This window comes from Enterobacter sp. BNK-13 (assembly GCF_048685015.1).
GTDB lineage: Bacteria > Pseudomonadota > Gammaproteobacteria > Enterobacterales > Enterobacteriaceae > Enterobacter > Enterobacter quasiroggenkampii.
This window is the reverse complement of the sequence record NZ_JBLQTP010000001.1, coordinates 2,383,836-2,441,506: the sequence shown is the minus strand read 5'-3', so window position 1 is coordinate 2,441,506 and position 57,671 is coordinate 2,383,836. Positions and strand designations below refer to the sequence as shown.

General features: G+C 57.9%; 49 protein-coding genes (1 of these 49 only partly in view). 37 read left to right on the top strand and 12 right to left on the bottom strand.

Annotated features, from left to right (window positions below):
* Window positions 1-68: 68 nt before the first annotated feature.
* The 3 genes from ACMGGQ_RS11785 (at window position 69) to ACMGGQ_RS11775 (ending at window position 1,585) form a co-directional block, all read left to right on the top strand.
* On the top strand, window positions 69-344 hold the full coding sequence (locus ACMGGQ_RS11785) for a YcgL domain-containing protein (RefSeq protein ID WP_008500507.1): 276 nt from the start codon (window positions 69-71) through the stop codon (window positions 342-344).
* A gap of 47 nt (window positions 345-391) precedes the next feature.
* A complete protein-coding gene (locus tag ACMGGQ_RS11780; protein ID WP_048029453.1) occupies window positions 392-1,051 on the top strand; it encodes a fumarylacetoacetate hydrolase family protein in 660 nt (219 codons plus the stop codon).
* Between the two features lie 93 nt (window positions 1,052-1,144).
* Window positions 1,145-1,585, top strand: a complete 441-nt coding sequence (locus ACMGGQ_RS11775; protein WP_045908282.1) for a YcgN family cysteine cluster protein — start codon at window positions 1,145-1,147, stop codon at window positions 1,583-1,585.
* Window positions 1,586-1,689: 104 nt separating this feature from the next.
* Here ACMGGQ_RS11775 and dsbB read toward each other — a convergent pair whose 3' ends face one another.
* Together dsbB and nhaB are read right to left on the bottom strand one after the other, a co-directional pair.
* Entirely contained in the window at window positions 1,690-2,220 is a 531-nt protein-coding gene (gene dsbB / locus ACMGGQ_RS11770; protein WP_045908244.1) for a disulfide bond formation protein DsbB, read from the bottom strand.
* Window positions 2,221-2,363: 143 nt separating this feature from the next.
* Entirely contained in the window at window positions 2,364-3,902 is a 1,539-nt protein-coding gene (gene nhaB / locus ACMGGQ_RS11765) for a Na(+)/H(+) antiporter NhaB (protein ID WP_045908245.1), read from the bottom strand.
* A gap of 201 nt (window positions 3,903-4,103) precedes the next feature.
* Between nhaB and fadR the strand changes: the two genes are divergently transcribed.
* On the top strand, window positions 4,104-4,823 hold the full coding sequence (gene fadR / locus ACMGGQ_RS11760; RefSeq protein ID WP_008500512.1) for a fatty acid metabolism transcriptional regulator FadR: 720 nt from the start codon (window positions 4,104-4,106) through the stop codon (window positions 4,821-4,823).
* Window positions 4,824-4,931: 108 nt separating this feature from the next.
* Here fadR and ACMGGQ_RS11755 read toward each other — a convergent pair whose 3' ends face one another.
* Window positions 4,932-6,464 carry a SpoVR family protein gene (locus tag ACMGGQ_RS11755; protein ID WP_023293929.1) on the bottom strand — a complete coding sequence of 511 codons (1,533 nt, stop codon included), beginning with the start codon at window positions 6,462-6,464 and terminating at the stop codon, window positions 4,932-4,934.
* Between the two features lie 321 nt (window positions 6,465-6,785).
* Here ACMGGQ_RS11755 and ACMGGQ_RS11750 point away from each other — a divergent pair, with 321 nt between their 5' ends.
* Together ACMGGQ_RS11750 and dadX are read left to right on the top strand one after the other, a co-directional pair.
* Window positions 6,786-8,084 carry a D-amino acid dehydrogenase gene (locus tag ACMGGQ_RS11750; RefSeq protein ID WP_420290073.1) on the top strand — a complete coding sequence of 433 codons (1,299 nt, stop codon included), beginning with the start codon at window positions 6,786-6,788 and terminating at the stop codon, window positions 8,082-8,084.
* Window positions 8,085-8,093: 9 nt separating this feature from the next.
* Window positions 8,094-9,164: a catabolic alanine racemase DadX gene (gene dadX, locus ACMGGQ_RS11745; protein WP_008500515.1), complete on the top strand. Its 1,071-nt coding sequence runs from the start codon at window positions 8,094-8,096 to the stop codon at window positions 9,162-9,164.
* A 97-nt stretch (window positions 9,165-9,261) separates the two neighbouring features.
* Here the strand turns inward: dadX and ACMGGQ_RS11740 are convergent, their stop codons facing one another.
* Both ACMGGQ_RS11740 and ldcA read right to left on the bottom strand, forming a co-directional pair.
* Window positions 9,262-10,995 carry a potassium/proton antiporter gene (locus ACMGGQ_RS11740; RefSeq protein ID WP_045908249.1) on the bottom strand — a complete coding sequence of 578 codons (1,734 nt, stop codon included), beginning with the start codon at window positions 10,993-10,995 and terminating at the stop codon, window positions 9,262-9,264.
* Window positions 10,996-11,092: 97 nt separating this feature from the next.
* On the bottom strand, window positions 11,093-12,007 hold the full coding sequence (gene ldcA / locus ACMGGQ_RS11735) for a muramoyltetrapeptide carboxypeptidase (protein WP_420290072.1): 915 nt from the start codon (window positions 12,005-12,007) through the stop codon (window positions 11,093-11,095).
* Window positions 12,008-12,113: 106 nt separating this feature from the next.
* Between ldcA and emtA the strand changes: the two genes are divergently transcribed.
* On the top strand, window positions 12,114-12,725 hold the full coding sequence (gene emtA, locus ACMGGQ_RS11730; protein ID WP_024909815.1) for a membrane-bound lytic murein transglycosylase EmtA: 612 nt from the start codon (window positions 12,114-12,116) through the stop codon (window positions 12,723-12,725).
* A gap of 38 nt (window positions 12,726-12,763) precedes the next feature.
* Here emtA and ycgR read toward each other — a convergent pair whose 3' ends face one another.
* Entirely contained in the window at window positions 12,764-13,495 is a 732-nt protein-coding gene (ycgR, locus tag ACMGGQ_RS11725) for a flagellar brake protein YcgR (protein ID WP_109845078.1), read from the bottom strand.
* 208 nt (window positions 13,496-13,703) lie between these two features.
* Here ycgR and ACMGGQ_RS11720 point away from each other — a divergent pair, with 208 nt between their 5' ends.
* The gene (locus tag ACMGGQ_RS11720; RefSeq protein ID WP_008502662.1) at window positions 13,704-13,958 is read left to right on the top strand and encodes a GlsB/YeaQ/YmgE family stress response membrane protein; all 255 of its coding nucleotides are present in this window, start codon (window positions 13,704-13,706) and stop codon (window positions 13,956-13,958) included.
* 112 nt (window positions 13,959-14,070) lie between these two features.
* A complete protein-coding gene (locus tag ACMGGQ_RS11715; protein WP_420290071.1) occupies window positions 14,071-16,173 on the top strand; it encodes a TonB-dependent siderophore receptor in 2,103 nt (700 codons plus the stop codon).
* 64 nt (window positions 16,174-16,237) lie between these two features.
* Here ACMGGQ_RS11715 and ACMGGQ_RS11710 read toward each other — a convergent pair whose 3' ends face one another.
* Window positions 16,238-17,923 carry an alpha,alpha-trehalase gene (locus ACMGGQ_RS11710; RefSeq protein WP_420290070.1) on the bottom strand — a complete coding sequence of 562 codons (1,686 nt, stop codon included), beginning with the start codon at window positions 17,921-17,923 and terminating at the stop codon, window positions 16,238-16,240.
* Window positions 17,924-18,348: 425 nt separating this feature from the next.
* Here ACMGGQ_RS11710 and ACMGGQ_RS11705 point away from each other — a divergent pair, with 425 nt between their 5' ends.
* On the top strand, window positions 18,349-19,686 hold the full coding sequence (locus ACMGGQ_RS11705) for a carbohydrate porin (RefSeq protein ID WP_111966429.1): 1,338 nt from the start codon (window positions 18,349-18,351) through the stop codon (window positions 19,684-19,686).
* A gap of 13 nt (window positions 19,687-19,699) precedes the next feature.
* Here ACMGGQ_RS11705 and ACMGGQ_RS11700 read toward each other — a convergent pair whose 3' ends face one another.
* Window positions 19,700-20,656 carry a cupin domain-containing protein gene (locus tag ACMGGQ_RS11700; RefSeq protein WP_420290069.1) on the bottom strand — a complete coding sequence of 319 codons (957 nt, stop codon included), beginning with the start codon at window positions 20,654-20,656 and terminating at the stop codon, window positions 19,700-19,702.
* Window positions 20,657-20,771: 115 nt separating this feature from the next.
* Here ACMGGQ_RS11700 and ACMGGQ_RS11695 point away from each other — a divergent pair, with 115 nt between their 5' ends.
* The gene (locus ACMGGQ_RS11695) at window positions 20,772-21,959 is read left to right on the top strand and encodes an MFS transporter (RefSeq protein WP_032675011.1); all 1,188 of its coding nucleotides are present in this window, start codon (window positions 20,772-20,774) and stop codon (window positions 21,957-21,959) included.
* Window positions 21,960-22,000: 41 nt separating this feature from the next.
* Here ACMGGQ_RS11695 and gap read toward each other — a convergent pair whose 3' ends face one another.
* Window positions 22,001-23,011 (bottom strand): type I glyceraldehyde-3-phosphate dehydrogenase, encoded by a 1,011-nt coding sequence (gap, locus tag ACMGGQ_RS11690; protein WP_048223692.1) that lies wholly within the window; start codon window positions 23,009-23,011, stop codon window positions 22,001-22,003.
* A gap of 79 nt (window positions 23,012-23,090) precedes the next feature.
* Window positions 23,091-24,071: a GlxA family transcriptional regulator gene (locus tag ACMGGQ_RS11685; protein WP_126533697.1), complete on the bottom strand. Its 981-nt coding sequence runs from the start codon at window positions 24,069-24,071 to the stop codon at window positions 23,091-23,093.
* A gap of 149 nt (window positions 24,072-24,220) precedes the next feature.
* Here ACMGGQ_RS11685 and ACMGGQ_RS11680 point away from each other — a divergent pair, with 149 nt between their 5' ends.
* Both ACMGGQ_RS11680 and ACMGGQ_RS11675 read left to right on the top strand, forming a co-directional pair.
* Complete coding sequence (locus ACMGGQ_RS11680) at window positions 24,221-25,192, top strand: fatty acid desaturase (RefSeq protein ID WP_420290068.1); 972 nt, start codon at window positions 24,221-24,223, stop codon at window positions 25,190-25,192.
* Window positions 25,185-25,943 carry a phosphate/phosphite/phosphonate ABC transporter substrate-binding protein gene (locus ACMGGQ_RS11675; protein ID WP_234083793.1) on the top strand — a complete coding sequence of 253 codons (759 nt, stop codon included), beginning with the start codon at window positions 25,185-25,187 and terminating at the stop codon, window positions 25,941-25,943. The genes ACMGGQ_RS11680 and ACMGGQ_RS11675 overlap by 8 nt, the downstream gene beginning before the upstream one ends.
* Here the strand turns inward: ACMGGQ_RS11675 and ACMGGQ_RS11670 are convergent.
* Together ACMGGQ_RS11670 and ACMGGQ_RS11665 are read right to left on the bottom strand one after the other, a co-directional pair.
* A complete protein-coding gene (locus ACMGGQ_RS11670) occupies window positions 25,922-26,818 on the bottom strand; it encodes a LysR family transcriptional regulator (RefSeq protein ID WP_420290067.1) in 897 nt (298 codons plus the stop codon). The genes ACMGGQ_RS11675 and ACMGGQ_RS11670 overlap by 22 nt on opposite strands.
* Before the next feature lie 22 nt (window positions 26,819-26,840).
* The gene (locus ACMGGQ_RS11665; protein WP_420290066.1) at window positions 26,841-29,129 is read right to left on the bottom strand and encodes an FdhF/YdeP family oxidoreductase; all 2,289 of its coding nucleotides are present in this window, start codon (window positions 29,127-29,129) and stop codon (window positions 26,841-26,843) included.
* Window positions 29,130-30,133: 1,004 nt separating this feature from the next.
* Here ACMGGQ_RS11665 and ACMGGQ_RS11660 point away from each other — a divergent pair.
* The 24 genes from ACMGGQ_RS11660 to ACMGGQ_RS11545 all read left to right on the top strand — a co-directional run.
* Complete coding sequence (locus ACMGGQ_RS11660) at window positions 30,134-30,628, top strand: hypothetical protein (RefSeq protein ID WP_045908262.1); 495 nt, start codon at window positions 30,134-30,136, stop codon at window positions 30,626-30,628.
* A 23-nt stretch (window positions 30,629-30,651) separates the two neighbouring features.
* Window positions 30,652-31,155 (top strand): type VI secretion system lipoprotein TssJ, encoded by a 504-nt coding sequence (gene tssJ / locus ACMGGQ_RS11655; protein ID WP_023618341.1) that lies wholly within the window; start codon window positions 30,652-30,654, stop codon window positions 31,153-31,155.
* A gap of 28 nt (window positions 31,156-31,183) precedes the next feature.
* Window positions 31,184-32,527 (top strand): type VI secretion system baseplate subunit TssK, encoded by a 1,344-nt coding sequence (gene tssK, locus ACMGGQ_RS11650; RefSeq protein WP_029740099.1) that lies wholly within the window; start codon window positions 31,184-31,186, stop codon window positions 32,525-32,527.
* Window positions 32,528-32,544: 17 nt separating this feature from the next.
* Window positions 32,545-33,783, top strand: a complete 1,239-nt coding sequence (locus tag ACMGGQ_RS11645; RefSeq protein ID WP_045908263.1) for a DotU family type VI secretion system protein — start codon at window positions 32,545-32,547, stop codon at window positions 33,781-33,783.
* 3 nt (window positions 33,784-33,786) lie between these two features.
* The gene (gene tssM / locus ACMGGQ_RS11640) at window positions 33,787-37,407 is read left to right on the top strand and encodes a type VI secretion system membrane subunit TssM (RefSeq protein ID WP_420290065.1); all 3,621 of its coding nucleotides are present in this window, start codon (window positions 33,787-33,789) and stop codon (window positions 37,405-37,407) included.
* 16 nt (window positions 37,408-37,423) lie between these two features.
* A complete protein-coding gene (tagF, locus tag ACMGGQ_RS11635; protein ID WP_045908265.1) occupies window positions 37,424-38,140 on the top strand; it encodes a type VI secretion system-associated protein TagF in 717 nt (238 codons plus the stop codon).
* Window positions 38,141-38,151: 11 nt separating this feature from the next.
* Window positions 38,152-39,168 (top strand): type VI secretion system protein TssA, encoded by a 1,017-nt coding sequence (tssA, locus tag ACMGGQ_RS11630; protein WP_420290064.1) that lies wholly within the window; start codon window positions 38,152-38,154, stop codon window positions 39,166-39,168.
* 75 nt (window positions 39,169-39,243) lie between these two features.
* Window positions 39,244-39,768: a type VI secretion system contractile sheath small subunit gene (tssB, locus tag ACMGGQ_RS11625; RefSeq protein WP_008502644.1), complete on the top strand. Its 525-nt coding sequence runs from the start codon at window positions 39,244-39,246 to the stop codon at window positions 39,766-39,768.
* Window positions 39,769-39,771: 3 nt separating this feature from the next.
* Window positions 39,772-41,271, top strand: a complete 1,500-nt coding sequence (gene tssC / locus ACMGGQ_RS11620) for a type VI secretion system contractile sheath large subunit (RefSeq protein WP_021240385.1) — start codon at window positions 39,772-39,774, stop codon at window positions 41,269-41,271.
* A gap of 369 nt (window positions 41,272-41,640) precedes the next feature.
* A complete protein-coding gene (locus ACMGGQ_RS11615; RefSeq protein WP_103142866.1) occupies window positions 41,641-42,030 on the top strand; it encodes a T6SS amidase immunity protein Tai4 family protein in 390 nt (129 codons plus the stop codon).
* 180 nt (window positions 42,031-42,210) lie between these two features.
* Window positions 42,211-42,693 (top strand): Hcp family type VI secretion system effector, encoded by a 483-nt coding sequence (locus ACMGGQ_RS11610; RefSeq protein WP_008502640.1) that lies wholly within the window; start codon window positions 42,211-42,213, stop codon window positions 42,691-42,693.
* 58 nt (window positions 42,694-42,751) lie between these two features.
* Window positions 42,752-43,243: a type VI secretion system amidase effector protein Tae4 gene (locus ACMGGQ_RS11605; protein WP_032645536.1), complete on the top strand. Its 492-nt coding sequence runs from the start codon at window positions 42,752-42,754 to the stop codon at window positions 43,241-43,243.
* Window positions 43,240-43,593: a T6SS amidase immunity protein Tai4 family protein gene (locus tag ACMGGQ_RS11600; protein ID WP_045908268.1), complete on the top strand. Its 354-nt coding sequence runs from the start codon at window positions 43,240-43,242 to the stop codon at window positions 43,591-43,593. The genes ACMGGQ_RS11605 and ACMGGQ_RS11600 overlap by 4 nt, the downstream gene beginning before the upstream one ends.
* Window positions 43,594-43,679: 86 nt before the next feature.
* Complete coding sequence (gene tagH / locus ACMGGQ_RS11595; protein WP_048029470.1) at window positions 43,680-45,443, top strand: type VI secretion system-associated FHA domain protein TagH; 1,764 nt, start codon at window positions 43,680-43,682, stop codon at window positions 45,441-45,443.
* Window positions 45,440-46,237, top strand: coding sequence for a PP2C family protein-serine/threonine phosphatase (locus ACMGGQ_RS11590; RefSeq protein WP_008502637.1), 798 nt, complete (start codon window positions 45,440-45,442; stop codon window positions 46,235-46,237). Before tagH ends, ACMGGQ_RS11590 begins: the two co-directional genes overlap by 4 nt.
* Window positions 46,238-46,253: 16 nt before the next feature.
* Window positions 46,254-47,252 carry a hypothetical protein gene (locus tag ACMGGQ_RS11585; RefSeq protein WP_048029471.1) on the top strand — a complete coding sequence of 333 codons (999 nt, stop codon included), beginning with the start codon at window positions 46,254-46,256 and terminating at the stop codon, window positions 47,250-47,252.
* 9 nt (window positions 47,253-47,261) lie between these two features.
* The gene (locus tag ACMGGQ_RS11580) at window positions 47,262-48,074 is read left to right on the top strand and encodes a type VI secretion system accessory protein TagJ (RefSeq protein WP_420290063.1); all 813 of its coding nucleotides are present in this window, start codon (window positions 47,262-47,264) and stop codon (window positions 48,072-48,074) included.
* Complete coding sequence (gene tssE, locus ACMGGQ_RS11575; RefSeq protein WP_420290062.1) at window positions 48,067-48,630, top strand: type VI secretion system baseplate subunit TssE; 564 nt, start codon at window positions 48,067-48,069, stop codon at window positions 48,628-48,630. Before ACMGGQ_RS11580 ends, tssE begins: the two co-directional genes overlap by 8 nt.
* Window positions 48,631-48,632: 2 nt before the next feature.
* Window positions 48,633-50,504: a type VI secretion system baseplate subunit TssF gene (gene tssF, locus ACMGGQ_RS11570; protein ID WP_420290061.1), complete on the top strand. Its 1,872-nt coding sequence runs from the start codon at window positions 48,633-48,635 to the stop codon at window positions 50,502-50,504.
* Window positions 50,501-51,544, top strand: a complete 1,044-nt coding sequence (gene tssG / locus ACMGGQ_RS11565; protein WP_045908274.1) for a type VI secretion system baseplate subunit TssG — start codon at window positions 50,501-50,503, stop codon at window positions 51,542-51,544. Before tssF ends, tssG begins: the two co-directional genes overlap by 4 nt.
* A 38-nt stretch (window positions 51,545-51,582) precedes the next feature.
* Window positions 51,583-54,198 (top strand): type VI secretion system ATPase TssH, encoded by a 2,616-nt coding sequence (tssH, locus tag ACMGGQ_RS11560; RefSeq protein WP_045908275.1) that lies wholly within the window; start codon window positions 51,583-51,585, stop codon window positions 54,196-54,198.
* Between the two features lie 24 nt (window positions 54,199-54,222).
* The gene (locus ACMGGQ_RS11555; protein WP_248221698.1) at window positions 54,223-55,641 is read left to right on the top strand and encodes a serine/threonine protein kinase; all 1,419 of its coding nucleotides are present in this window, start codon (window positions 54,223-54,225) and stop codon (window positions 55,639-55,641) included.
* A gap of 233 nt (window positions 55,642-55,874) precedes the next feature.
* Window positions 55,875-56,285, top strand: coding sequence for a hypothetical protein (locus ACMGGQ_RS11550; protein ID WP_231597158.1), 411 nt, complete (start codon window positions 55,875-55,877; stop codon window positions 56,283-56,285).
* Window positions 56,286-56,349: 64 nt separating this feature from the next.
* Window positions 56,350-57,671: the 5' portion of a type VI secretion system Vgr family protein gene (locus tag ACMGGQ_RS11545; protein ID WP_420290060.1), read on the top strand. The gene runs 607 nt beyond the window's last position; the window shows 1,322 of its 1,929 coding nt (coding positions 1-1,322); it begins with the start codon at window positions 56,350-56,352; its stop codon lies beyond the right edge, outside the window.

Genomic DNA, 57,671 nt, shown 5'->3' with positions numbered 1-57,671 from the left:
AGTATCAGGCATGTTATAGTCAGGAGTATATTGAGGCAAGCAACCACCCATTAATTCAGAGTAAAAACATGTTTTGTGTGATCTACAGAAGTACAACCCGTGACCAGACCTATCTTTATGTCGAAAAGAAAGACGATTTTTCACGCGTGCCTGAAGAATTAATGAAGAGCTTTGGCCGACCGCAGATGGCGATGCTGCTGCCGCTTGATGGTCGCAAGAAACTGGTGAATGCCGATCTGGAGAAAGTGAAAACGGCATTAGCCGAGCAGGGCTATTATTTACAGCTACCGCCGCCACCGGAGAATTTATTAAAACAGCATCTTGAGGCGAACGGAAAAAAATAGTCTCAACTGTTTTTGAGCACAACACATCAACCGTTTAGGGGTCGACCATGTATCAACATCATAACTGGCAAGGTGCATTACTGGATTATCCCGTCAGCAAAGTGGTTTGCGTGGGCAGCAACTATGCAAAACATATTCAGGAGATGGGCAGTACGACGCCAGAAGAGCCGGTTCTGTTTATTAAGCCTGAAACGGCGCTTTGCGATATCCGCCAGCCGCTGGCCCTGCCGCAGGGGCTCGGCTCGGTGCATCACGAGGTTGAACTCGCCGTACTGATTGGCGCGACGCTGCGTCAGGCTTCCGAAGAGCATGTTCAGAAAGCGATTGCCGGATACGGCGTGGCGCTGGATCTGACGCTACGCGACGTGCAGGGCAAAATGAAGAAAGCCGGACAGCCGTGGGAAAAAGCCAAAGGGTTTGATAATTCCTGCCCGATTTCGGCGTTTGTGCCGGTGAGCGAATTTACCGGCGATCCGCAGGATACCCCGCTCAGCCTGAAGGTTAACGGTGAAATCCGCCAGCAGGGCACCACGGCAGACATGATCCATAAGATTGTGCCGCTGATCGCCTACATGAGCCGCTTCTTTACCCTGAAACCGGGTGATGTGATCCTGACCGGCACGCCGGAAGGCGTTGGTCCGCTCGTGAGCGGTGATGAACTGGAGGTCGGTTTTAACGGCCTGTCGCTGAAAACCCGCGTGCTGTAACTTCCTCTTGCCGCCTGAAAAGGGCGGCAAAACTTGCAACGACGTGCCAGACTCGTTATAAGGTGCGCTTTCTTTTGACGTGTGGACATCCTGATGAACGACATCCCTTTCTGGCAAAGCAAAACTCTCGACGACATGACGGACGCGGAATGGGAATCCTTATGCGACGGCTGCGGTCAGTGCTGCCTGCACAAGCTGATGGATGAAGACACGGATGAAATCTACTTCACCAACGTGGCCTGTAAGCAGCTCAACATTAAGACCTGCCAGTGCCGCAACTATGAGCGCCGCTTTGAGTTTGAGCCGGACTGCATCAAGTTAACCCGGGATAATCTGCCCACCTTCGAATGGCTGCCGCATACCTGCGCGTATCGCCTGCTGGCGGAAGGGAAAGATCTGCCGGCCTGGCATCCGCTGCTGACCGGTTCAAAAGCGGCGATGCACGGCGAGCGTATCTCCGTGCGCCATATTGCGGTGAAAGAGTCCGAGGTGCGTGACTGGGAAGACCACATCATGAACCACCCGACCCGCTGAGATTAAAAAACCCGCCTCGGCGGGTTTTTTATTATGTCGGATGGCGCTGCGCTTACCCGCCCACAAAACCGTAGGCCCGCGCAAGCGAAGCGCCGCCGGGCGAATTAGCGCCCAAATAGATCGCGTTTCTTCGGTTTGAACGGCTGGGCAATCAGCACCAGCAGCGCCACGACGAAGTAGGCGGCAAAAATGCCCACCAGCCACTGCGGCATCTCGAGGGTCAGGAATTCCCACTGGCGAACGGAACAGTCACCGGATGCAACAAACACCTGAGGCAGCCATTTATCCAGCGGCAGCCAGCTCGGGAAGCGGGCGGCGAAATCACAGGTCATAAACGGTGACGGATGCAGCTGCATCATGGTGTGCTGCCAGGAGAGTTCAATGCCTTTCCAGGCGCTGTACAGCCAGATCGCGATAGCGGCGTAGCGAAGCGGCGATTTCGGCGCAATTGCGCCCACCAGGCCCGCACCCATAATGCCGAACAGGGCGCAGCGTTCGTAAATACAGAGTACGCAAGGTTTCAGTCCCATCACGTGCTGGAACCATAGCGCCACCATTTCCAGCGCAAAGGCGGTCAGGGCCATTAACAACCACGCTCCGCGACCGCGGGAGCACTGGTTTAAAAATCTCAACATAATCATTTCCCTGGAACATGCTTAGAAATCGCAGTGTAAACGAATTCGTTTTTCGCGCCACCTGTACCTGGCGAAATAAAACGTAATTGGATGTTTATCGTGCGAAAAGGCAAACGGGCAGCGAACTGCCCGAGTTGCAGTATTTACTGCGCCGCAAGTATACCCGCTTGTATCAACCATTGCGTACAGGGAATGAGGGTAATTTTGACGCAAAGCAATCCCACGATCGTGAGCACCAGCGTGTAGGGCAGCGCCATCCACACCATCCGGCCATAAGAAAGACGTATGAGGGGGGCGAGGGCGGAGGTCAGCAGGAACAGGAAGGCGGCCTGTCCGTTTGGCGTCGCCACCGACGGCAGGTTGGTACCGGTGTTGATCGCCACGGCCAGCAGCTCAAACTGTCCGGCGCTAATCACGCCTTGCTCCATGGCCGCTTTGGCCTCGTTGATGTAGACCGTCCCGACAAAGACGTTATCTGAGATCGATGAGAGCAGGCCATTAAACAGGTAAAACAGCGACAGTTGAGCATCCGGCGACGCCTTTAAGACAAAGGCAATAATCGGCGCGAACAGATGCTGGTCGATAATCACCGCCACGACCGCAAAGAAGACCGCCAGCAGGGCGGTAAACGGCAGGGCTTCGGTAAAGGCTTTGCCGATGGCATGCTCATCCGTTACGCCGGTAAAGGTGGTGGCGAGAATAATGACCGACAGGCCAATCAGCCCCACTTCAGCCAGATGGAACGCCAGCGCGGCGATCAGCCAGACGCCGATGATCCCCTGAGCAATCAGGCGCAGCGTCTCCTGGCGCGTCCGCTGGCGTCGACTCTGCAGATCAAATTTATGCAGCTCCTGGCGCACCGGCTCCGGAAGTTGTGCTCCGTACCCAAAGAGGCGAAACTTCTCCACCAGCAGACAGGTCGCCAGACCGCAGATCAGCACCGGCACGCTCACCGGCGCCATTCTCAGGAAGAAATCACCGAAGTGCCAGCCCGCCGCTTTGGCAATGATCAGGTTTTGCGGCTCGCCCACCATCGTCATCACGCCCCCCAGAGCGGTACCGACGCCGGCATGCATCATCAGGCTGCGCAGGAAGGCGCGAAACTGCTCCAGTACCTCACGGTTATGCGCATCGACGTGGCTGTCATCCTGCAAATCCTCGCCCGGACGAGAGGAGGCCACGCGGTGATAAATACCGTAAAACCCCACCGCTACGCTTATCACTACCGCGACCACCGTCAGCGCGTCCAGGAAGGCCGACAGGAAGGCAGCCGCAAGGCAAAATGCCAGCGAGAGGAACATTTTCGACGGAATGCTGAGCAGCAGGCGCGTGAAGATAAACAGCAGCAGCTGTTTCATAAAGTAGATGCCCGCCACCATAAACATCAGCAGCAGAAGCACTTCAAGATTGGATGCCAGCTCGGCCTTGACGTGCTCAGCGCGGGTCATGCCGATGACGACGGCCTCAAACGCCAGCAGTCCGCCCGGCAGAAGGGGATAACATTTCAGCGCCATCGCCAGGGTGAAGATAAATTCCGCCACCAACAGCCACCCGGCCATAAACGGGTTCACGCTAAAGAGGAGGGGGTTTACGACCAGGAACACCAGAAGTATAAGTTTGTACCAGTCAGGAGACTGGCCTAAAAAATTGCGCCACAGCGCGCGCCCAAATGAAATTTCCACGACAGACGTCCTTCCCCGTCAAGTAAGACAAAACATCAGTATACGCAAAAATCGCGGGCCGGAGGCGGATAACGCTGCAGTGTAAATTTCACAAAAATGAAACGGCGATCCCTCTTTTCTCTCTTTGCCGCGCTACCTGCCACTGCGTGCCTCTGGTATGATGAGTCCAATTTGCTAAAGCTGTGTAATGGAAATCTCACTATGGTCATTAAGGCGCAGAGCCCGGCGGGTTTCGCGGAAGAGTACATCATTGAAAGCATCTGGAATAATCGTTTCCCTGCGGGGTCCATTCTTCCGGCTGAACGCGAACTCTCTGAACTGATTGGCGTCACTCGCACCACGCTGCGTGAAGTGCTTCAGCGACTGGCGCGCGATGGCTGGTTGACGATCCAGCACGGCAAGCCAACAAAAGTGAACAACTTCTGGGAAACCTCCGGGCTGAACATTCTTGAAACGCTGGCGCGTCTCGATCATGAAAGCGTGCCGCAGCTCATTGATAATCTGCTCTCCGTTCGCACCAACATCGCGACGATCTTCATTCGTACGGCTTTCCGTCAGCATCCGGAAGATGCGCTTGCGGTACTGGCCAGTGCCAACGAAGTGGAAGATCACGCCGACGCGTTTGCCACCCTCGATTACAACGTCTTCCGTGGGCTGGCGTTTGCCTCCGGCAACCCGGTGTACGGTCTGATCCTCAACGGCATGAAAGGGCTCTACACCCGCATTGGTCGCCACTACTTTGCCAATCCAGAAGCCCGCAGCCTGGCGCTGGGCTTCTACCATAAGCTGAGCAAGCTGTGCTCTGAAGGCCTGCACGATCAGGTTTATGAGACGGTGCGCCGCTACGGTCACGATTCCGGTGAAATCTGGCACCGTATGCAGAAAACGCTGCCGGGCGATTTGGCTATTCAGAGCCGCTGAAATAAAAAACCTCTCGTATGAGAGGTTTTTTTCGCCCGGTGGCGCTTCGCTTACCGGGCCTACAAAAACCGTAGGCCGGGTAAGGCGAAGCCGCCACCCGGCAAAAAACTACAGCGTATTCAACCGCGCCGGGCAGCGTTCCAGCAGCTCAACGCTCCCGTCTTCATTCTGCTGCTCAAGCTGCACGTCAAAGCCCCACAGGCGATGCACATGCTTCAGCACCTCTTTACGCCCTTTATCCAGCGGCGCGCGATTGTGCGGGATATAGCGCAGCGTCAGGGAGCGGTCACCGCGTAAATCCACGTTCCAGACCTGAATATTCGGTTCAAGGTTGCTCAGGTTGTACTGGGAAGAGAGGCGAGAGCGGATCTCACGGTATCCCTCCTCGTTGTGGATTGCGGAGATCTCCAGATAGTTGTTGCGGTCATCGTCCAGCACGGTGAAGAAGCGGAAGTCACGCATGATCTTCGGCGACATAAACTGGCTGATGAAGCTCTCATCCTTAAAGTCGCGCATCGCAAAGTGCAGCGTTTCCAGCCAGTCAGATCCTGCGATATCCGGGAACCAGTACTTGTCTTCTTCCGTCGGCGACTGGCAGATACGCTTGATGTCCTGGAACATGGCAAAGCCAAGCGCATACGGGTTAATGCCGCTGTACCACGGGCTGTTGTAGGGCGGCTGGAACACCACGTTGGTATGGCTGTGGAGAAATTCCATCATGAACCGCTCGGTCACTTTCCCCTCGTCATACAGGTGGTTGAGAATGGTGTAGTGCCAGAATGTCGCCCAGCCTTCGTTCATCACCTGCGTCTGCTTTTGCGGATAGAAATACTGGCTGACCTTGCGCACGATACGCAGGATCTCACGCTGCCACGGCTCCAGCAGCGGGGCGTTCTTCTCCATAAAATAGAGCAGGTTTTCCTGCGGCTCGGACGGATAGCGACGCGCTTCGGCGATCGTTTTTTCCTCCTCACGCTTCGGCAGGGTGCGCCACAGCATGTTCACCTGGCTCTGGAGATACTCTTCGCGGCTTTTCTGCCGCGCTTTCTCCTCCTGCAGGGAGATTTTCTGCGGACGTTTATAGCGGTCTACGCCGTAGTTCATCAGTGCGTGGCAGGAGTCGAGCAGTTTTTCCACTTCGTCCACGCCGTAGCGCTCTTCGCAGTCGGTAATGTATTTACGGGCGAAGATCAGGTAATCGACGATGGAGCTGGCATCCGTCCAGCTGCGGAACAGATAGTTATTCTTGAAAAAAGAGTTATGCCCGTAGCAGGCGTGCGCCATCACCAGCGCCTGCATGGTAATGGTGTTCTCTTCCATTAAATAGGCGATACACGGATTGGAGTTGATGACGATTTCATACGCCAGACCCTGCTGGCCGTGCTTATACAGCCGCTCCGTTTCAATAAATTTCTTACCAAACGACCAGTGCGGATAGTTGATCGGCATCCCGACGCTGGAGTAGGCGTCCATCATCTGTTCGGACGTAATGACTTCAATCTGATGGGGGTAGGTATCCAGGCGATACAGTTTTGCGACCCGGTCGATCTCGGCGAGGTAAACATCCAGCAGCTCGAAGGTCCAGTCGGGTCCATCGCTCAGACGTGTGTTGTCCTTGTTCAGGGAATCAATAGTAGCCATTAGCGCGCCCTCGTTGTGGGTGCTCTCTCTGTCTGGAGAGCCTCCTTTCAAGCATAGATCAACGTGTTAAAAAGCGTGCTGAGGCAGAAATTTTTTCTTTGCGATTTCGCGTTTTTGATACGGCAAAAAAAGGGCGTCCCTCAGCATATTATGCTGGTTAAAAATAACGCGCAGCAGGAGATCCCAAATTAGCACTATCCCCTGATGCTGGGGGATGTGTGAGGTAAGTCACCATAAAAAAGTCGTATGTTGAATAATATTTTCAACTAGGTTATCAATCTGTAATTAGAAGATTGTTCTTTTGCACATAATGGAGTGGCTATGCGTGTTGTCATACTGGGAAGTGGTGTCGTTGGGGTAACCAGCGCCTGGTATTTAAGTCAGGCGGGACATGACGTCACCGTTATCGATCGTGAGTCAGGCCCTGCGCTGGAAACCAGCGCGGCGAACGCCGGGCAAATCTCTCCCGGCTATGCGGCACCGTGGGCAGCGCCGGGCGTTCCGCTGAAGGCGATTAAATGGATGTTCCAGCGCCACGCGCCGCTGGCCATCAGCCTTGACGGCACGCAGTTCCAGCTGAAGTGGATGTGGCAGATGCTGCGCAACTGCGACACCCGCCACTACATGGAGAATAAAGGGCGCATGGTGCGCCTGGCGGAATACAGCCGCGACTGCCTGAAAACGCTGCGCGCGTCGACGGGGATTGAGTATGAAGGCCGTCAGGGCGGAACGCTGCAGCTGTTCCGCACGGCGCAGCAGTACGAAAATGCCACCCGCGATATCGCCGTGCTGGAAGATGCCGGCGTACCGTACCAGCTGCTGGAAGCCAGCCAGCTTGGTCAGGTTGAACCGGCGCTGGCGGAAGTGGCGCATAAGCTGACGGGCGGCCTGCGCCTGCCGAACGACGAAACCGGCGACTGCCAGCTCTTTACGCAGCGTCTGGCGCAGATGTGCGAGCAGGCGGGGGTGAAGTTCCGCTTTAACACCGCTGTCGACAAGCTGCTGTCGGAAGGGGAAAAAATTTACGGCGTGAAGTGTGGCGAAGAGGTGATCAAAGCGGATGCTTACGTCATGGCGTTTGGCTCGTACTCCACCGCCATGCTGAAGGGCATTCTCGATATTCCGGTCTACCCGCTAAAAGGCTACTCGCTGACCATTCCGGTAAAAGAGGAGAGCGGCGCACCGGTTTCTACCATTCTGGATGAAACCTACAAAATCGCCATTACCCGCTTCGATAACCGCATCCGCGTAGGCGGCATGGCGGAGATCGTCGGCTTCAATACCGAGCTGCTGAAACCGCGTCGTGAAACGCTGGAGATGGTGGTAGGGGATCTCTTCCCGCGCGGTGGCTTTGTCGAGCAGGCGACGTTCTGGACCGGCTTGCGTCCAATGACGCCGGACGGTACGCCGATTGTGGGGCGTACGCCGTTCAAAAACCTGTGGACCAATACCGGACACGGCACGCTTGGCTGGACGATGGCCTGTGGCTCCGGCCAGCTGCTGAGTGACCTGATTTCCGGACGCACGCCAGCCATTCCGTTTGACGATTTAAGCGCCGCGCGCTATCAATCGGGGTTTACGCCGTCGCGTCCACAGCACCTGCACGGCGCGCATAACTAAGGAGTTGTCATGTCCCGTCCTGTTCTGGCTCAGCTGAACCTGCAGGCCCTGAAGGATAACCTGCAGATTGTTCGCCGGGCGGCACCTGGCGCACGCGTGTGGTCGGTCGTGAAAGCGAATGCCTACGGCCACGGCATTGACCGTATCTGGAGCGCGCTGAGCGCCACCGATGGCTTTGCGTTACTTAATCTGGAAGAGGCTATTCTGCTGCGCGAGCGCGGCTGGAAAGGGCCCATACTGCTGCTCGAGGGCTTCTTCCACGCCGACGATCTGCCGCTGCTGGATAAGTACCGGCTGACCACCAGCGTTCACAGCAACTGGCAGATCAAAGCGATTCAGGATGCGAAGCTCCATGCTCCGCTGGATATCTATCTCAAGGTGAACAGCGGCATGAACCGCCTGGGCTTCCAGCCTGAGCGGGTGCATACGGTCTGGCAGCAGCTGCGTGCGCTGAAGAACGTAGGTGAAATGACGCTGATGGCGCACTTTGCCGACGCGGAAAAACCGGACGGCATTGCCGATGCCATGGTCCGCATTGAGCAGGCGGCAGAAGGGCTGGACTGCCCGCGCTCGCTGTCCAACTCGGCGGCCACGCTCTGGCATCCCGAGGCGCACTACAACTGGGTGCGTCCGGGGATCGTTCTGTACGGCGCGTCGCCCTCGGGCCAGTGGCAGGATATCGCCAACAGCGGACTGAAGCCTGTAATGACCCTGCGCAGCGAAATCATTGGTGTGCAAACCCTGAAGGCTGGCGACACGGTGGGCTACGGTAGCCGCTATCGAGCAAAGGGCGAGCAGCGGATTGGTATCGTGGCGGGCGGCTATGCCGACGGCTACCCACGCATTGCGCCGACCGGCACGCCTGTGTGGGTCGATGGGGTCCGCACGGGAACGGTGGGTACCGTATCAATGGATATGCTGGCCGTTGACCTGACGCCATGCCCGCAGGCGGGTATCGGTTCGCCGGTTGAGCTGTGGGGTAACGAAATCAAAATTGATGACGTGGCGGCCGCGGCGGGCACGGTGGGGTATGAACTGATGTGCGCTCTGGCACCAAGGGTGCCGGTTGTGACGGTGTAACAAATGTTTGTGTCGGGTGGCGGCTTCGCCTTACCCGACCTACAAAACCCTCGAGTGTAGGCCGGGTAAGCGTTAGCGCCACCCGGCAAAAAAACCGCTACTCCGCTTCCTCTTCCATCGGCCTCAAACCGACTTTCCTCACAGCGTTATCTTCTTTCTCTGCTACCGTCCAGATCATCCCGGCAAACTCGACCTGATCGCCCACGACCGGGGCAGCGCCAAGCCGCTGCTGGATGATTTCGCCCAGCGTTTGCTGGCTATCTCCGTCTTCAGCACCTTCATCCAGGCCGTAAATCAGCGCCACATCGGCAAACCTGGCGCTGGCTTCCAGAATGAAATCGCCGAAGAAACGCTGGTCCAGCGCCACCGGAGGCGACTGGCTGAACAGCTTGCCCAGTGCGGGCAGGTCGCGCTCGCGGCCAATCACGCAGAGAATGTCCCCTTCGCGCAGGCGGGTGCTGCCGGTAGGGTGCAGCAGAACATTGTCGCGGAACAGGGCGGCAATGCGCGTTTCGGCCGGCATGTGCAAATCGCGCAGCGAAGCCCCCACGCACCATTTGTCGGCGCTTAGCTGATAAACGAACTGTTCCCACGGGTTTTCCGGATGAATGTCGAGCCCCACGCGGGAAACCGGCCAGCCCACGGGAGGCACCACCACTTTGGCTTTTTTCGCCGCCCACCCGAGGGACGTTCCCTGGAACAGCAGCGAAATCAGCACCACGAAGAACGCCACGTTAAAGAACAGTCGGGCGTTATCCAGACCCGCCATCATCGGGAAGACGGCAAGGATAATCGGCACCGCGCCGCGCAGGCCCACCCAACTGATGAATATCCGCTCGCGCAGGTTGAAGCCGCGAAACGGCAGCAGGCCTGCAAATACCGACAGCGGACGGGCGAAGAAGATCATCCACGCGGACAGCAGCAGCGCCGGAACCGCGATGGGCAGCAGGTCTGAGGGGGTGACCAGAAGCCCCAGCACCAGGAACATGCCGATCTGCGCCAGCCAGGCCAGACCGTCGAAGTTCTGCAAAATGGCATGCCGGTTGCGAATAGGGCGGTTGCCCATCAGGAACCCGCAGAGGTAGACGGCGAGAATGCCGCTGCCGTCCAGCGCCGTGGTAACGGCAAAAATGAGGATGCCGCCGCTCAGCGCCAGCAGAGGGTAAAGCCCCAACGGCAGCGATATGCGGTTGATTGTCTGCTGAAGCAGATAGCCTCCCGCCAGGCCGATGACAATCCCCAGGCCAAACTGCTGCAGGATATGCCACGCAAACGTCCAGCTCAGCCCGCTTTCGTGCTGCTGAATCATCTCGATAAGCGTAATGGTGAGAAACACCGCCATCGGGTCGTTACTGCCGGATTCAATCTCAAGCGTGGAGCCAACGCGTTCGTTGAGCCCTTTTCCACCAAGCAGAGAAAATACCGCTGCCGCATCGGTTGAGCCGACAATCGCGCCAATCAGCAAACCTTCCATGATATTGAGATGGAAAAGCCACGCGGCCATCATTCCGGTGAGGCCGGAGGTTATCAACACGCCAACCGTGGCGAGCGACAGCGCGGGCCCTAAGGCCACGCGGAAGGAGCTCGCCTGGGTGCGCATGCCGCCGTCCAGCAGGATCACCGCCAGCGCCAGGTTACTCACCATGTAGGCGAAAGGATAGTTATCGAATGGGATACCGCCAATGCCATCAATGCCGGCCAGCATGCCGATGGCGAGGAAAATAACAAGAATAGGTATGCCGAGACGCGATGAAAATGAACTTAATAAAATACTGCTGGTTACAAGGACCGAACCCAAAATGAAAAGGCTGATTATCGCTGCGGCATCCAATGTTCTCTTACTCCCACCTCAATGTTAACGCTGTTACTAAAACCCTAACATATTAACGACGGCAACAGCGTTTTATTAAGGGGGTATAACGGCTTTTTTATGCCTTTATGACAGGATGACCGCTGATGGTCAGCCGGGAGCCAGAATCATTATGGATCAGGGAGGCGTGCGCCCCCAGCGCCAGGGTGACGGTTCGCTGCTCATGGCCGAAATCCAGACCGGCGATCACCGGAATATCCAGCCGCGAGCGAATGAACTCAATCATGGTTTCCAGGGAGTAACCCGCGTCATAGTCATTCGGGGCAGAGCCGCTGAAGCTGCCCAGCACGATCGCGGACTGGCGCTCAAGAATACCGGCATGATAGAGCTGCAACAGCATGCGCTCGACGCGGAACGGATGTTCGTTGATATCTTCCAGCACCAGAATGCCGTCCTCGATGTGCGGCATCCACGGCGTGCCGATAAGCGAAACCAGCATCGCCAGGTTGCCGCCCCAGAGCTGGCCTTCACATTCCCAGTGCGGTCCAAAGCCCTGCCACTCCACGCTGTAGGTGGGATTGCGCAGCGCGCGCCAGAAGTGTTCCACGGTGAATGCATTCAGCTCCGGGGCGCCGAAGTTACCGGCCAGCATCGGGCCGCTGAAGGTGATAACGTTATGCAGCGCCAGCAGCCCAAGCTGGATGACGGTGAAATCACTGTGGCCGCATATCAGCAGCGGATCCTGCTGCTGGCGCTGCGCCAGGCCCTGCCAGTCAATGCTCTCCAGCAGCCTGCTCGCGCCATATCCGCCGCGCACCGCCAGCACTATGCTATTTTCACCCTTCAGGTTAACCAGGCTGTTGATATCATTCAGCCGCTGCGCTTCGGTACCGGCAAAACGCTGCTGGCGGCGGGGGATAATCGTCTGATTTTCTACCTGGTGGCCCGACTCCAGCAAACGCTGAACGCCCCGCTGCGCGGCGTCCTGGTTAATGCAGTAGCCCGACGGCGCGATGAGATGAAACTGAGACATGGCAATTCCTTGCTGAATGAGAAACTAATTGTCTATATCATGCCGCTTATACGCCGCCTGCTTCAAGAGCGGCGCACCGCGATGACCGGCTATAAGGATAGATGACGTGAAATTGAGATGGTTTGCTTTTTTGATTGTGTTGCTCGCTGGCTGTAGTTCAAAACATGATTATCAAAACCCGCCCTGGAACCCGGAAGTACCGGTGAAGCGCGCGATGCAGTGGATGCCGATCAGTGAACAAGCCGGGAAAGCCTGGGGCGTCAGTCCGCGTCTCATCACGGCGATCATTGCGGTGGAGTCCGGCGGTAATCCCACGCTTGTCAGCAAATCCAACGCGGTGGGGCTGATGCAGCTTAAAGCGTCAACGGCGGGGAAAGAAGTTTACCGCTATATGGGCTGGAGCGGTCAGCCGTCGACCAGCGAGTTGAAGAATCCGGAACGCAACATTTCAATGGGCACGGCCTATCTGAGCATCATGGAGCACGGCGTGCTGAAGGGCATTAAGGATCCGGAGGTGATGCAGTACGCGCTGGTGGTCTCTTACGTTAACGGTGCCGGCGCGTTGCTGAGAACCTTCTCCTCTGACCGCAAAGAGGCGATAGAAGAGATTAACGGCATGGACAAAGACGAATTCTTTGAGCATGTGGCGAAAAATCACCCGGCACCACAGGCGCCTCGTTATATCTGGAAAGTACAGAAAGCGATGGATGCCATGTAATGCCGCAGACGGGCGGCGGTCACGCTGCCCGATGTTCCTTACAGAACTTTATTTGCGCGTTCCCGCGCCTCGCGCTCCAGGGAGTAGATAATGCGCTGCAGCTCGCGCTCAGCGCCGGGCCCGACATTCAGGAAACGGAAGCTCAGACGCGGCGTGGTGATGGTTTCATTTTTGCTGTCCACGACGGTGCGGTCGCTGATGGCAATCAGCTGTGCATCGAAATAAAAGCGCCCCCAGCCCCCCATATCCAGCTCGATTTGCGTGAAACGCATGCCCTCTACCAGTCCGTCAGGCTTCGGCGTATCCATCAGCGCGCCCATACCGCCCAGCGACAGATCGAAGAGACGGAAGCGAATCTCTTTTTTGTCCGGCATTTTGGCCTTGCAGAAGTAGGCAGGGTGAAGCGGGGCGCTGATGCGGAAATATTCACGACGCTGGACAAACCAAAGATTAGTGGGAAGCGGGGTCACAAAGGCCGGCAGCCCCTGGTATTCGCTCAGTTCCAGTCGCGACAGGACAAACTCCACTTTGGCGCCCTGCGTTTCGGCCATCACGGCGATATTCTCCGCCTTCAGCGCCGCGCGGTTTTCATACTCCTGGCTGCCTAAATCAATCACCAGCCGCTCCTGCGAGGCGTCAAGGATCTTACTGATGAACTGATTATTCGACCAGCTGATGCGCAGCGGCACTTCACCTTTTTGCAGGTCGCGTAATACCCCTAATACAGCCAGCGGATTTTGCTTGAGGAACTGCTCACTGTAATGACTCACGCCGGATGGCTCCTTGATAGATGACAGACTGTCTTAGCGTTATCGGCAATCTGCAATGAAACTTAATACAAACCGGTGAGTTTTTTTTGCCTGTTTAGGCAAAGATAAGTCGGTGACAAGAAAATGATTTTCCGGCGATGACCTATACTTACGTTAGCTGTGCAGATGGTTTTCTGCACATGCGTTAAACCTGCAAGAGGGCATCGCTATGGGTATCATCGCCTGGATTATCTTTGGTCTTATTGCTGGCGCTATCGCGAAATTGATCATGCCGGGAAACGATGGCGGCGGCTTTATTTTGACCTGTGTACTCGGGGTCGTTGGTGCGGTTGTGGGCGGCTGGCTGGCGACGATGTTTGGCTTCGGAGGCAACATAAGTGGTTTTGACCTGCACAGTTTTCTGGTCGCTGTCGTGGGCGCCATTGTGGTGCTGGGCATATTCAGGTTACTGCGACGAGCATAACATGACGTAAACGGCTCTCTGCGGAGGGCCGTTTTTTTGCCTGCGTATTGATTTGTTAATCTAAATGATAATAATTGTCGTTCCGTATCGCATCTAACAACAAGACGACATTATGACTCCTTCACGTTTTACGCTATGCGCCCTGGCAGGCGCCGTCTCGCTCGCACTGCACGTTCCGGCAATCGCTGAAGAATCCACTATCGTCGTCACCGGCGCAGAGCAGGGCAGCGCGCTGCCGACCTGGACGAACAGCGCCACGAAATCGGCCGTTGCTGAAAGTAAAACACCGCAGGTCATCACGACCGTTTCTGCTCCGGAAATTGACAAGCGCCATGCGAATTCCGTGAATGAAATCCTGCGCTATGCGCCAGGGGTCTCAACCGAGGTGCGGGGAAATACCTCCTACATGAGCGAATATAAAATTCGTGGCTTTACCGTCGACCAGGAGTTCTACAACGGGCTGCAGCTGCCCTATAACGTCACCGGCAATACCAAAGCCCGCATCGATCCGCTGTTGATTGACAGCGTTGATATCCTGAAAGGCCCCTCATCGGTTCTCTACGGCGGCGGCTCGCCGGGCGGGCTGGTGAATATCCAGAGTAAAAAGCCACAGCGAGAAGCGCGAACTGAATTCGGATTTAACACCGGCAACCGCAACCTGAAAGAGGGCTATCTCGACTCAACCGGGCAGATCGCCGATAGCGACTGGAACTATCGCCTGCTGGGTAAAGCGACGGAAAATGACGATCAGCCGCACACCACCCGGTATGAAAACTACCTGGTTGCCCCGTCCGTCACCTGGCAACCCGACAGCAAAACCCGCCTGACTCTGGATGCGCTGGCGCAGAACTCCCCGAGCCTGACGCCGTCGAACCCGCTGCCGCTCGCCTACCTGCGCTCGAAATACGCGGGCAAGCGCGACTATGCCGGTGATGAGTGGAACGGATTTAAGCAGCGCCAGTGGATGCTGGGCTACAGCTTTGAACATGCGTTCGACAGCGGCTGGGGCTTTAACCAGAAGGCGCGCTATTTCGACGTCGATACGCATCAGCGCAGCGTCTATGCGACGGGCACGGGAAGCGAGGTCTATCAGCTCAACCGCTTTGCCTACACCACCGATGAAGATCTGCAGAGCTTCAACATCGATAACCAGGTGACGAAAACCGTGGCGCTGGGCGACTGGCAACACCATCTGCTGGCCGGGTTTGACTATCAGAAGCTGAATTCCCATTTCCACTACCGTTACGCGTCGGCCACGCCGGGCATGGATATGCGCAACCCTGACTATTCGCAGATCGGCGAAAGCGCGCTGGGCCTGTATACCGCCCAGAAAAACCGTCTGAGCTATCAGCAGAACGGCTACTACCTGCAGGATCAGGTGGAGTGGGGGGGCTTAAATCTGCTGGGCAGCCTGCGCTACGACGATTATCGCTCCGTCACCACCAATTATCTGCAAAACGGTGATAAGGACTGGGTCTCTCAGGATCGCGTCACCAAACGCCTGGGCGCGCTTTACGCTTTTGATAATGGTCTGTCACCGTTTATCAGCTATTCCGAAGGCTTTGCACCGGTGTCGCCGAAGGGAACGCTCGCGGCGAAAGACGTCAAACCGACCACCAGCAAGCAGGTGGAGGGCGGCGTGAAATATCTGCTGGCCGATTACGCCACTACCTTTACCGCCTCGGTATTCAACATCCGTCAGAAAAATGTCGTCACCTCCGATCCGGGCTTCCTGAACTATCGTCAGACCGGGGAAGTGGAATCCAAAGGGGCTGAGCTGTCTGCCATCAGCCGCCCGACGGACAACCTGACGCTGATTGCGAACTATGCCTACACCCACGCGATCAATACGGAAGATGATAAGTACAAAGGGAAACGTCCAACGCAGGTGCCGGAGAATGCCTTCAATCTCTGGGGGGATTACACCTTTGAGAACACGCCGCTGAAAGGGCTGATGCTGGGGGCGGGGGCGCGCTATACCGGCCCGATGGAAATCTCACCGGCTAACGATGCGGGTAAGCTGGGCGGTACCACCCAGTACGATCTGGCGGCATCCTACCGGATGGGCGAAATCCTGCCTTCGCTGGCAGGGCTGACGCTTAAGGCCAGTGCGCAGAACATCACCAACAAAGAGACGCTGACCTGCTACGATGCGACCAACTGCTGGATTGGGCGCGACAGAACGTATCAGTTAGGGGCGAGTTACAGTTTCTAAGCAAAGCCCTGTGAGTTTAAAAAGTAGGCCGGGTAAGGCGTAGCCGCCACCCGGCAATACTCACTTACTGCGCCGTCGCCTTCACCGGCGCCCCCTCATCATTCGCGGCAGGCCGATTCTCCGGCACGCTGTCGCACGGTTTCTCTTTCGGGCAGACCCGATCCAGCATCTTCAGCGTCACCCCGTTGCTCCAGCCGAAGCCGTCCTGCAGCGGATACTCGCCGCCGCCGCCGCCCGTACCGGTTGTCGACACGTCGTATTTCTCGACCAGTTTCTTTTCCCGGTCATAAGTATGCTGAACGTTTTTCAGGAAGCGCCAGGTCACATCCATCGAGACCTTCTCTTGCCCGTAATTCTGCAACCCTTCCGCCGCCACCCATTGCAGCGGGGCCCAGCCGTTTGGTGCATCCCATTGCTGACCGCTGTTGACGGTGGTGGTCGCTATTCCGCCCGGCTGCAGCAGACGTGAGGAGGTTGCAGCAGCGACTTTATCGGCACGATCCTGCGCCGCCGCCTTCACGTAAAGCGGGAACAGGGCCGCAGCCGTGAGCTGATTGCGTACCTTCTTACTCTTCAGATCGTAATCGGCGTACCAGCCCTCTTTATCATTCCACAGGTGGCTCTCGATGGCTTTCTGGCGCGCGGTGGCCAGCGCCTCATACTTGTTTGCGCTGGCGGCATCGCCGCTTTCCTGGCTTGCCCGGGCCAGCAGTTTTTCCATCTTGAACATCAGAGCATTCAGGTCCACGGGCACAATGCTGGTGGTCCGGATGGTGCCGAGTTTTTGCGGATCGTCCATCCAGCGGGAGCTAAAGTCCCATCCCGAGGCCGCGGCGGAACGCAAATCACGGTAGATCTCGGTTGCCGGTCGGTTAGGGTTACTTTTCGCGGTATTCACATCGTCAAGCCAGGACTCCGGGCGCGGGGTGTCGCGATCGTCCCAGTAGCGGTTGAGGATCGCGCCGTCATCCAGTTTCACCACGCGTTTGCTGGCCTGGCCCGGCTGCAGGGCATCGACGCCGTCCATCCAGTAGGCATACTCTTTCTCCATCTGCGGACGATATTTCTTCAGCGCGTCGCTGTCATGGGTCGCCAGCAGTTCAACCATCAGTGAGAAAAACGGCGGCTGGGAGCGGCTCAGGTAATAGCTGCGGTTGCCGTTGGGAATGTGGCCGAAGGTGTCGATCTCATACGCAAAGTTATCCACCATGTCGCTGATTTTGTCCCAATGATCGCTCTCAGCCAGGCCCAGCATGGTGAAATAGCTGTCCCAGTAGTAGACTTCGCGGAAACGACCGCCGGGCACAACGTAAGGCTTCGGTAACGGCAGGAGGGAATCCCATTTGTTGCTGGCTTTATCGGTGGTGCGCGTCAGTACGGGCCAGAGATCGTCAATGTGCTCACGTAACGATTGCCCCGCCGGTGGAACATACTTTTCTCCCTCTTCGGGCAGGGTGAAATTCATCTCGACAAAATGGCGCAGGTCAAAGCTGGACTGCGCGTGCTGCATCCTGTAATCCGCCAGAATCATCAGCGGGTCACTTTTGGGGACTGCATCCGCAAAGGTTTTTTGATCGGGAAACAGTTTAGCGCTTTGCACATCATTGAAGAGGGGCCCCAGTAAAATATCGGGCGGGGTTGTCTGAGCCGCAGGCTGTTCGTTGGCATAGCCAAACGTTGCGACACCGAGCAGCGCGCCTCCCAGCGCGAGATGTAAACAAGCGGGGCGCAATGTACGAGGTTTTATCATCTTTTCGTCTCCTGTCTTTACCGGGCAGCGTGACCGCTGTTGTCAATCACCTGAAAACCTTAGACGAATATTGCCCGCTTCGCGTGTTGAATATCCCATTTTGCGCAGAACCAGACAAATTACCGCGTTCTCAGGCAGGCTGCAGGACGTTTGATAATTTGTTGTGGGAATGAAACCGGTCTAATTATTATCTTAAATAATTATATTTGTATTTTATATAATTAACGTCGGGCAAGTCGATGAAATAATAATGTGAGGCGGGTTGTGTTTCTCTCGTTAATAATAAAGGAATTATTCTGCCCGGTTCACACAAGTTAAAATTCGTAATTCAGTTATCAAAAAACATAATAGCGTTCCTGACTGTATTTGTACGAAATGGCGAAACTCAATCATTGGGTATTTCTTTTTTAATCAGGACGGAATCTATGAAATTAAAGAAAATGGTCATATTGACAGGTGCGCTCTATTCCGGGGCGCTTTTAGCCGCCCAGTCCTCAGCAAGCGTGGAGGAAAAGCTGGCGCAGCTGGAAGCGCAAATCGAAGTGCTTAAGCAGCAACAGGCGGCGGTACAGCAGGCAGCGACGGTCACCGTGCAGTCAGAGGAGCCGGTCAACAACGAGGCGCCGCCGAAACTGACGCTGTCAGGTTTTGGCGATATTAAATTTTATGGTGACGTTGAGCTTAATATGGATGCTGCCAGTAAAACGGGTAGCCTGACGTCTGTTAAGCAAAGCGCTAATAACGACTGGGCACCCGGGGATAAAGAACGCTGGGATATTAATGGCCGTATTCTGCTGGGTTTTGATGGTTATCGTAAAATGAATAACGGAAATTATGCCGGATTCTCCGTTCAGCCGCTCGGCGATCTTGCTGGGCAAATGTATCTGGATGACGCCGTATTTTTCTTCGGTTCTGAAAAAGACTGGGAAATTAAGGTTGGTCGCTTCGAAGCGTATGATATGTTTCCGCTCAATCAGGATACCTTTGTGGAATACTCGGGCAATACGGCAGACGACCTTTACAGCGACGGCTACGGCTATATCTATATGCTGAAAGAGGGGCGTGGCCGAACCGACAGCGGCGGTAACTTCCTGGTGAGCAAAACGCTGGACAATTGGTATTTCGAACTGAATACCCTGTTTAAGGACGGCAGCGATCTGTACGTCGACCAGCGTTATCACGGCGCGGAGCTTGAGAACGATAAAAACGTCGCCTACGTGCGCCCGGTTGTCTCATGGCAGAGCGGACCGTTTTCAACCGCGTTCGCTATGGAGACCAACCTGGTAAACAACGCTTACGGCTATCGTGACGATGCCGGGCGCTGGGTCGATCAGTCAGACCGGACCGGCTACGGGTTTACTATGACCTGGGACGGACTTAAAACCGATCCGGAAAACGGGGTGGTCATGAACTTCAACACGGCTTACCTGGACGCCACGGGCGAAACCGACTTTACCTCAGGCATCAATGCCCTTTGGCGTAATTTTGAGCTGGGCTATATCTATGCTCATAACGAAATCGACGAGTTTAATACCTCAACCTTTGACGCCGAGTGTGAAAACGACTGCTGGATCAGCGACCCGGGCGAGTACGACATTCATACCATCCATACGTCGTACCTCATTCCGAACGTCATGAAGATGAAGAACTTCAACATCTATCTGGGCGCGTATGCGTCCTGGGTCAACGCCTCTCCAAAAGAGGGTGACAATAAAAACGACGATCGCTACGGCGGACGCGTACGCTTTAAATACTATTTCTGATGCCGTACGCCAGTCAGGCTTCTTCCGGAGTCTGGCTGGCTTCCCGCAGCGTGCCCGGCGCATGGCCAATGATGCGCTTAAATGCCCGGCTAAAAGCCGCAAGCGATCCGTAACCCAGCCGCAGCGCGACGGTTTCGATCGGCTGGTTTTCATAACGAATATACTGAATGGCCAGCCGCATTCTCAGCTCGCTGAGATATTTTGCCGGGGTCGTTCCCGTCGCCGCGAGAAACCGTTCTGCGAAAACGGATCGGGATGTCCCGGCTTCTTTTGCCAGATCGGCGACGCTCCAGTTCAGGCCTGGCTGCTGGTGCATAGCGTAAATGGCCCGGCTCAGGCGCGGGTCGCGCAGCACCTGCACCCAGCCGGTGGCTTTGCCACAGCCGCCTTCAACCCAGCCCCGCACAATTAACGCCGCCACCACATCGGCCAGCCGCGCAAGGATCCCGGCATACCCGGCCTGACGCGCCGCGGATTCCCGCTCCATTGCCGCCAGCAGCGGATGAATTTCCGGCCAGGTGGACATCAGCCGGCTGACCATCATCACTTCCGGCATCGCCTTGATCAGCGGCTGCATGCCGCCCAGCTCAAAATCCATGCATCCGCTAAAGATAAGGGTGTTCTCGCTCTCCGGGCAGGGCTCGCAGGTGATAGCACAGACCGAGCTGCAGATAGGCTCGCTCGGAAAGGCGTTGACAGGGGTAAGGGTGGCCTGTTCGTCAGAGAGCAGGGCATGAGAATTTCCGCCGGGAATAAAGAGGGCGTCGCCACCGCTCAGTTCGAACGTTGCACCGCTCTCCATGCGCAACAGGGCGCTACCGTGGCTCACAAAATGAAACTGCGCCCTGCCGGGAGCCTGATGAAACGCGACGCCAAATGGCGCGCTGGCTTCAATCCGCCGGTATTTCACGCCTGACAGGCGCATGCCGCGTAAAAGTTCGCTGATCAAATCGGGTGACTGTACGGTCATGGCGCAACTCCGGACGAATAATCAATAAGTGGAGATTATATGTCATAGATCGTCCAGGGTGAACCTTCTATTCTTTTGCGACACTAGTCACATTTTTATAACGGGAGATCAACAGATGAGTTCATGTGTCGCGGCGAGCGAGGCGGTAGCGCCAGCAAAACCCGCCTGGCGGGCCGTCTATTCACTGGGGCTGGGGGTATTTGGTTTGATTACGGCCGAATTTCTGCCCGCCAGCTTGTTAACCCCCATGGCCGCGAGCCTGGGCGTTACCGAGGGGATGGCTGGACAAGCTGTCACCGCCACCGCGCTGGTGGCGCTGGTCACCGGATTGCTGATCACCCCGGCAACCAAGAGTATCGACCGTCGTTGGGTTCTGATGTTTTTCTCGGTGCTGCAAATTATCTCCAGCCTGCTGGTGGCCTTTGCGCCCAATTTGCACGTCCTGCTAATGGGGCGCCTGCTTCTGGGGATAGCGATCGGGGGATTCTGGGCGATGTCGACGGCCACGACGATGCGCCTGGTTCCGGCAGATAAAGTGCCGAAAGCGCTGGCGGTGATCTTCTCCAGCGTATCGATTGCCACGGTAGTCGCGGCGCCGCTGGGCAGCTATCTGGGCAGCCTGATCGGCTGGCGCAACGTCTTTGTGCTCTGCATTCTGCCGAGCATGCTGGCGCTGCTGTGGCAGCTCTGGGTGCTGCCGTCCATGAAGCCGGAGAGCAGCGGTAGCCTGAGTACGCTGTTCCGCGTGCTGCGCCGTCCGGGGATGATCGGCGGCATGCTGGCAACCATCCTGATCTTCAGCGGCCATTTCGCTTTCTTTACCTACCTGCGTCCGTTCCTGGAGACGGTAGGCCAGGCGAGCGTGGAGACCATTTCACTGATCCTGCTGGGTTTTGGTATCGCCAACTTTGTGGGCACCTCCGTGGCCGGGCATCTGCTGGCACGTAATCTGCGCCTGACGCTGGCGCTGGTGCCGTTTGCGATGGGCGTTCTCGCGCTCATGATGGTCGCCTTTGGTCATCTGGCCATGCTGGACGGGCTGCTGGTTGCGCTGTGGGGCTTCGCATTTGGCCTGGTTCCGGTGGGCTGGTCCACCTGGCTTGCGACCACTGTTCCGGATGAAGCCGAAAGTGCAGGGGGGCTGCTGGTGGCCTCAATCCAGCTGGCGATAAGCGCCGGTGCGGCCGGAGGTGGGGCAGTGTTTGATCTTAACGGCGCCAGCGGCGTGTTCGCGGGCAGCGGTTTCCTGCTGGTGACGGCGATGGTAATTGTCTTTATGGGTGTGAAAGTGAAAGCGGAGTGATTTTTTAGCCGGGTGAGCGTTCGCGCCACCCGGCCTCAGGCTTACAGCCCTTTCTTATCCATCAGCACCGCCAGATCCACCAGGCGGTTAGAGAAGCCCCACTCGTTGTCATACCACGCCAGGATCTTCACCATGTTTCCGCCAATGACCAGCGTGGAAAGCCCGTCGATAATTGACGAGCGCGGGTCGCCCTGGTAATCGCTGGACACCAGCGGTTCATCGCTATAACCCAGGATATCTTTCAGGGGGCCGCTGGCGGCCGCGTTGCGGAACGCGTCATTCACTTCTTCGGCGGTCACGTTGCGGCTCAGCGTCACGGTTAAATCGACAATCGATACCACCGGCACCGGCACGCGCAGGGAGTACCCGGTCAGCTTGCCGTCCAGGGAGGGAATCACTTTCCCCAGCGCTTTCGCCGCGCCGCTGGAGTAGGGCACAATCGACAGCGCCGCCGCGCGTGCACCGCGCAGATCTTTTTCCGGCTGATCGTGCAGCGCCTGGCTGTTGGTGTAGGCGTGCGTCGTGTTCATCAGGCCATGCTCAATCCCGAACTGCTGGTGCAGCACCTGAGCGGCCGGTGCCAGACCGTTGGTGGTGCAGCTCCCGTTGCTCACCACCGCGTGCCGGTCGGGATCGTACTGATCATGGTTGACGCCCATCACAATCGTCAGGTCGTCGTTTTTCGCTGGAGCGGAAATGATGACGCGCTTAGCGCCGCCGTGGGTGATATGCACCGCCGCTTTCTCCCGTTCAGTGAAGAAGCCGGTGGCCTCAATCACCACGTCTACCCCGGCATCACGCCACGGGATATTCGCCGGATCGCGTTCGCTAAATACGGCGATCCGCTGGCCGTCTACCTGCAGCGCGCCGTCAGCCGCTTCAACCGGCGCGGGCAGCTTGCCCAGAAGGGAATCATGTTTCAGCAGATGGGCGAGGGTTTTACTGTCTGTCAGATCGTTGATGGCCACAATCTGAAGCGCCGGGTTGCCCAGCGCCGCGCGCAGGACATTACGTCCGATACGGCCGAAACCGTTAATACCGACCTTAACCATGGTGCACTCCTTATCTTCTGTTGTCTGGAGTCACTGTAGGCGTCGGGCCGGTTGGCGTAAACGACAAAAAAGGATCAGATTACGCCATCTTGCGGCAATGAAAGCGCTGGCGGTATTCGCCGGGCGTGAGGTGAAGCTGTTTCTCAAAGATGCGGCGCAAGTTAATGCTGGTGCCAAAGCCGCTTTGCTCAGCAACGCGTTCAAGGGGATCGCGGGTCTGTTCAAGCAGCTGGCGGGCGGCGGCCAGACGCGCTTCGGTCACGTAGCGGGCAGGCGAGACCCCGGCCTCGCGGGTAAACACGCGGGTGAAGTTACGCGGGCTCATCGCCGCTTTCTCGGCCAGGTTCTCCACGCACAGATCGGCGGTGAGGTTCTGCAGGATCCAGCTTTGCACCTCGCCTATTGGCCCTGCTGTGCCGGGCTGCTGCAGGCTGTAGCGGCTGAACTGCAGCTGTCCGCCGGGACGTCGCAGATACATCACCATATCCTGCGCCACGTCGCGGGCGAGGGTAAATCCGAAGTCGTCCTCCACCAGCGCCAGGGTCAGGTCGAACCCGGAACTCACGCCGCCGGAGGTCCAGATGGGGCCGTCCTGAATGTAGAGTGGGCCGCCTTCAACCTGGATTGACGGGTACTGGGCTTGCATGGTCTCCAGCAGCCGCCAGTGGGTGGTGGCGCGACGACCGTCCAGCAAGCCGGTCTGGGCCAGCAGCATCGCGCCGCCGCAGATAGAGGCGATCCGCCGGGCGTGCGGCGCAGCGAGGTGCAGCCAGTCGACTACGGCTATGCTCTCCTGCTCGTTCATACCGCGTCCGGTGATGATAATGGTGTCCAGCGGTTCGCGCGGATCCAGCTCCGGAAGCCGATAGTCCGCCAGCAGGTTCAGACCGGACTGGCCGTGGATCACCTGGTGAGGCTGCGTGGTGGCGATGATAATCCGGTAGCGGGGCTGCGCAAGCCCTTCCGGATGTAGCCGGTTGGCCTGCATCAGAATGTCGGCGATACCGGCGGCTTCAAACAGCATGCCGCCGTCGGGAACGATAATCAGGATCTTCTTCATGTCCTGAAAAGTACCTTTAATACAGAATAAGTCAAGCGACGCGTGCGCTCTGTGTTTCTGGCAAAGCAAAGCGATTTAAATTCTTTGTTATTTCAGGCGTTATCCCCGATCTTCAGGGCTCTGTCTCTGGCGAAACGGCGTCTGAAGGAATGGGTAAACGAAGCTCCCTCTATTTACATCCACAACAACGCAATCAAATCCACCGCCTCGCGTCGGGTTTCTTGTGGCGAAGCGAACTGCCCACCTGGCTGTTAATGTTCACGATTTATGCGGGCTGGTTTGCCACGCTGGCGTTCTGGCAAACGCTCGGCCTGCTGCCCGCCACGCTGCTGCTCATCGGGTTTACCGCCTGGTATATGTCCCTGCAGCATGAGCTGATCCACGGGCATCCCACCCGTTTTGCCTGGCTTAACCAGCTGTTCGGCACGCTCCCGCTGGCGGTCTGGTACCCGTACGGCCTGTACCGGGATTCCCATCTGGCCCACCATCGGTACGATAGCCTGACCCATCCGGTGGATGACCCGGAGTCGTACTATTTTACCGAGGCAAGCTGGGCGCGCTTTCCCCCCTGGCAGAAGCGCCTGATCCGGGCCCGTAATACCTTTGCCGGGCGGCTTCTGCTGGCGCCGCTGCTGGATATCGTCCAGACGCTGGGCAGCGCCGGGGCGGCGTTTCGTCATTTTCACCTGCGGGCGATGACGATGTGGCTGGTTCACATTACGCTGCTGGCGGCACTCTTCACCTGGATGACGCACGTTGGTTTTTCACCCGTCTGGTTTGTGCTGGCGGTCAGTTATCCGGCGCTGGCGCTGACCAAGGTACGATCGTTTTTCGAACATCGTGCGGCGGACGATCCGCTGGCGCGCTCCGTCATTAACGAGGCCGGGCTGTTCTGGCGGATACTGTTTTTGAATCTCAACTATCATTCAGTACATCATGATCTACCGGGCGTGCCGTGGTACGGACTGAAGGCGATCTACCAGCAAAACCGGGAGGCGTACCGGGAGCGAAACCGCGGTTTTCTGGTCAGGGGCTACGGTGAATGGCTGCGCCGGTTCTGGTTCAGTCCCGTCGACGTCACCGTTCACCCCGGAAAGCAACAGGGAGAAGGGTATGAGTAACCTGCTGGCGTTTCCCATGTATGCGGTAGATCGCGCCGACACGCGCGCGCTCTGGCTGGCGGTAAAGGGGCTGCTGGCCGCACGCGGTGTGCCCGTCGATGATCTCCCCGACGGGCCGGAGTCCGATCTGCTCACGCACTGGCAACAGCCCGGGCTTATCCTCAGCCAGACCTGCGGTTACCCGCTGGTCACGCAGCTTCCGGACGTGCAGGTTGTCGGCTGTTTTCACTACGCGGCCCCGGGCTGCGAAGGGATCCAGTACCGCAGCTTTCTGGTGGTGCGCGAGGAGGATCGGCATCTCACGCTGGCGGATTTTCGCGGCCGACGAGCGGTCTGTAACTCTGCGGACTCGCAGTCCGGCTACAATGCGCTGCGAAAAAAAATAGCGCCTCTGGCGGCGGACGGTCCGTTTTTCGCGCAAACGTCCTTCAGTGGCAGCCATCGCCAGTCGCTGAAGGATGTCAAACGCGGAGCAGGGGATATCGCGGCCATCGACTGTGTCACCTGGGCACTGCTGCAGCGTCACGAACCGGAAGGTCTGACGGGGCTGGCGGTCATTGACCGTACCCCGCTGACGCCAGGGCTGCCGCTCATTACCTCGCCCCACACTTCGCCTGACACCCTGAACGCCCTTCGCGATGCGCTCCACGCGCTGGTGAGTTTGCCGGAACACCGGGCCGTTTGCGACGCGGTACTGATTGAGGGGTTTAGCGTCGTGACGCGTCAGGCCTACGCCTCATTGCTGGCGTGATAAATCTCCTGCGCGTCGGTAAAGCAGCGTAGCGCCAGCGAGGAGACCGGTTTTTGCCTGCGCATAATCAGGCCGACAGGGGCCTCAATGTTCGCATCGGCGATGGGGACAATCCTGAAATGGCTGTTCAGATCTTCCAGTCCGTTGTTCAGCGGCATCACGGCGCAGCATACGCCGCTTTGCACCGCCTGAATGATCTGGAACGTGGAGTCGCTCTCGAAAACGGACTTCGGTTCAATGCCAGCAGACTGAAAGCTGGCCTCCATATGCGCCCGGTAATGCATCCCTTTGGTCAGAAACCCCAGCGGAAAATCCGTCAGGTCGCGCCAGGTCAATTTCTCCTGGCCGAGCTGGAAATGGCGGACGTCGTGCAGCAGGCCCATCTTCGTTTTGGGAAGCTGGATAATATCGAACTGGCTGGTGTCGATGCTGTTGAGATAGCAAATCCCCAGCTCAAGCTGATTGCGGCTGACGCCATCGGCAATCTGCGCGGAGGACATGGAATAGAGGCTATAGGTCAGCTCCGGGTATTTTTGCGTCAGCAGGCGAATAAAGATCATCGGATCCACACTCGCCAGCGGCACCATCCCCAGACGGAGTTCTCCCACCACCTGGCCTTTGCACAGCGCGGCTTCCGCCTGTAGCCCGTCATGCGCGGCCAGCAGCGCGCGGGCCCATGCGAGGATGCGTTCACCCTCCGGCGTAAACCCTTCAAAGCGCTGCCCGCGCACAATCAGCACCAGCCCCAGCTCCTCTTCCAGGCTGCGGATGCGCATGGAGAGGGTCGGCTGGGTGATGTTGCACTGCGAGGCCGCCTTGCCAAAATGGCGGGTCTCGTCGAGCGCGATTAAATATTTTAACTGTTTAATATCCATCTTTTTCTCTGCGCGAACAGCCTTACAGCATGCGGATCTCTTTTGAGCGCAGGGTGATGCGAACCGGAACGGATTTATACGACGGCGTACCGCTGTCCTTATCCAGATAATCAAGCGGTACCAGCACGTTGGCCTCCGGATAATAGGCCCCGACGGTCCCCGGCGCGATGTTGTACGCCACCACGGTAATATCTTCCAGACGCTGTCCGTTGCCGGGCAGGGCGGTTTCGATATCCACGCGGTCGCCGTGTTCCAGCCCTGACTGCGCCATATCGTCTTCGTTCATAAACAGCACGTCGCGACGGCCAAACACGCCACGGTAGCGGTCATCCAGGGCGTAAATGGTGGTGTTGTACTGGTCGTGGCTGCGCAGCGTGATCAAGCGCAGAACGTGCTCACCTTCACCGCTGGCGTTCTCGTGTACGCCGTCGAAGACCGAGAACATCGCTTTTCCCGTCGCCGTTGGCCAGAGACGTTGCGTTGGCGGCAGCGGCATACGGAATCCGCCGGGAACGCGGATCCGCGCGTTGTAGTTCTCAAAGCCCGGAATGGTCTGCTCGATCAGATCGCGGATGCGGTCGTAATCCTCAACCAGCTTCATCCAGTCTACGCGGGTGTCCGGCAGGGTGGCTTTCGCCATGCCCGCGACGATAGCGGGTTCTGACCGAAGCAACGGCGAGGCGGGTTTTAGCTTGCCGGATGAGGCATGCACCATCGACATCGAGTCTTCGACGGTAATGGACTGGCGGCCGGTGGCCTGAATATCCAGCTCGGTACGGCCAAGACACGGGAAAATAAAGGTCTCTTTGCCCACCAGCAAATGGGTACGGTTCAACTTGGTCCCGACGTGAACGCTCAAATCGAGGGAGCCCATGGCCGGAAAGCCGCGTTCATGATCGGGCATCGCCACCGCAAAATTACCGCCGAGGCAAATGAGCGCTTTTGCGCGGCCGTCGATCATCGCCTGCGTGGCCTGCACCGCGTCATGGCCGTGGTGAGACGGTGGCTCAAAGCCGAATACATCCTTCAGACTGTTCAGGAAGGCCGGCGTGGGTTTCTCGCTAATCCCGACGGTACGGTTCCCCTGCACGTTTGAGTGACCGCGCAGCGGGCATATTCCCGCGCCGGGCTTACCGATATTCCCGCGCATCAGCAGCACGTCAGCGATCAGGCGGACGTTGGCCGTCCCTTTATTGTGCTGGGTAATGCCCATCCCGTAGGTAATAATGGTGGCATTCGATTTCGCATAGGCCTCAGCCACCTGTTTGAGTGCCCCCTGGCTCAGACCCGACTCGCGCTCAATGTCGTCCCAGCGGGTTTGTGCGATATCGTCGGCAAAGTCCTCAAAGCCCTGGGTGTGTTCGGCAATAAACGCGCGATCGAGCACGTCCCCGCGTTCGGCCTCCATTTCCAGCAGGTGTTTGGCAATCCCTTTCAGCGCGGCGGCATCGCCTCCGGCCTTCACCTGGAAATAGGTCGAGGCGATATCCGTGGAGCTGTAGGTCGCCATTTCAATCACGCTCTGTGGGTCGGCAAAACGTTCCAGGGCGCGCTCGCGCAGCGGGTTAAAAACGATAATCGGCACGTTGCGGCGGGCCAGCTCGTGGAGGGTCCCCATCATGCGCGGATGGTTAGTGCCGGGGTTATGGCCGATGGAGATCACCAGTTCAGTCTTATCAAAGTCATCCAACGAGACGGTCCCTTTCCCAATCCCGATCGAACGGGGCAAACCGACGCTGGTGGCCTCGTGACACATATTCGAGCAGTCGGGGAAGTTGTTGGTGCCGTATTCGCGAGCAAACAGCTGGAACAGATAAGCTGCTTCGTTAGAGGCGCGTCCGGAGGTATAGAACTCGACCTGGTCCGGCTCGAGCCCGCGCAATACTTCGCCGATGCGTTGAAACGCCGCGTCCCAGTCGACGGGGCGGAAGGTGTCACTCGCCCGATCATAGCGCAGGGGGTGCGTGAGTCGACCGTAGCCTTCCAGCTCAAAGTCCGATTTTGCCAGCAGCGAGGAGACGCTGTTTTCAGCCAGAAACGCGGGGGTGACGCGTTTGCTCGTTGCTTCCCAGGTCACCGCTTTGGCGCCGTTTTCGCAGAACTGGAACGTCGATTTGTGTTCTTTATCAGGCCACGCGCAGCCCGGGCAGTCGAAGCCGTCAGGTTGGTTGGTGCGCAGCAGCGTCGCGGGGGCGTCAAGGGTATCCATTTGGGTGCGTACCGCAATGGCCGTTGCTTTCAATGCGCCCCAGCCGCCAGCAGGGCCGTCATAGTGTCTGATGCCTGGCACCGAGCGTCTTTTCTTGTTCATACCCACTCCTGATTTGTTCGATCACACAACGCCTGAGCTCAAAAAATCACTGACGAGAGCAATAGGTGTAAGCAATGACGACCGAATGGCAACGCACATACGGAACGGAAAAGTGCCTTAACTAAAACTCTTTTTATTACAGCAATTTATCTGGTCTGGTGTTTAAATATTTAAAGAAATTATAACGAATTTTTATCATTTTAATAATAAATCTTATCTATCGTCCGGTAGGCGAGATAGATGGCGGAGAGCAGGAAAATATGTAGCGCCAGTAAAACTTCGAATGAAGCTGATGCGCTGGGGATATCGCCGCGATTCGCGGCTGGTGGGCTGCTCGAGGCATTTTTCAATTGAGAGAATGGCAGGAAGGTTTACTCACGCTTAATGAATAAGAGATATAAGGTATACCTGACAGTGGAATTATTACGGCCGAAAATATACGCTTTTTTTGCGGCATGAAATTAACATCTTGCTGCATAAGTGAAATATTCTCACTCAGGCGATGAAGCGTCTTCAATATTAAAGATACCCTGTTAGTGCAACAAATAATTCATCAGAGATATATTCCTTTGACATCAAAAAAACGCGAATTCTACTAATTATGGTAGTGGCGATAATAGCGTGATTGCGTTAATGAAAGTGGTTCTCCTTTGTGTTTTTTAATAGATAAAACATAAAGTTATGTCGTTTTGTGGTGAAGAAATAAGAAAGGGTGGGCCATATCGTTTTTTATCATAGGATTAATCCTATAATTTTCCGACTGCTTCATTTACCAACAGTTACGCGGCGGTAAATATTGAATTGATACGAAGCTCATGTAAACTTGTTTACCGTTTGTCAAAATATGTCAGGAAGACACTGGGCCTTATTCTGAAAGGCTCGTGCGGTAGCTATGCCCTTAAAGTAGTAACACCCCGAAAATATCCTGGCTATTTTAACAATAGCACTTAAGTCAAACTTCATCCCCTTATCTCCATCATCGAAATATCGCTACGGAAAAGCATATGAAAATGCGCGTACTGTTTTCACTTCTGTTTGTAATGGCGGTGGCGGGCTGTAAAGCACCGCAGAAACCTGTGATCAACGACGATACGATCGAGACCAGCCAGGTCAACGGCGTCACCTTAACCCACCGTCACGCTGTGACGGCGCCGACGGAGTTCAACCCGGTTAACGAGCCGTATCGTGCCATGTATCCGGCCTCCCTGATGAGCCGTCCTGACTTTGGCGGTAAAGTTATCCGCACTCTCGAGACCGGAAAAACGTACGTGGTGCTGGGGCAGGTTGAACACTACTGGATGGCGCTTGCCGATGAAGGTAACGAACAGCTGATTGGTTACGTTCCGATGCGCGCTGTTATCAAGGCCGACCAGTACGAAGCCACCGTGCGTAAACAGGCTATTCGTCCAAAGGTGCGTAAAAAAGCGACCTGTGTTGATGTCGACGGTAACAGCAAAGCCTGCAAAGACAGCGCTAACGGTACCTGGATCCTGAACTAAACGGCTTTCATGAGCGCATTTTTATGAATAATAAAAATTTTCATAAGCTGTGGTTACCCTTTTACGCGATGATTTTCGCGCTGGTCAGTGGTTGTACGTCGTCTTCACACAGCGACCCCTCCCGCTACAATCTGCAGTTTCAGGCTCATCCACAAATCAATGAATCTGCGCCGCTTAAGGTCCGGGTACTGTTGCTGAAATCCGATGCGGATTTCATGTCCAGCGACTTCTACTCCCTGCAGAACAACGCGTCAGCTACGCTTGGCGCGAATCTGCTGAACAGCGATGTGTTCTTCCTGATGCCGGGACAGCTGTCAAAAACCCTCAGCGGGCAAAGCTCGCCGGAGGCTCGCTATATCGGCGTGATGGCGGAGTATCAGGTGCTGGATGGCAAAAAATGGCGCGTTTCACTCCCTCTGCCCGTGCCTGGCGAAAATCATATCTACCAGTTCTGGAAATGGTCCGCAGATGAACTTCAGGCCAACGTTTTTCTCGACGTGAACGGCATTCGGGTCATCAGCCAGTAACGCGCTTCAAAACAGGAAACACATCATCATGACGAAAGCAGAAAAGGTCGTCTGGACCGAAGGCATGTTCCTGCGTCCACACCATTTTCAGCGGACTGAAAGCTATCTGCTCAACCATGTTCGTGAATGGGGCGCGCTGCAGCGATCGTATCTCTGGGGCTTTCTCGACGTTGAACTGGATGAAGCGATGCTTCGTCAGGGATGCATAGCTCTGAGCTACTGCAGTGGGCTGCTGCCGGACGGCACCTTTTTCCAGGTCCGTAATGGGCGCAACGGTCCTGTACCGTTGAAAATTCCTGACAATCTCACCAACGAAAAAGTGGTGCTCGCACTGCCGGTTCGTCGTGGTGAGAGAGAAGAGGTGATTTTCAGCGAAGAGCCAGCCTCGCTGGCGCGCTTTATTGCGTTTGAGCAAGAGGTGGAAGACGATAACGCCATGTCGGTGGGGGATGCCACCGTTCAGTTTGGCCGCCTGCGTCTGACCCTGATGCTCGAAAAAGACCTCACGGCAGAGTGGACCGCCATCGGCGTGGCGTTTGTGACCGAGAAGCGTAACGACAACCACGTGCGGCTCGACAACAGCTACATCCCGCCGATGCTGAATGCCAATAACAGCCCGCAGATCTACAGCATGATCAACGATCTGCACGGCTTGCTGGTGCAGCGCAGCCAGCAAATTGGCGGCCGTTTGCGCCAGCCCGGCCGCTTTAACACCTCCGAACTGATCGAGTTCACGCTGCTGTCGCTGGTTAACCGTCACCTTGGCGAGGTGTCTCATTTAAAAACCCTTCCGCTGCTGCACCCGGAAACGCTCTGGCGCAGCTGGTTGCCGTTCGCGACCGAACTTGCCACCTGGACATCGCAGCGAACCGCTGAAAGCGTGCTGCCGATTTACGATCATGACGATCTGGCAAACTGCTTCAGCAAGCTGATGCTGATGCTGCGTCAGGGGCTGTCGCTGGTGATGGAAGACCACGCGATCCAGCTGCCGCTTAACGAACGCTCTCACGGCCTCAACATCGCCACGGTGCCTGAAACCAGCATGGTGCGTGAGTTCGGCTTCGTGCTGGCGGTCAAAGCCAATGTGCCGGGCGAACACCTGCAAACCCATTTCCCGGCGCAGATGAAGGTCGCACCGGTGTCGAAAATCCGCGATCTGGTTCAGCTTCAGTTGCCGGGCATTATGCTGCGCGCCATGCCGGTCGCACCGCCGCAGATCCCGTGGCATGCCGGCTACAGCTACTTCGAGCTCGAGAAGGGCAGCGAGCTGTGGCACGAGATGGATAAGTCCGGCGCATTCGCCCTGCACCTTGCAGGGGAGTTCCCGGGGCTGGATATGGAGTTTTGGGCCATCCGTAGCCCGACAGAATAATAAAGCGAGCGCTTAATATGCAGGAACGACAGGATACCGGCAGCGATGCCGCGTTCACCGGGGCCAGTAGCAACAATCAGCTGGTGGCGGCCGCCAATCCGCTGCTCAATGCGATTCCGCAGATCCGTCATTCGGTATCGCATGACGATCAGGTGGCGCTACGCCAGCGCCTGATCGATGAAATTCGCCGTTTTGAAGTCCGTTGCCAGCAGGCGGGGCTGCCCTACGAAGTGATCGTCGGGGCACGCTACTGCCTGTGTACGGCGCTCGATGAGGCTGCCGCGCTCACCCCCTGGGGCAGCAGCGGGGTCTGGTCAAGCAATGGCCTGCTGGTGACGTTCCATAACGAAACCTGGGGCGGCGAGAAGTTCTTTCAGCTGCTGGCGCGCCTGTCGCAAAACCCGCGCGAGCACATTCTGCTGCTGGAGATGATCAACTACTGTCTGCTGCTCGGTTTCGAAGGGCGCTATCGGGTGCTGGACAATGGCCGCACCCAGCTTGAGACCATCAAGCAGCGGCTGTGGCAGATGATCCGCGGCGTGCGCGGCAGCTATCCGCCGCCGCTTTCTCCTCATCCGGAAGATCGTCCGGTGCTGCGCAAGCTCTGGCGGCCCATGGTCCCCCTGTGGGCCTGTGTGGCGCTGGCCGGGTTTATCGCCTGCCTGTTTTATATCGTGCTTAACTGGCGTCTTGGCGACAGCACCAACCCGGTGCTGGCGAAGATTTACCAGTCCCAGCTGCCGGAAACCACTATTCAGCAGCCGGCGCGTCAGCTTCCGGCGGTGCTGAACCTGCGCGGCTTCCTGAAACCGGAGATCGAGGCTGGCCTCGTCGCGGTGAAAGATGAAGCGGATCGCAGCGTGGTTATCCTGAAAGGCGACGGGCTGTTTGCCTCTGCCTCGACCGTCGTGCGTGACCGCTATGAACCGGTCATCCACCGCATCGCGCAGGCGATGAATAACGTGAGCGGCAAAATTCTGGTGGTGGGCTACAGCGACAACGTGCCGATCCGCAGCGCGCGCTTTGCCTCTAACTATGAACTCTCCCTGGAACGCGCCCGCTCGGTACAGAAAATGCTGCAGGGAAGCCTCTCTCAGCCTGGCCGCGTGAAAGCGGAAGGGCGGGGCGAGATTAACCCGGTGGCGCCGAACACGACGCCTGAAAACCGCGCCCGTAACCGCCGTGTGGAAATTACTCTGCTGGTGTCGCCTGAAAATACCCAGGCCGAGCTGAACGGATTGCCGCAAGGAAACTAAGGAATGCTGACGACTCTTCTTTCCATACTGACTAACCGCATTCTGTGGAGCTTCCTCGGCGTCACGGCGCTGGCGGCGGTGATCTGGATGATTGGACCGCTGCTGTCCATCGTGGACACCCGACCGCTTGAATCGGAACAGAACCGCATCATCAGTATCGCCGTGGTCTATCTGCTCTGGGCGCAGGGCCATATTCTGCCGCGCCTGTACAACGCCTGGCTGAACCGCAAGCTGATGGATAAGCTCAAAGAGAATACCGCCAGCCCGGAAGCGGCGGATCCGCAGAAGCGACTGAACAGTGAGGAGCAGATCCTCGCCAGCCGTTTTGATGAAGCCGCGCAGATGCTGAAAAAAGCGCACTTCAGCAAGGCGGGACAGGGCGCCCAGTGGACGCAGCGCTTCAGCACGCAGTACCTCTATCAGCTGCCGTGGTACGTCATTATCGGCGCGCCGGGATCCGGTAAAACCACGGCGCTGGTCAACTCCGGGCTGCAGTTCCCGCTGGCCGACCGTTTCGGTAAGACCGCCCTGCGGGGTATTGGCGGCACGCGTAACTGCGACTGGTGGTTCACCAACGAGGCCGTGCTGCTGGACACCGCGGGTCGCTATACCACCCAGGAGAGCGAGCAGGTGCAGGATGCCGGGGAATGGCTGCAGTTTATGGGGTTACTGCGTAAGTATCGCCGCCGCCAGCCGATCAACGGCGTGATCGTTACCATCAGCATTTCTGACCTGCTCACCCAGTCAGCCGAGGCGTCCCGCCAGCAGGCGGTAAACCTGCGTCAGCGTCTGTCCGAGCTGCATGAACAGCTGGGTATCCGCTTCCCGGTCTACGTGATGGTGACCAAGGCCGACCTGCTTAAAGGCTTCCGCGCCTGGTTTGCCGACTACGATAAAGCGCAGCGCGATCAGATCTGGGGCTTTACGCTGCCGTGGGAACAAACTAAACACGCCGATTATGACCTGATGGGCAACTTCCAGCAGGAGTTTTCGCTGCTGCAGCAGCGCCTCGACGCCGGGCTGCCGGAAACCATGCTCAAAGAGCATGACGCGAAAACCCGCGCCGAAGCGTATCTCTTCCCGCAGGAGTTCGCCGCGCTGCGTCCGCTGCTGGCGGATTACCTGAGCACCGTTTTCGCCCGCTCCAACTTCGAAACCGAATTCTCCCCGCGCGGGATCTACTTCGCCAGCGGGACGCAGGAAGGCATGCCGTTCGACCGCGTGATGGGCGAACTGAACCGCGCCCTGTCGCTGCCGGAAGGGGCAGAGAGCGATAACTGGGATTCGGTCAGCAAAGAAGCGCCAATCCCGGGTGCAAAAGGCCAGAGTTTCTTCATCAAGAACCTGCTGCAAAACGTCATCTTCCAGGAAGCTGGGATCGCCGGGGAAAACCGCTGGTGGGAGCTGCGCAACCGGGCGGTGATCTGGTCAGGCTATGCGGCGCTGCTGGCTCTGCTCGCGATCCTGGGCGGGCTGTGGCTCACCAGCTATGCCAAAAACAAGGCCTACCTGGAAGAGGTGGATGCGAAGGTGCCCCTACTTGACCAGCAGAGCAAAGCCTTACAGAACCAGACTCAGCGTGACCTGTTCGAACTGCTGCCGCTGCTGAATAGCCTGGTGGATCTGCCGAAAAGCGACGCCTTTGATGTCAACGATCCGCCGATCTCCCGCCGCATGGGGCTTTATCGCGGGGATGACGTTAGCGACGCCTCCCAGTCCCTGTACCAGAAAGCGCTGGATCAGATGCTGCTGCCTGCCGTCGCCATGCACATCACCACCTGGCTGCGCAACGACAACGGCAGCGATGTGGAATACAGCTATGAAGCGCTGAAAGCCTATCAGATGCTGTATCAGCCGAAACACTATGACGGCAAATTCCTGCATTCATGGGTGATGCTCAACCTGCAGCGTAACCTGCCGCAGAACGTCACGAAGGCGCAGCTGCAGCAGCTTGAATGGCATCTGACGCAGCTGCTGGAGCCGAAGATTCAGGCCTCGCCGTACGCGCAGGACGAATCCCTGGTCGCACGCGAAAGAGCGATGATCAACCAGCAGCCGCTTTCCACGCGCGTCTATGGCCGCCTCAAGCGCCTGCTGGAACATGATGACAACCTGAAGCCGGTCTCCCTTTCCGACCTCGGCGGACCGCAGAGCGAGCTGGTGTTTTCGCGCAAAAGCGGCAAGCCGGTGAGCGAGGGCGTACCGGGTCTCTATACGCCGGACGGCTACTGGAAAAGCTTTAACGGCCAGATTGACAGCGTCACTACGGCGCTGCACGAGGACGACGCCTGGGTGCTGGGGGCCGCCACCGCGCAGGAAGATAAGCAGCAGATCGATAACGCCGTGCGCCAGCTCTATATGCGCGACTTTATCGCCAACTGGGATCGCTTCCTCGCCGACATCAAGCTCAATAACAGCGCCGACCTTTCCCAGCGCATCAACACCGCGCGCCTGCTCTCCGGCGCCAACTCGCCGCTGCGCCGTCTGGTGCAGAACCTGAGCCAGGTCCTGACGCTGTCACGCAATGCGCCAGCGCCGGAAGATGCGGGTAAAACGCAGGATCAAAGCAACCGCGCCACCCGTACGCTGGAAGCCCTGTTCAGCAACAACGACGCTGCACCGACGCAGGCCGCGGTGGTTACGCAGGCACCGGAACAGCTGGTGACCGACCACTATGCGCCGATGATTGAGCTGGCGCAGCCGCTGGAGAAGGGTGGGAAGACCATCGTGTTTGATGATTTTCTCAAGCAGGTGGATGAACTCTATCGCTACCTGACCGCCGTTCAGGATGCGGCCAACAGCGGCATGCCTGCGCCGGGCGGGGAGGCGATCAGCCGTCTGCAGGCCAGCGCCGGTCGTCTGCCTGGCGGGCTGCAAACCATGTTCAGCAACATGGCGGTAGGCGCCAGCAGCGACACCCAGCGCCGTGACCTGGAAAACGTACGTAAGCGCATTAACGTTGAAGTGGGCGGATTTTGCCGCCAGGCAATTGCCGGTCGCTACCCGCTGGTGCGCAGCGCCAGCACCGAGGTGACGCCGGACGATCTCGCGCGCATGTTTGCGCCGGGAACCGGGCTGATGGACGCCTTCTTCCGCGACAATCTGACCAACAAGGTGGATACCACGCAGGCCAACTGGCGCTTTATGCCGGGCATTGACGGGAAAACGCTGCCGGGAAGTGAAGGGCTGCTGAGGCCGTTCCAGCAGGCCCAGTCGATTCGCGACGCCTTCTTTGCTAACGGCGCAACCACGCCGTCTTTCAAGGTGACGGTTCGCACCGTGCGAATGGATAACACCATTCTGAACCTGACCCTGGATGTTGACGGTCAGCTGCTGCGCTACAGCCACGGCCCGCAGGCCGTGCAGATCATGAACTGGCCGGGGCCGGGCGGCACCAACCAGGTCCGTATGCAGCTGGGGCTGGCGAACGGCAGTACGGCGACGCTGGTCACCAACGGCGCATGGGCGCTGAACCGCTTTTTCGATAAAGCGAGCACCAGCCCGGGCACGGGTAGCCTGAGCCGTCAGGCCACCTTCAACGTCGACGGACATCAGGTCACGCTGGAGTTTGCGCCGAACAGCATTCGTAACCCGTTCCAGCTTCCTCGTTTCTCATGCCCATAACCGCAAGGACAGCCGTATGACGAATACCCCTGCGATGAACCGCTACAGCTGGTATGGCAAGTTACCCAGCGCCGGAGATTTTTTGCAGCGTCGCTTTCCTGACACCTTACAGCGCCAGTGGTCGCACTGGTTCCAGGTCGGTCTGCTGGCCTGGCAGCAGGAAGAGCAGCGCAGCGGCGAGCGCCCATTTCAGAAAGCGCCAGTCTGGAATTTTGTGGTACCGCCCATGCTGGGCAGCCAGATGATCCAGATGGGCTGTCTGCTGCCCGGCCGGGACAGCGTTGGCCGACAATACCCGGTTTGCCTTCAGCTGAGCTTCGCGCCGTCCGAATGGTCGACCAGCCTGCTGAGCCAGGCCGAAAGCTGGTATCAGCAGATTGGGCGCCTGGGGCTGCACGCGGTGCGCAACAGTTTTTCCGCCTCGCAGCTGGATGAGATGTTGATGACCATTCCGGCGCCGCAGCCGGTCGAGCCGCAAAAGCGCTCCGACATCCTGGATGTGATTGGCTATGACGAGGACGGCCAGAGCACGCTGGGTTGGCCGCAGGCGGCAGAGTGTTTTGATCCGCTGCGTCAGACTAGCTACTGGTGGACCAACCGCTGCGACGGTTACCCGCTGTACACCCACGTGCACAGCGGTAACTTCACCGGGCAGCTTTTCACCCTGCTGTTCGATCCGGCAGGGGGGGCCCGTCCGGGCCGTCACGGTCTCTATCCGCCTATGTTTGAATAAGCAGGGATCACATGAATATCGAAGAATTTCTCGCGCCGATAAGCCCCGACAAGCCCTGCGGCGAAAACCTGGAGTACGACGCTGACTTCCAGGCGATGAACCAGGCAAGCCTTGGGAAAGCGGAACAGCAATTTGGCGACACCATCATCCCGGCGGAGCCTGCTGACTGGAACACGGTCGAAAAATACGCCACCAGCCTGCTGACCCGCACCAAAGATCTTCGCGTCCTGCTGGCGTTAACCCATGCCTGGACCCGCCGTCGCGGGCTGGCGGGCTACGCGGACGGATTACTGCTGGTGCAGGAGGCGATCGCCCGTTACTGGGAGCCGCTCTATCCGCTGCTGGAAGAGTATGGCGAAACCGATCCGTTCTACCGCATTAACGCCCTGGCTGGGCTGAGCGATAAGTCTGACCTCACCGTCGCCGTGCGTAACGCCTCGCTGCTGCGTTCAAACGGCGATGAAATTTCGCTTAGGGATGCCCAGGCCCTGCTGGACGGCAGTAAGACGGAGTGTCCCGACTATCCCGGCGGCCGTCCACGGCTGATTGACGAGCTTTCCCGCGGCGACCAGCCGGGAACCGCAGCGGTTATCGTCATCAACGAACGGCTGCTGGCGATTCGCGAGCTGCTCACCGGTCATCTCGGTGAAAGCGGCGTGCCCGAGATGGAGCAGCTGCTGAAAACCGTGGGGCTGGTGGCCAGCGCCTGTCAGGTGACCGACATCAGCAAGCTGCTGCCGAACCGTGAGGCGCAGACGGCCCCCCAGGCTGAGCAGCCATCAGCGGCAACGCAGCCCGTTCAGCCGGTCACCGACTGGCGCAGCGTGCAGGTCACCAGCCGCGCCGACGCCCAGCTGATGCTGGAAAAAGCGAAGCAGTATTTTGCACAGTACGAACCGAGCCACCCCGCGCCGCTGATGATTGAACGGGTGCAGCGGCTGTCAGAACTTAACTTTATGGACATTATTCGCGACCTGGCGCCAGACGGCGTTAACCAACTGGAAAACATCTTTGGGCGCCGCGAATAGCGCGTCCAGGCATTATGACGTCAGGCATGGAGCCTGGCGTTTCACCTTCACCGCGCATCTTTGATGGAGAACATCATGGCAATGAGTAACAGTGGGCAGAAATTCATCGCACGTAACCGTGCCCCCCGCGTGCAGATCGAGTATGACGTAGAGATCTACGGTGCAGAACGTAAAATTCAGCTGCCGTTTGTGATGGGCGTTATGGCCGATCTGGTCGGCAAACCGGTGGAAAACCTGCCGGCCGTCGACGAGCGTAAATTCCTCGAAATTGACATCGACAACTTTGACGAACGCATGAAGGCGCTGAAGCCGCGCGTGGCGTTCCAGGTGGATAACACCCTGACCGGCGAAGGTAAGCTCAACGTGGATCTGACCTTCGACAGCATGGACGACTTCCTGCCGGACGCGGTGGCCCGCAAGGTTGAGCCGCTGAACAAGCTGCTGGAAGCGCGTACCCAGCTCTCCAACCTGCTGACCTATATGGACGGTAAAAACGGTGCGGAAGAGCTGATCGCAAAAATTCTGCAGGATCCGACGCTGCTCAAATCCCTGAGCCAGTTGCCGAAAAATGACGAAAGTGCGAAAGGTAGCGAGGAATAATCGATGAGCAACCAGACTCAACAACACGAGCAGCAGGCGGGTCAGGCGTTCAGCCAGGATGAATTCAGCGCGCTGCTGAACAAAGAGTTCCGCCCGAAAACCGACCAGGCGCGTTCCGCCGTCGAAAGCGCGGTCAAAACCCTGGCGCAGCAGGCGCTGGAAAATACCGTCACCTTCTCGAACGATACCTACCGCACCATTCAGAACCTGATTGCCGGTATCGACGAGCAGCTGTCGCAGCAGGTGAACCAGATCATTCACCACGAAGAATTTCAGAAGCTGGAGAGCGCCTGGCGCGGTCTGAGCTACCTGGTGAACAACACTGAAACCGACGAGATGCTGAAGATCCGCTTTATGAGCATCTCCAAGCAGGAGCTGGGCCGCACCCTGAAGCGCTACAAGGGCGTGGGCTGGGACCAGAGCCCGATCTTCAAGAAGATCTACGAGCAGGAGTACGGTCAGTTCGGCGGCGAGCCGTTTGGCTGCATCGTCGGCGACTACTACTTCGACCACAGCCCGCAGGACGTTGAGCTGCTGGGGGAAATGGCGCGCATCGGTTCTGCGGCGCACTGTCCGTTCATTACCGGTACCGCACCGGGCGTGATGCAGATGGAATCCTGGCAGGAGCTTGCTAACCCGCGCGACCTGACCAAGATCTTCCAGAATACCGAATACGCCGCCTGGCGTTCGCTGCGTGAATCGGAAGATGCCCGCTATCTTGGCCTGGTGATGCCGCGCTTCCTGTCGCGCCTGCCGTACGGTATTCGCACCAACCCGGTGGACAGCTTTGACTTTGAAGAGCAGACCGACGGCGCGAACCACAACAGCTACTCGTGGGCGAACGCCGCGTACGCGATGGCCGCCAACATCAACCGTTCTTTCAAAGAGTACGGCTGGTGCACCTCGATTCGCGGCGTGGAGTCCGGCGGGGCGGTGGAAAACCTGCCGTGCCACACCTTCCCGAGCGATGACGGCGGCGTGGACATGAAGTGCCCAACCGAGATTGCCATCAGCGATCGTCGTGAAGCCGAGCTGGCGAAAAACGGCTTTATGCCGCTGGTTCACCGCAAAAACTCCGACTTTGCCGCCTTCATCGGCGCGCAGTCCCTGCAAAAACCGGCGGAGTACCACGATCCGGATGCGACCGCTAACGCGCGCCTGGCATCACGTCTGCCGTACCTGTTCGCCTGCTGCCGTTTTGCTCACTACCTGAAGTGCATCGTGCGCGACAAAATCGGCTCCTTCCGCGAACGCGAAGAGATGGAACGCTGGCTGAACGACTGGGTCATGAACTACGTCGACGGTGACCCGGCGAACTCCTCTCAGGAGACCAAGTCCCGTAAACCGCTGGCAGCTGCGGAAGTGCAGGTGCAGGAGATTGAGGACAACCCAGGCTACTATGCCGCGAAGTTCTTCCTGCGTCCTCACTACCAACTGGAAGGTCTGACCGTCTCTCTGCGTCTGGTTTCTAAGCTGCCGTCGCTGAAGACGAAAGACGCGTGATGATGAGTGCCGGCCCTGGAGGGCCGGCTACATTTCGGTGAATATGAGATAGCTAATGAATTTGACTATGACAGCGTTAATACGAAAATTCATCAGCTATTTAGCCATTTATACATTGCTAATAATTTCATTCATGCTGTTTGTGACGGTATCTGGCTACTATTTGTTTATCTTTGACTGGCCAGCAGATTTCCCGCGAATCGCAATGCATGCATTTCTATGCGCTGGACTTAATGCATTAGCGATAGGGATATACGTTGTCGCAGAAAAACGGAAAGAGAAAAATTAGTATTTTACGCGGACTGATGCGCTGCGGATCCTATGGCAAAGGATATTAAGGTGAAACGTTTCTGTTTTTTCCTCGTATTTATGACCTCTTATGTGTGTGCCGGAAATAACTATCCTGATTTTTATCATCAGCAAACATACCGGCAGGTTTTAAAAGATTTAGTTCTGGCGCGATGCCTCGCGCAGGTGGCAGATAAAGGCAGCCAGTTTTCTGCTGATGCGGCCCGCAGTGCGAGTGCATTCATTGAGTGGATACCTTTTGATGCCGAAAATGGCACTGATAAAGTGGATGCCCTCATCGGAAAATATAAAAATCAAATTAACGGTTTTCATTCAGAGCGAAAACCCGATGTCAAAGGCGTAACCTTAAACTGTTTACGTCTTTATCATAGCGATGAGCTGAACAAACTGGTTCCGCAGGTCATCATAGGCGATCCTGATCGTACCTGGATTCAGGATAACCCGCAGTAGTAAAAGACTTCACATTCTTTCCGTTCATTCAGGGGGAATGTAAGACTGTCAAATGACACGGGTCATTTGATGTGAGGCAGAGGTAAAATATGGACGGTTTTATTCAGCCCCATGCTTTCCTGTTTGCCATATAAGTGCTTTTTCGAAAGCAATATTGTTCATCCACGAAGAGTAGATATTATGGCTATTGATATGTTTCTGAAGGTCGAGGGTGTTACGGGCGAATCTAAAGATTCTAACCACACCGGCTGGACTGATATTACCTCCTTCTCCTGGGGCGCTTCCCAGCCAGGTAATATGAGCGTTGGCGGTGGCGGCGGTGCCGGTAAAGTTAACTTTAACGACCTGCACGTTAACGCGCTGATAGACAAATCCACCACCGCTATCCTGAAACACTGCGCCAGCGGTAAACACCTGACCAAAGTTGAGCTGTCCGTTTGTAAAGCGGGCGGCCAGCAGGTGGAATACTCCCGCATCACGCTGGAAGATGTGCTGGTGACCTCTGTTCAGTACACCGGTGCTGACAACGGCGATACCGTTGGAGTGACCTATGCATTCCAGGCTGCGAAAGTGAAACAACAGTACTGGGAGCAGACCACGTCTGGTGGTAAGGGTGCTGAAAGCAGCGCTGGCTGGAACATCAAAGAAAACAAAGAAGCGTAATAATAGTGGGCCCGAAAGGGCTCACTTTATCCGGAGCTTCTTATCAAGGAGAAACAAGATGTCTCAAATGCGTCCTGCTTTTGGTGCCGCCTGGAACAGATTCAGAGAAGTGAACGTAAGCGTAGAACAGGTTGGCAAATTGTTGGGTGGAAAAGTTCAGCATAATATCGACGCCGGTATTTTTAAAAATGCCTGCCCAATTCGTATGAGCTACGTTTTAAATTACTGTGGCATTCCGATTCCTTCTAACAGTAAATATGCGACAGTGACCGGAAACGACAAAAAGCGCTATATGTTCCGCGTTAAAGATATGATTGCATTTCTACCCACGGTACTGGGCAATGCCGATATGTCTGTCTCTTCTCCCACTCCTGCGCAATTTGCAGGCAAACAGGGCATTATCATCTTCACCGGGCACGGCTGGAGCGACGCTACCGGGCATGTCACACTCTGGAATGGAAATATTTGCTCTGATGATTGCCATTTTCTGGGCTCACCGGGTAATGGTTCATTTATTCCGACCAACGCAACATTCTGGAGCCTGAAATGAAACGTTTGTTACTGCTGATCCTGGCTATTAATGCCCCTGCTGTTTATGCCCAAACCCTGCCTGATGTTAGCGCTTTTTCTCAGCAACAAATCTTTGAAAACTGGGTGCAAAATCGATGCATCAGTAAGATTGCGGACAGTAAAAGTCTTAAAGATGATGCAGAGGCCAGTGCGGCCGCATGGCTGGAAGCAAGCAATCTCCCTGCTGAGAATTTTGAGAAAGCTGACAAGGTGATTGTATCTCTACTGAAAGAGAAAGTAGGCGGAACCGAACCGGGTCAATATCAGGTTTTAAAGTGCAGCTTAATCGCCAACAGCGACGCGATTCGTCCGCTCAAAACCGCAAAATAGAACCAATGGAATCGCCCCCAAACGCCGCCGTTCTCGCTTCGAGAGCGGCAGCGTTTGAGCGCTAATCATACCAGCAGGAATACGCCATGCGATTCACGATTATTTCTACGAAACCCGGTCATCAGCCGCCGCAAAGCAGCTGTGATTTTTACGCCCCGGGCGGCACCATTGGGCGCGGTACGGATAACAATCTGGTGTTGCCGGACAATGACCGCACCATCTCTCGTCTGCAGGCCATTGTTCACGTTGACGCTCAGGGCGAATGCCGCGTCACTAACCGTGGCAGCGTCACCCGCGTGGTATTAAATGACATTCCGCTGGAGCGGGGACGTCAGGTTGAGCTGCAGGATGGCGATATTCTCGGTATTGATGACTACCGTATCGAAGTGACCGAACTGATCCACGATACGCAGCCCGTAAGCCGCATGGCGGCCAGCCTGCACCAGCAGGCGCGTCCGACGGTCGCCCCTGCGCCTGCGCAGCAGCCGAAACCGGCGAGCGCCACACCGCGTGGGAAAGCCGAACCGACCGCCGTGCCAACGGAGATCTGGGATAGCCTGATGCAGGAGTTCTCCATCTCCGACAGCATCTCCAGTAACCGCACAAAGCCGCAGTCTGCTGCATCGCACGATCCGTTCTCCCAGCCTGCGGCTCCGGAGCGGAACGCCGAAGATCCGCTGGCGATGTTTAACGACAGCGATCCGACGCTCGAGCGTAAGCATGTTGATCCGGATACGCTGTTCAGCGATGAAGCGTTGTTCAAAAAAGAGAGTATTTTTGACGACGTCACCCCGTCAACCCTGGTGCCGCCGGGCGAGACGAGCCCCGTTAAGCCAGAAGAAGAGGCAACGGATGAGCTCGATCCGCTGGCCCTGTTTGGCGGTAAAGCCAGCGCGCCAGCCGCGCGCAATGACGACCCGCTCGGGCTGATGGGCGGCGCGCCGTTAACCCATCCGGATGACATTATCAACGAGAAGCCTGCCCCCGTGCCGGAACCTGAGCAGGAAGAGGACGTCCTGGCCGATTCCCCGCTGTTCGCCCCTGAGCCGCAGGAAGAACCGCGTGCTGAAGAGGAACCCGCGCGACCGGATTACGCTGGCTTCACCATGCCGACGCCACAGGCCGTTGCGCGCAGCAGCGCGCAGGCCCCGAAGGGCCGCCTGCGCATCGACCCGGTCAATAACGCCGCCTCGCCAGCCGCCACGGCAAACAGCGGTGAGAAGGGCGAAGTGCTGCAGGGCGAGCTGCTGGAAGCGCTGCTGGAGGGGATGGGGCTCAGTGAAATGCAGCCCGTTCCGCAGTTTGACCGTGAAAATATGCGTCAGCTGGGGCAGATCCTCGGTATGTTCTCTCAGGGGACAGTGGCGCTGCTCTCCTCGCGCTCTATCCTCAAGCGCGGCGTAAAAGCCGACATGACCATGGTGCTCGACGATGCCAACAACCCGTTCAAGCTGTTGCCGACCGGCAAAACCGTGTTAATCCAAATGTTCGGCACCCCGATGCCGGGCTTTATGCCGCCGACCAAATCCGTGCGCGACGCGCTGATCGATCTGCAGGCGCACCAACTGGGTATGATCTCTGGCATCCGCGCCATCATTGCCGCGATGCTGCAGTCCTTTAACCCGGAGCAGCTGGAAGAGCAGGCGAAGCAGAACGGCATGACCTCGCGTCTGGCGCTGCCGGGCAGCCGCAAAGCCGCCCTGTGGGACTACTTTGTTCGCAGCTATGGCGAGACGGCGGGCGAGATTGAGGACGACTTCCACACCCTGTTCGGCGAGGCCTTCCTTCATGCGTATGACATGGAGGTCAATCAGTACAAAGACTCACAGAGCGGATCGGAAGACAAATGAATATCGCAACGGCTTCTCTCTCCCGCCAGGGGACGCGCGCCAGCAACCAGGATCAGACGGGAGAAACCATAGGGGAACGTTCAGCCTGCTTTGTCGTCTGCGACGGCATCGCGGGGCTGCCGGGCGGCGAGGTGGCCGCAGCGCTGGCCCGCAACAGCATTATCTCCCGCTTCGATGGCGACAAACATCTTAATGCGCAGCACATCCGCGACTACGTGCAGACGGCGAATCGCACCATTCTCAGCGAACAGCAGGCCGTTCAGGACTATCGCCGGATGGGCACGACGCTGGTCAGCCTGTTCATTGACCGTGATTACGGGCTGGCCTACTGGGCCCATGCCGGAGACAGCCGCCTGTACCTGTTCCGCCGCGGATGGCTGTGGCATGTGACCACCGACCACAGCCTGGTGCAGCAGATGAAAGATGCCGGACACCAGACCGACAACCTGAACAGTAATCTGCTCTATCTGGCGCTCGGGATTGAAAACGGCGGGCCGGAAGCGAGCTACAGCGACGTGGTGCAGGTTGAAGACGGCGATGCATTCTTACTCTGCACCGACGGATTCTGGCACGGCGTCAGCGAAGAGCAAATGAAGCAGTCGCTGCACATGGTGAATACGCCGCAGGAGTGGCTCACCTTAATGAACCAAATCATTCAAAAGAATGGCGAGCAGGAGGGGAATGCTCAGGATAACTATACTGCCCTGGCGGTATGGATGGGCAACCCTCAGGACACCACTTTGCTGCACACCCTCTCTGACGCAGCACAATTTCTTCCCTGCGGAACTGATTAGACACACAAGGAACGATATGAAACTTTGGCTATCGGGTTTGGCACTTCTGGCGGCGACCTCTACCGCGCAGGCTGAAAATTTCCGCATCGTGCAGTCTCCTGCGCAGAAGCTGGATATCTGGATCGACAACATCAAAGACAACACGCCGCAGAGCTGGTGTAAGCCTGAGGTGGCGCTGCGTATTGTGGCGAACGGCAAGAAAGACGTCTCCGTGCTGGAGAACTTTGTGCCGCGTCTTGGCTCACTGCTGGAACACCAGTGCAGCAAAGTGAATAAACTCAGCTGGACGCTCAACGATCCGGCGGGTACCACGCTGGCGCAGGGCACGGCTGGCAAAGCACAGGACTGGGCGCTGGTGGTGAAACAGGAGCAGGCCGCGTCTGCCGCGACCGTCACCGCCACCCCAGCCAGCGGCGCGTTACTGCCGCCCGATCAGAACGTGGCTTCCCGCACCGTTGCCGCCGACCGTACGCCGTGGCAGGAGTTTACGCTTCAGGACGGCTGCCACCTGCGCACCTTCTGGGAAGGGGGCGCTTCTGCACCGGCGCTCTTTATTCCCGATTCTGACACCACCCGCTGCGGGAACGGCAGCTGGCTGAGCGGACACACCGTTGTGTCGCAGTCCCGCAACGGCGGGCAGAAAGAGATGGCGGTAACATACATTCATGGCTTCCCGGTCACCGGGCTGAATCAAAGCGCCGACCCGGAAAACGCACTGATCACCTCCGTCAACAAAGAGCGCATGGTATTCAGCACTCCAAACAGCGACCAGAGCTGGATGATCCTGCCTTACGACAACGCCCTGAACAGCTGGAAGAGCAACGGCACGGTCGCGGTGGAGATTTCCCGTGAAACCGCCAGCGATGATGCAAAACTGCAGGCGCGTATCGCGGCGGTGAAAAAAACCTGGAGCGCCTGGGTGGCACCCGGTACCCCGCTGAATATCGTTCTGATTGACACCCTGCGTCCTCAGCTGCGCGATCCGGCCGTCGGCGCATGGCGCGCGGCAAATTAAGGAATGGCAATGAATACGCTCTATCAACACCTGGCGGGTGAGTCGCTTAACGACGCGCTCGTGCGTCTGGAAGCAGAAATCAAAGCCCGTCCGGCAGATGCCGACCTCCGCGCCGCGTTCGTGCAGTTTTTAACCCTGAGCGGCAACTGGACGCGTGCCCTGACCCAGCTGAAAAGCTGGCTGGCGTTGAAGCCGCAGGCGAAGCCCACCGTCACGCTGCTGGAGCAGTCCATTCAGGGCGAGCTGCAGCGCGCGCAGGTGATGGCGGGACAGGCGCGTCCGGCGATGCCTGAAACCCAGTGGCCGTGGCTGACCACCCTTGCCGCGGCGCTGAGCGAGGAGGGCGAGCGCGCGCAGGCGCTGCGTCTGGAAGCCCTTGAACAGGCGCAGGCAAACCCTGGTAGTGTCACCCTTGAAAACGACGAGACGCAGGCCTTTGACTGGCTGATGGACGGCGATGCCCGTCTCGGCCCGGTGTGCGAAACCATCGTCAACGGCCGCTATTTCTGGCTGCCGTTTAACGCTATCGCGGAGATCCGTTTCCAGGCGCCTGCCAGCGTCACCGATCTGGTCTGGCGTCACGCGCTGGTGCGCCTGACCGACGGAACGGAGCAGGTGTGTCAGATCCCGGCGCGTTACCCCTTTGCAGCCGATGCCTCTGATGCGGTCAAACTGGGCCGCACCACCGACTGGCACCCGCTCGATACTGACGGCACGCTGTATGAAGGCCAGGGCCAGAAGGCCTGGCTGAGCGAGCAAAGCGAAAGCCCGCTGCTGTCCTTGAGCCTCGTGACGTTCGCGACGGATGGAGCCGATGAGTAATCCCGCTGGCGAAGGCGATCTGTTGCGCAGCGGCTGGCAAGCCCGCAGCAAGCATGAGAAGGTGGGGGCGCGCGACAAAATGCAGCCTTCGCTGCTCGATCGCCTCACCGATAACGATCCGGAAAAAAAGCGCGAGTCGGCCAACAGCAATCTGATCACCCACGCCGCCCTGCGTCGCAATGTGCTGCGGGATCTGCAGTGGCTGTTTAATACCATCAACCACGATGCCTCCGGTGATTTGAGCGCGTTACCGCACGTGAGCCGCTCGGTGGTTAACTTCGGCGTCGCGCCGCTGGCCGGGAAAAGAATGTCGGACATCGAATGGCACGACATTCAGCGCAAGCTCACCGAGGCTATCATCAATTTTGAACCACGCATTTTGCCGCAGGGGCTGCAGGTCCGCTGCGTGTCGGATACCTCCTCGCTGGATCTGCACAACGTGCTCTCCATCGAGATAAAAGGGCGTTTATGGTGTGTGCCGTACCCGCTGGAGTTTCTGTTTCGTACCGATGTCGATCTGGAAAACGGCCATTTTGAACTGAAAGATGCGGGGTAATCATGGAAAGTAAACTGCTCGAATACTACAACCGTGAGCTGGCCTACCTGCGCGAAATGGGGGCCGAGTTTGCCGAACGCTACCCTAAAGTCGCCGGACGGCTGGGCATGCGCGGCATCGACGTGGCGGACCCGTATACCGAACGCCTGATGGAAGGGTTCGCCTTCCTGACCTCCCGCGTGCAGATGAAAATGGACGCGGAGTTTCCGCGCTTCTCCCAGCGTCTGCTGGAGATGATTGCGCCGAACTATCTTGCGCCCACGCCGTCGATGGCGATTGCGGAGATTCAGCCCGACAGCAGCCGGGGCGACCTGAGCAAGGGCTTCATCGTGCCGCGCGGTACCATGATGGACAGCCTGGCGCTGAAAAAAACCGGCGTGACCTGCAGCTATACCACGGCGCACGAGGTCAACCTGCTGCCGCTGAAAATCGACAAGGTCGAGCTGGGCGGTGTCCCCGCCGATTTGCCGCTCGCACAGCTGGGTCTGAGCCAGCGGGGGATCGGCAGCGCCCTGCGGATCCGCATCGCCTGCGATGGCCCGCAAAATCTCGGGCACCTGGATTTCGACCGTCTTGAGTTTTTCCTCGCCGGTCCGGATATCGAGGCGCTGAAGCTGCTGGAGCTGGTGATGGAGCACCACGCCGGGATCGTCTGTCAGACGGTCAGCCCGCAGCCGCAGCGACAGCTGCTGGCGTCGGACGTGCTGCGCCAGGAGGGTTTTGAGCCTGACCAGGCGCTGCTTCCGGACGATCTGCGTAACTTCGACGGCTATCGCCTGCTGCAGGAGTATTTCGCGTTTCCGGCCCGTTTCCGCTTCATTAGCCTCAGCGGCCTGAGCACGCTGATCCAGCGCTGTGAAGGTGAAAAAGCCTTCGACATCTTCATCCTGCTGGATAAGTCGGATGAACAGCTGGAGCGCGTGGTCGATGCCAGCCACCTGGCGCTGCACTGCACCCCGGTCATCAACCTGTTCCCAAAGGTCGCGGCGCGTCAGAAGCTGAATGAAGGCCAACATGAATACCATCTGGTGGTCGATAACATCCGTCCGCTGGATTATGAGATTTACGCGGTCAAAAAAATCTATGGCAGCGCGGATGGTCAGCGCGATGACCAGACGTTTCGCCCGTTCTGGAGTACCTGGAGCGGCGATGCGGGCAACTACGGAGCCTATTTTTCCCTGCGCCGTGAACAGCGCGTGCTGTCCGAGCATGCCCTGCGCTACGGCACCCGTACCGGCTATATCGGCTCGGAGGTCTTTGTCTCGCTGGTGGATGAACAGCACGCCCCCTGGCAGGAAAACCTGCGCTATATCTCTGCCGAGGTGCTCTGCACCAGCCGCGACCTGCCGCTGATGCTGCAGCAGGAGCTCGGGCAGTTCATTATGGCGGACTCCATGCCGGTGAAATCCCTCACCCTGCGTAAAGGCCCGACGCCACCGCGTCCGGCGCTGGCAGAAGGGTTCAGCACCTGGCGGCTTATCAGCCAGTTGCAGATGAATTACCTCAGCCTGATGGACAGTGACAATGAGGAGGGGGCTGCCGCGCTGCGCCAGCTGTTAGGACTGTACGCCAACCTGGCCGAAACGCCCGTGGCGCGTCAGGTGGAAGGCGTTCGTCACTGCGTACTGGAGCCGGTTCACCGCCGCGTGCCTGAACCCGGCCCGGTGGTGTTCGCCCGCGGGATCGGCATTACCCTGACGGTGGATGAGCGAGCCTTTTCGGGGGCCAGTCCGTGGCTCTTCGGCAGCGTGATGGAGCGCCTCTTTGCCCGCCTGGTCTCCATCAACAGCTTTACGGAGTTCTCCCTGAAGAGTCAGCAGCGCGGCGAGATTGGCTACTGGGCGCCGCGCATGGGTAAAAGGGCGCTGATATGAGTGACGCCGCCACTGTACCGCTGCGCGTGCATCGCCTGACGAAGCTGCCGGACGCGTTCTGGCACGGCGTCCGTGAGACGCCCTGGCGCTACGATCTGTTTCAGCTGTTAAGGCGCATTGATGCCCAGGGCGGCGAGCGCTACCCGCTGGGCCGCGCGCCGCTGCCAAAATTTGAACCGCTGCGCATCGGCCAGCAGCCGTCGATGAGTTTTGCCCCGTCGACGCTGGCCAGGGTGCGTCAGCGGGAAGAGAGCGGGCTGCATGAGGTGTCTATCCTCAGCTTCGGCCTGTTTGGCCCGAACGGCCCGCTGCCGGTCCACATGACCGAGTACGCCCGCGAGCGTATTTATCATCATCAGGATACCAGCCTGAGCGCGTTTGCCGATCTGTTCCATCATCGTCTGGCGCTGCTGTTTTACCGCGCCTGGGCGGATGCGCAGCCCACCGTCTCGCTGGACCGCGCCGATAACAAGCGCTTTGAGGGCTATCTGGCGTCGCTGATTGGTATGGGCCAGCCGGGTCAGATGGACAACGGCAGCCTGAGCTCACACGCGCGCTTTACCCACGCCGGGCACCTGACCCGTCACGGGCGGGATCCGGAGGGGCTGGAGAAGATCCTGCGCAGCTATTTTAAGGCGCCGGTCAAACTGGTCAGCAACGTGCCGCAGTGGATGCCGCTCTCCACGCGCGAGCAGGCGCAGCTGGGAGCAGGACGCCGCATGCCGCGCATGGGTGAGTCCGCCTTTCTCGGCGTCGCCGTCCGCGACGTGCAGCATAAGTTTCGCATCGAGATTGGCCCGCTGAGCGCGGAGGAGTACAACCGCTTTCTGCCGGGTGAAGCGTGGGTCACCGAACTGCGCGACTGGGTGCGTCAGTACGCCGGAGTGGAGTTTGAATGGGAAACGCGGGTGATCCTGCACGCAGACGCGGTGCTGGGCGCCACGCTCGGCGGTCATGCGCGATTAGGCTATAACACCTGGCTGGGCCTTCAGCCGCAGCCTGTCCCGCGCGGCGATCTGGTGTATCGCGCAGAGCGGTAATCCTTCCGTATACCGAATCATTGTTAATGGAAACTAACATGTCAGAAATTAGCCGTGCCGTGCTTTTCGGCAAACTGGATACGCTGTTATTTACCTCTCTGGAAAGCGCCACTGCGTTCTGCAAGCTGCGCGGCAACCCCTATGTTGAGCTGGTGCACTGGCTGCATCAGCTGATGCAGCAGCAGGATGGCGATCTGCAGCAGGTCATCCGCCACTTTGCCCTTGATGAACAGCAGCTGACGCGCGATATCGTTGCCGCGCTGGATGTGCTCCCGCGCGGGGCGAGTTCCGTTTCCGATCTCTCCGAGCATATCGACAGCGCCGTGGAGCGCGCCTGGGTCTTCGGCTCGCTGAAGTTTGGCGTCAGCCGCATTCGCGGCGGCCATTTGCTGATCGGCATGCTGAAAACCTGGAATTTGGCCAACGTGCTGAAAAGCATCTCGTCGCAATTCACCCGCCTTAACGTCGAGGTGCTGATTGAGCAGTTCGACGCTATTTGCGCCAACAGCAAAGAGACGCAGCAGGCTGCTGCTGCCGTCGATGCACCGGCGGGTGCGGTACCGGCTGCGCAGGGAACGCTGGCCCAGTACGGTCAGGACCTGACCGCCCGCGCCCGCGACGGGAAGATTGACCCGGTTGTCGGGCGCGACGAGGAGATCCGCCAGATGGTCGATATCCTGATGCGCCGTCGTCAGAACAACCCGCTGCTGACCGGGGAAGCCGGGGTCGGCAAAACGGCGGTGGTGGAAGGTCTGGCGCTGCGTATCGCCGACGGCGACGTGCCGGAGCCGCTGCAGAACATTCAGCTGTGGCTGCTGGATATCGGCATGCTGCAGGCCGGTGCTGGCATGAAAGGCGAGTTTGAAGCCCGTCTGCAGGCGCTCATTAACGAAGTCCAGTCCAGCGCCACGCCGATCATTCTGTTTATCGATGAGATCCACACCCTGATTGGCGCAGGCGGCCAGCAGGGGACCGGCGATGCGGCGAACCTGCTGAAGCCAGCTCTGGCGCGCGGCCAGCTGCGCACCATCGGGGCCACCACCTGGGCGGAATACAAAAAGTACATTGAGAAAGATCCGGCGCTGACCCGTCGTTTCCAGACGGTGCAGGTGCACGAGCCGGACGAAGCGAAAGCCATTCTGATGCTGCGCAGCACCGTGTCGCCGCTGGAGACGCATCACCAGGTGTTGCTGCTCGACGAAGCGGTCAGCGCGGCGGTGAAGCTGTCTCATCGCTACATTCCGGCGCGTCAGCTGCCGGACAAAGCCGTGGCCCTGCTCGACACAGCCTGCGCCCGCGTCGCGGTCAGCCAGAGCGCGCCGCCGGCGCAGCTGGAAGACTGCCTGCGCCATCTTGCCGCGCTGGATGTGGAAATTGAGATTGCTGAACGCGAAGCGCGCGTGGGGGCCGGTGATGCCGATCGCGTCACGGCATTACGCGCCGAACGAGACGCGTATGAGACAAAACGCGCAGCCCTGGCCGAGCGCTGGGAAGAAGAACGCAGCCTGGTGCAGGAGATTATCCGCCTGCGCGCCGCGCTGTTCGCGGCGGGCGAGGAAGATACCGCTGAGCTGCGCGGCAAGCTGGCGGAACAGCAGCAGGCGCTGAACGCCTTACAGGGTGACGAGCCGCTGCTGTTTGCCGCGGTGGATGAAAACGTGGTTGCCGCGGTGGTCTCTGACTGGACCGGGATCCCGCTGGGCCGGATGGTGAAAAACGAGATCGACGCGGTACTCAACCTTGCCGACACGCTGAACCAGCGTGTTATCGGCCAGCGTCACGGTCTGGATCTGATTGCCCGCCGCGTGAAAACCTCGCGGGCGAAGCTGGACGACCCGAACAAGCCGGTGGGCGTCTTTATGCTGTGCGGCCCGTCCGGCGTTGGTAAAACCGAAACCGCGCTGGCGCTCGCCGAATCTCTGTACGGCGGCGAGCAGAACGTCATCACCATCAACATGAGCGAGTTCCAGGAAGCGCACACCGTCTCCACCTTAAAAGGTGCGCCTCCAGGGTACGTAGGGTATGGTGAAGGCGGGGTATTAACCGAGGCCGTCCGCCGCCGTCCATACAGCGTGGTGCTGCTGGACGAAATTGAGAAAGCGCACCCGGACGTCCATGAGATCTTCTTCCAGGTCTTTGATAAAGGCTGGATGGAGGACGGCGAGGGACGCCACATTGATTTCCGCAATACCATCATTATTCTGACCTCCAACGTCGGTACCGAGCTGATTAGCGCCATGTGCGCCGATCCGGACCTCATGCCGGAGCCTGAGGCCTTAAGCGGCGCGTTGCGCCAGCCGCTGCTGGAGGTCTTCCCGCCCGCGCTGCTGGGCCGTCTGCTGGTGGTGCCGTATTACCCGCTCAGCGACGAGATGCTGGGGCAGATTGTTCGCCTGCAGCTCAGGCGCATTCAGCGTCGTCTGGAAGAGAATCACAGCATCATTTCTGAGTTTGACGACAGCGTGGTGGAACAGATTGTTCAGCGCTGTACCGAGGTGGAGTCGGGGGGACGCATGGTGGATGCTATTCTGACCAACACCCTGTTGCCCCAGATGAGCCAGATCTTACTTACCGCCAGCCGCAGCGACGAGCAGTACCGACGTCTGCATGTCACCTGCGAGCAGGGCGAGTTTCACTGTCAGTTTGCCGCGTAATAATCATCAAGAGAACTGTAAAAGATGACGGATAATGATAACAATCGGACTGTCCCAAACGCGCTCCCGGTCGGGTACCGCTTCAACGAGTTTGAAATCAAAGAGGTGATCGGCGGCGGCGGTTTTGGCATTGTCTATCGCGCGTGGGATCACCAGCTCGAACGCACTATCGCTATCAAAGAATTTATGCCTTCCTCGCTCGCCGTACGCGGCGACGACATGACCCTGGTGCTCCGCAGCGAGCGCTTTGGCAAAGCGTTCTCTGCGGGCCTGAACAGCTTCATTCAGGAAGCGCGTCTGCTGGCGCGCTTTAACCACCCGAACCTGCTGCACGTCCTGCGCTTCTGGGTGCAAAACGACACGGCCTACATGGGTACGCTGTTTTACAGCGGCACCACGCTGTCACGCCTGCGTGAAGAAAAGCCGGAGCTGATCAACGAAGCCTGGATCCGCCGCACGCTGCCGATGCTGTTTGGCGCGATCAAGACCATCCACGACGAAGGCTACCTGCACCGCGACATCTCTCTGGATAACATCCAGATCCAGGATAACGGCCTGCCGGTGCTGCTCGATTTCGGCTCCGCGCGCCGCACGATTGGTAACCTCTCCGACGAAACGGAAACCATGCTGCGCCCGGGCTTTGCGCCTATTGAGCAGTACACCGACGACAACGAAAGCGAGCAGGGCCCGTGGACGGATATTTACGCCCTCGGCGCCGTGCTGCGTACCCTGATTGTGGGTTCTCCGCCGCCGGTCAGCGTGGTGCGCTCTATTCAGGATACCTGCAAACCGCTGGTGGAAATCATGCCGCAGGGCTATTCCATCCCGCTACTCCAGGCCATTGACCGCGCGCTGGCGCTGCACATGGAGGATCGTCCGCAGTCCATCGACGAGTTCGCCGCGCTGATTGAAATGCCGGTCGCGGGTATCAACGATGTGCTGACGGCGAAAAAGCCCGGCACGATGCTGGTACCGGTGGAAGACGAAAAACCGGCGTCGCTGCTCGACTGGCGTCGCTACAGGATCCCGGGCATGGTTGCCGCAGGCGTGCTGGTCGGCGTTGTCGCTGGCGCGATGCTGTTTAGCGGCGGCAAAGATACGCCAGAGCAGGCTGCGCAGGCACCGGCAGAGACGCATCCAACCGAAACCGCCGCGAACACGCCAGACGTGAAGCCAGAAACGGCGAAGGTAAGCGAACCGGCGACGGCACAGCAGACGCCACCGCCTGTCGCGAGCCCTGTTGCGTTGGTCTATATCCGCATCCTCGACGGCGAAACGCTGAAAGTAAACGGCGAGCCAAAAGCGCTGCGCCCGGGAACCAACGGCTATGCATCGCTCAAGCTGCCAGCCGGTGAGGCGAAGATTGAACTGCAGGGCAACGGAAGAACGCGTGGCCAGACGCTGGATATTGCCAAGCCGGGCACCTGGCTGGTGAATCCGTAGGAATATAAACAGGAGATACTATGGAAGTGTACAATCTTCGAAGCCAGAGGCTTCACATCCAAAGGAATGTGAGAAGGTTGTCTCTCCTGTTTATGCGTTTTGAATTTAACTCTAATCTGGAGAGTTGAGTTGAAGCCAACATGTGCCTCCCCATTTTTGTAAATAATAATATCGGGCGTACACAAAACAACCTCGCTCATTTAAATAGCAATCTATGGTATTTCTGGGGAAGCATGGATCTTCTCGCAATGTTACTTTATTGCGTGAATTCAGTTCGCCACGACAGAATTCCATTCATTTCTGATGCAAAAGCGTTTGGTGATTCGTTGCATTATTATGCAGGTGATGGTTTCAGCATTTTGGTCATGCTTTTTTTTGTGCTTGACTTACTTTTATTACTCTCTTTGTTTACTTCGGCCTGGTTATTCTTCAAGCGAAAGATTGGAGCGGTTAAATTTGCACTTGCTCAGGAATTATTTCGCTTGATTTCATTCAGATGTTCGGTCTCATTGTTCCCTCTTTTATTAAGTATGTTTGATATTTCAAACATCTGGTTGAATGTAGGTTTATTTGTCACATCAGAGTCACTGAAAATCTACTCTCTTGTTTTTTGGATGATCAAGAGGGAAAAGCCCCTTTCTTGAATGACGCTTTATCACAGATGCGAACCCCTTTTCTGCATCGCATAAGCTAGATGGAATAAAGATTATGCTCAACCGAATTACCGTTCAGCTCCCGGTGGAGGGGCTTCTGTTCTGGAAACTGACGGGCCGCGAGGCGATGTCCGAGTCGTTCGCGCTGACGCTGACCGTGCTCGGCACGGACGCACGCATTGACCGCAGTAAGCTGCTGGGCCAGCCGGTCACGGTGGCTATCCCGACGCAGAATCTGCTGACGTCCCGCTATATTAACGGCAAGATTACCCGCGTGGCGGTCAGCGCCGTTGAGCTGACGGGCACCCGCTATGCGGTGTACCAGCTGACGGTGGAGCCGGACCTGTGGCCGATGAAGCGCGACCGTAACCTGCGTATCTTCCAGGGGCAGACGGTGCCGCAGATTGTGAAAACCCTGCTGGGTGAGCATCAGGTCAACGTTGAGGACAAACTCATCGGCAGCTACCGGGTGTGGGACTACTGCGTGCAGTATCAGGAGTCGAGCCTGGACTTCGTCAGCCGCCTGATGGAGCTGGAGGGGATTGCCTATCACTTCCGCCATGAGGCGGACAAGCACACCCTGGTGCTCACCGACGCCGCCACGCAGTACCAGCCGTTCAGCGGCTATGAGGTCATTCCTTACCACCAGACGCCGTCGGGCGGCAGTACGGACGAAGAGGGCATCAGCCAGTGGGCGCTGGAGGACAGCGTGACGCCGGGGATTTACAGCCTCGACGACTATGACTTCCGCAAGCCGAACGCGTGGCTGTTCCAGGCCCAGCAGAACCCGGCGTCGCCGAAGCCGGGCAGCATCGACGTGTACGACTGGCCGGGTCGCTTTGTGGACAAGGGGCACGGGGAGTTCTATGCCCGTATCCGTCAGGAGCGCTGGCAGGTGGAGCATCAGCAGATTCAGGCCACCGCGACGGCGGCGGGGATTGCGCCCGGGCACACCTTCACCTTAACCAACGCGCCGTTCTTCAGCGACAACGGCGAGTATCTGGTCACTGCCGCGGGTTACCACCTCGAAGAGAACCGCTATGCCAGCGGCGAGGGGGAGACCATTCACCGGACCGATTTCACGGTCATCCCGTCGGCGGTGGTGTACCGTCCGGCGCAGACCACGGCGTGGCCGCGCACCTACGGCCCGCAGACGGCGAAAGTGGTGGGGCCGAAGGGCGAGAGTATCTGGACGGACAAATACGGCCGGGTGAAGGTGAAGTTCCACTGGGACCGTCTGGCGAAGGGCGATGACACCAGCTCCTGCTGGGTGCGCGTGTCGAGCGCGTGGGCGGGCCAGGGCTACGGCGGGGTGCAGATCCCGCGCGTCGGCGATGAGGTGGTGGTGGACTTTATCAACGGCGACCCGGACCGTCC

Bases quoted from the DNA above. Each gene is read 5' to 3' on its own strand.
- tssB (WP_008502644.1), top strand. From the start codon at position 39,244: ATGGCAATGAGTAACAGTGGGCAGAAATTCATCGCACGTAACCGTGCC.
- ACMGGQ_RS11680 (WP_420290068.1), top strand. From the start codon at position 24,221: ATGGGTAAACGAAGCTCCCTCTATTTACATCCACAACAACGCAATCAA.
- ACMGGQ_RS11585 (WP_048029471.1), top strand. From the start codon at position 46,254: ATGAAACTTTGGCTATCGGGTTTGGCACTTCTGGCGGCGACCTCTACC.
- ACMGGQ_RS11590 (WP_008502637.1), top strand. From the start codon at position 45,440: ATGAATATCGCAACGGCTTCTCTCTCCCGCCAGGGGACGCGCGCCAGC.
- fadR (WP_008500512.1), top strand. From the start codon at position 4,104: ATGGTCATTAAGGCGCAGAGCCCGGCGGGTTTCGCGGAAGAGTACATC.
- tagF (WP_045908265.1), top strand. From the start codon at position 37,424: ATGACGAATACCCCTGCGATGAACCGCTACAGCTGGTATGGCAAGTTA.
- tssG (WP_045908274.1), top strand. From the start codon at position 50,501: ATGAGTGACGCCGCCACTGTACCGCTGCGCGTGCATCGCCTGACGAAG.
- ACMGGQ_RS11750 (WP_420290073.1), top strand. From the start codon at position 6,786: ATGCGTGTTGTCATACTGGGAAGTGGTGTCGTTGGGGTAACCAGCGCC.
- ACMGGQ_RS11695 (WP_032675011.1), top strand. From the start codon at position 20,772: ATGAGTTCATGTGTCGCGGCGAGCGAGGCGGTAGCGCCAGCAAAACCC.
- ldcA (WP_420290072.1), bottom strand. From the start codon at position 12,007: ATGTCTCAGTTTCATCTCATCGCGCCGTCGGGCTACTGCATTAACCAG.
- ACMGGQ_RS11615 (WP_103142866.1), top strand. From the start codon at position 41,641: ATGACCTCTTATGTGTGTGCCGGAAATAACTATCCTGATTTTTATCAT.
- ACMGGQ_RS11780 (WP_048029453.1), top strand. From the start codon at position 392: ATGTATCAACATCATAACTGGCAAGGTGCATTACTGGATTATCCCGTC.
- dadX (WP_008500515.1), top strand. From the start codon at position 8,094: ATGTCCCGTCCTGTTCTGGCTCAGCTGAACCTGCAGGCCCTGAAGGAT.
- tssC (WP_021240385.1), top strand. From the start codon at position 39,772: ATGAGCAACCAGACTCAACAACACGAGCAGCAGGCGGGTCAGGCGTTC.
- tssH (WP_045908275.1), top strand. From the start codon at position 51,583: ATGTCAGAAATTAGCCGTGCCGTGCTTTTCGGCAAACTGGATACGCTG.
- ACMGGQ_RS11700 (WP_420290069.1), bottom strand. From the start codon at position 20,656: ATGACCGTACAGTCACCCGATTTGATCAGCGAACTTTTACGCGGCATG.
- ACMGGQ_RS11785 (WP_008500507.1), top strand. From the start codon at position 69: ATGTTTTGTGTGATCTACAGAAGTACAACCCGTGACCAGACCTATCTT.
- tssF (WP_420290061.1), top strand. From the start codon at position 48,633: ATGGAAAGTAAACTGCTCGAATACTACAACCGTGAGCTGGCCTACCTG.
- ACMGGQ_RS11665 (WP_420290066.1), bottom strand. From the start codon at position 29,129: ATGAACAAGAAAAGACGCTCGGTGCCAGGCATCAGACACTATGACGGC.
- gap (WP_048223692.1), bottom strand. From the start codon at position 23,011: ATGGTTAAGGTCGGTATTAACGGTTTCGGCCGTATCGGACGTAATGTC.
- ACMGGQ_RS11550 (WP_231597158.1), top strand. From the start codon at position 55,875: ATGGATCTTCTCGCAATGTTACTTTATTGCGTGAATTCAGTTCGCCAC.
- ACMGGQ_RS11775 (WP_045908282.1), top strand. From the start codon at position 1,145: ATGAACGACATCCCTTTCTGGCAAAGCAAAACTCTCGACGACATGACG.
- ACMGGQ_RS11580 (WP_420290063.1), top strand. From the start codon at position 47,262: ATGAATACGCTCTATCAACACCTGGCGGGTGAGTCGCTTAACGACGCG.
- ACMGGQ_RS11645 (WP_045908263.1), top strand. From the start codon at position 32,545: ATGCAGGAACGACAGGATACCGGCAGCGATGCCGCGTTCACCGGGGCC.
- ACMGGQ_RS11660 (WP_045908262.1), top strand. From the start codon at position 30,134: ATGAAAATGCGCGTACTGTTTTCACTTCTGTTTGTAATGGCGGTGGCG.
- tagH (WP_048029470.1), top strand. From the start codon at position 43,680: ATGCGATTCACGATTATTTCTACGAAACCCGGTCATCAGCCGCCGCAA.
- ACMGGQ_RS11600 (WP_045908268.1), top strand. From the start codon at position 43,240: ATGAAACGTTTGTTACTGCTGATCCTGGCTATTAATGCCCCTGCTGTT.
- ACMGGQ_RS11705 (WP_111966429.1), top strand. From the start codon at position 18,349: ATGAAATTAAAGAAAATGGTCATATTGACAGGTGCGCTCTATTCCGGG.
- ACMGGQ_RS11670 (WP_420290067.1), bottom strand. From the start codon at position 26,818: ATGGATATTAAACAGTTAAAATATTTAATCGCGCTCGACGAGACCCGC.
- ACMGGQ_RS11685 (WP_126533697.1), bottom strand. From the start codon at position 24,071: ATGAAGAAGATCCTGATTATCGTTCCCGACGGCGGCATGCTGTTTGAA.
- ACMGGQ_RS11715 (WP_420290071.1), top strand. From the start codon at position 14,071: ATGACTCCTTCACGTTTTACGCTATGCGCCCTGGCAGGCGCCGTCTCG.
- tssA (WP_420290064.1), top strand. From the start codon at position 38,152: ATGAATATCGAAGAATTTCTCGCGCCGATAAGCCCCGACAAGCCCTGC.
- ACMGGQ_RS11720 (WP_008502662.1), top strand. From the start codon at position 13,704: ATGGGTATCATCGCCTGGATTATCTTTGGTCTTATTGCTGGCGCTATC.
- dsbB (WP_045908244.1), bottom strand. From the start codon at position 2,220: ATGTTGAGATTTTTAAACCAGTGCTCCCGCGGTCGCGGAGCGTGGTTG.
- tssM (WP_420290065.1), top strand. From the start codon at position 33,787: ATGCTGACGACTCTTCTTTCCATACTGACTAACCGCATTCTGTGGAGC.
- ACMGGQ_RS11555 (WP_248221698.1), top strand. From the start codon at position 54,223: ATGACGGATAATGATAACAATCGGACTGTCCCAAACGCGCTCCCGGTC.
- tssK (WP_029740099.1), top strand. From the start codon at position 31,184: ATGACGAAAGCAGAAAAGGTCGTCTGGACCGAAGGCATGTTCCTGCGT.
- tssJ (WP_023618341.1), top strand. From the start codon at position 30,652: ATGAATAATAAAAATTTTCATAAGCTGTGGTTACCCTTTTACGCGATG.
- ACMGGQ_RS11610 (WP_008502640.1), top strand. From the start codon at position 42,211: ATGGCTATTGATATGTTTCTGAAGGTCGAGGGTGTTACGGGCGAATCT.
- ACMGGQ_RS11710 (WP_420290070.1), bottom strand. From the start codon at position 17,923: ATGATAAAACCTCGTACATTGCGCCCCGCTTGTTTACATCTCGCGCTG.
- ACMGGQ_RS11605 (WP_032645536.1), top strand. From the start codon at position 42,752: ATGTCTCAAATGCGTCCTGCTTTTGGTGCCGCCTGGAACAGATTCAGA.
- tssE (WP_420290062.1), top strand. From the start codon at position 48,067: ATGAGTAATCCCGCTGGCGAAGGCGATCTGTTGCGCAGCGGCTGGCAA.
- ACMGGQ_RS11755 (WP_023293929.1), bottom strand. From the start codon at position 6,464: ATGGCTACTATTGATTCCCTGAACAAGGACAACACACGTCTGAGCGAT.
- ACMGGQ_RS11675 (WP_234083793.1), top strand. From the start codon at position 25,185: ATGAGTAACCTGCTGGCGTTTCCCATGTATGCGGTAGATCGCGCCGAC.